The organism is Helicobacter canis (assembly GCF_900451095.1).
Classification (GTDB): domain Bacteria; phylum Campylobacterota; class Campylobacteria; order Campylobacterales; family Helicobacteraceae; genus Helicobacter_B; species Helicobacter_B zhangjianzhongii.
In genome coordinates this window covers 860,584-918,254 of the sequence record NZ_UGHV01000001.1, presented here as the reverse complement: position 1 = coordinate 918,254, position 57,671 = coordinate 860,584, and the positions used below count along the sequence as shown (strand labels likewise).

The 57,671-nt window shown below is 45.6% G+C and carries 58 protein-coding genes and 1 pseudogene (2 of these 59 only partly in view); 25 read left to right on the top strand and 34 right to left on the bottom strand.

What is annotated here, in order from left to right; genetic code table 11:
- On the bottom strand, positions 1-1,724 hold the 5' portion of the coding sequence (locus tag DX060_RS04235; protein ID WP_115011304.1) for a TonB-dependent receptor plug domain-containing protein. The gene continues 370 nt to the left of window position 1, outside the view; 1,724 of the gene's 2,094 nt are visible here — the first part of the coding sequence; the start codon lies at positions 1,722-1,724; its stop codon lies beyond the left edge, outside the window.
- A 146-nt stretch (positions 1,725-1,870) separates the two neighbouring features.
- Here DX060_RS04235 and luxS point away from each other — a divergent pair, with 146 nt between their 5' ends.
- The 7 genes from luxS to DX060_RS04200 are packed head-to-tail and all read left to right on the top strand — an operon-like array spanning position 1,871 to position 8,187.
- The gene (luxS, locus tag DX060_RS04230; RefSeq protein ID WP_115011303.1) at positions 1,871-2,359 is read left to right on the top strand and encodes an S-ribosylhomocysteine lyase; all 489 of its coding nucleotides are present in this window, start codon (positions 1,871-1,873) and stop codon (positions 2,357-2,359) included.
- Positions 2,360-2,399: 40 nt separating this feature from the next.
- Complete coding sequence (locus DX060_RS04225; protein WP_115011302.1) at positions 2,400-4,058, top strand: TolC family protein; 1,659 nt, start codon at positions 2,400-2,402, stop codon at positions 4,056-4,058.
- A 1-nt stretch (position 4,059) separates the two neighbouring features.
- Positions 4,060-4,962, top strand: a complete 903-nt coding sequence (locus DX060_RS04220) for an LPP20 family lipoprotein (protein WP_115011301.1) — start codon at positions 4,060-4,062, stop codon at positions 4,960-4,962.
- Positions 4,943-5,911, top strand: coding sequence for a DNA ligase (locus DX060_RS04215; protein WP_115011300.1), 969 nt, complete (start codon positions 4,943-4,945; stop codon positions 5,909-5,911). The genes DX060_RS04220 and DX060_RS04215 overlap by 20 nt, the downstream gene beginning before the upstream one ends.
- A 35-nt stretch (positions 5,912-5,946) precedes the next feature.
- Positions 5,947-6,684 carry a uroporphyrinogen-III synthase gene (locus tag DX060_RS04210; protein ID WP_115011299.1) on the top strand — a complete coding sequence of 246 codons (738 nt, stop codon included), beginning with the start codon at positions 5,947-5,949 and terminating at the stop codon, positions 6,682-6,684.
- Positions 6,685-6,743: 59 nt separating this feature from the next.
- On the top strand, positions 6,744-7,028 hold the full coding sequence (locus DX060_RS04205; protein ID WP_115011298.1) for a hypothetical protein: 285 nt from the start codon (positions 6,744-6,746) through the stop codon (positions 7,026-7,028).
- Positions 6,973-8,187: a lipid A deacylase LpxR family protein gene (locus tag DX060_RS04200; RefSeq protein WP_181814185.1), complete on the top strand. Its 1,215-nt coding sequence runs from the start codon at positions 6,973-6,975 to the stop codon at positions 8,185-8,187. The genes DX060_RS04205 and DX060_RS04200 overlap by 56 nt, the downstream gene beginning before the upstream one ends.
- Positions 8,188-8,194: 7 nt before the next feature.
- Here DX060_RS04200 and DX060_RS04195 read toward each other — a convergent pair whose 3' ends face one another.
- The 10 genes and pseudogenes from DX060_RS04195 to DX060_RS12375 all read right to left on the bottom strand — a co-directional run.
- Positions 8,195-8,599 (bottom strand): hypothetical protein, encoded by a 405-nt coding sequence (locus DX060_RS04195; RefSeq protein WP_115011296.1) that lies wholly within the window; start codon positions 8,597-8,599, stop codon positions 8,195-8,197.
- Between the two features lie 47 nt (positions 8,600-8,646).
- Positions 8,647-10,632, bottom strand: a complete 1,986-nt coding sequence (locus tag DX060_RS04190) for an LTA synthase family protein (protein WP_115011295.1) — start codon at positions 10,630-10,632, stop codon at positions 8,647-8,649.
- 110 nt (positions 10,633-10,742) lie between these two features.
- Positions 10,743-13,229 (bottom strand): DNA gyrase subunit A, encoded by a 2,487-nt coding sequence (gene gyrA, locus DX060_RS04185; protein ID WP_115011294.1) that lies wholly within the window; start codon positions 13,227-13,229, stop codon positions 10,743-10,745.
- A 62-nt stretch (positions 13,230-13,291) separates the two neighbouring features.
- Entirely contained in the window at positions 13,292-13,453 is a 162-nt protein-coding gene (locus DX060_RS11285; RefSeq protein WP_181814184.1) for a hypothetical protein, read from the bottom strand.
- Positions 13,450-13,593: a hypothetical protein gene (locus tag DX060_RS11280; protein ID WP_181814183.1), complete on the bottom strand. Its 144-nt coding sequence runs from the start codon at positions 13,591-13,593 to the stop codon at positions 13,450-13,452. The genes DX060_RS11285 and DX060_RS11280 overlap by 4 nt, the downstream gene beginning before the upstream one ends.
- 67 nt (positions 13,594-13,660) lie before the next feature.
- The gene (locus DX060_RS04180) at positions 13,661-13,909 is read right to left on the bottom strand and encodes a hypothetical protein (RefSeq protein WP_147278767.1); all 249 of its coding nucleotides are present in this window, start codon (positions 13,907-13,909) and stop codon (positions 13,661-13,663) included.
- Between the two features lie 17 nt (positions 13,910-13,926).
- On the bottom strand, positions 13,927-18,042 hold the full coding sequence (locus tag DX060_RS04175; protein ID WP_115011292.1) for a S6 family peptidase: 4,116 nt from the start codon (positions 18,040-18,042) through the stop codon (positions 13,927-13,929).
- An 89-nt stretch (positions 18,043-18,131) separates the two neighbouring features.
- Positions 18,132-18,272, bottom strand: coding sequence for a hypothetical protein (locus DX060_RS11275; protein WP_181814182.1), 141 nt, complete (start codon positions 18,270-18,272; stop codon positions 18,132-18,134).
- Between the two features lie 12 nt (positions 18,273-18,284).
- Positions 18,285-18,725 carry a methyl-accepting chemotaxis protein gene (locus DX060_RS12380; protein WP_408938842.1) on the bottom strand — a complete coding sequence of 147 codons (441 nt, stop codon included), beginning with the start codon at positions 18,723-18,725 and terminating at the stop codon, positions 18,285-18,287.
- Between the two features lie 1,020 nt (positions 18,726-19,745).
- A pseudogene (locus DX060_RS12375) lies at positions 19,746-20,207 on the bottom strand (PDC sensor domain-containing protein); the annotation flags it as partial.
- Positions 20,208-20,603: 396 nt separating this feature from the next.
- Between DX060_RS12375 and DX060_RS04165 the strand changes: the two are divergent.
- Genes DX060_RS04165 through DX060_RS04145 form a run of 5 tightly spaced genes read left to right on the top strand, consistent with a single transcriptional unit; the run spans position 20,604 to position 25,360 of the window.
- Positions 20,604-21,311: an AzlC family ABC transporter permease gene (locus DX060_RS04165; RefSeq protein ID WP_258552194.1), complete on the top strand. Its 708-nt coding sequence runs from the start codon at positions 20,604-20,606 to the stop codon at positions 21,309-21,311.
- 24 nt (positions 21,312-21,335) lie between these two features.
- Positions 21,336-22,226, top strand: a complete 891-nt coding sequence (locus DX060_RS04160) for a DUF3943 domain-containing protein (protein WP_258552193.1) — start codon at positions 21,336-21,338, stop codon at positions 22,224-22,226.
- A gap of 44 nt (positions 22,227-22,270) precedes the next feature.
- The gene (gene ribA / locus DX060_RS04155; protein WP_115011290.1) at positions 22,271-22,873 is read left to right on the top strand and encodes a GTP cyclohydrolase II; all 603 of its coding nucleotides are present in this window, start codon (positions 22,271-22,273) and stop codon (positions 22,871-22,873) included.
- A 9-nt stretch (positions 22,874-22,882) separates the two neighbouring features.
- Entirely contained in the window at positions 22,883-23,890 is a 1,008-nt protein-coding gene (gene hypE, locus DX060_RS04150; protein WP_115011289.1) for a hydrogenase expression/formation protein HypE, read from the top strand.
- A gap of 27 nt (positions 23,891-23,917) precedes the next feature.
- Positions 23,918-25,360, top strand: a complete 1,443-nt coding sequence (locus DX060_RS04145) for a nicotinamide phosphoribosyltransferase domain-containing protein (RefSeq protein ID WP_115011288.1) — start codon at positions 23,918-23,920, stop codon at positions 25,358-25,360.
- A gap of 79 nt (positions 25,361-25,439) precedes the next feature.
- Here DX060_RS04145 and DX060_RS10835 read toward each other — a convergent pair whose 3' ends face one another.
- The 9 genes from DX060_RS10835 to DX060_RS11270 all read right to left on the bottom strand — a co-directional run bounded on the left by DX060_RS10835 (position 25,440) and on the right by DX060_RS11270 (position 32,421).
- Positions 25,440-25,679 (bottom strand): hypothetical protein, encoded by a 240-nt coding sequence (locus DX060_RS10835; RefSeq protein ID WP_147278766.1) that lies wholly within the window; start codon positions 25,677-25,679, stop codon positions 25,440-25,442.
- Between the two features lie 43 nt (positions 25,680-25,722).
- A complete protein-coding gene (locus DX060_RS04140) occupies positions 25,723-27,513 on the bottom strand; it encodes a DUF262 domain-containing protein (RefSeq protein ID WP_115011287.1) in 1,791 nt (596 codons plus the stop codon).
- A gap of 249 nt (positions 27,514-27,762) precedes the next feature.
- Positions 27,763-28,422 carry an amino acid ABC transporter permease gene (locus DX060_RS04135; protein WP_115011286.1) on the bottom strand — a complete coding sequence of 220 codons (660 nt, stop codon included), beginning with the start codon at positions 28,420-28,422 and terminating at the stop codon, positions 27,763-27,765.
- 11 nt (positions 28,423-28,433) lie between these two features.
- A complete protein-coding gene (locus DX060_RS04130) occupies positions 28,434-29,192 on the bottom strand; it encodes an amino acid ABC transporter permease (RefSeq protein WP_115011285.1) in 759 nt (252 codons plus the stop codon).
- A 30-nt stretch (positions 29,193-29,222) separates the two neighbouring features.
- The gene (locus DX060_RS04125; RefSeq protein WP_115011284.1) at positions 29,223-29,999 is read right to left on the bottom strand and encodes a transporter substrate-binding domain-containing protein; all 777 of its coding nucleotides are present in this window, start codon (positions 29,997-29,999) and stop codon (positions 29,223-29,225) included.
- Positions 30,000-30,025: 26 nt separating this feature from the next.
- Positions 30,026-30,754, bottom strand: a complete 729-nt coding sequence (locus tag DX060_RS04120) for an amino acid ABC transporter ATP-binding protein (RefSeq protein ID WP_115011283.1) — start codon at positions 30,752-30,754, stop codon at positions 30,026-30,028.
- A 171-nt stretch (positions 30,755-30,925) separates the two neighbouring features.
- A complete protein-coding gene (locus DX060_RS04115) occupies positions 30,926-31,681 on the bottom strand; it encodes a TSUP family transporter (RefSeq protein WP_115011282.1) in 756 nt (251 codons plus the stop codon).
- A 4-nt stretch (positions 31,682-31,685) separates the two neighbouring features.
- Positions 31,686-32,177 (bottom strand): NAD(P)H-dependent oxidoreductase, encoded by a 492-nt coding sequence (locus tag DX060_RS04110; RefSeq protein ID WP_115011281.1) that lies wholly within the window; start codon positions 32,175-32,177, stop codon positions 31,686-31,688.
- 70 nt (positions 32,178-32,247) lie between these two features.
- Positions 32,248-32,421, bottom strand: a complete 174-nt coding sequence (locus DX060_RS11270) for a hypothetical protein (RefSeq protein ID WP_181814180.1) — start codon at positions 32,419-32,421, stop codon at positions 32,248-32,250.
- 121 nt (positions 32,422-32,542) lie between these two features.
- Between DX060_RS11270 and DX060_RS10830 the strand changes: the two genes are divergently transcribed.
- The gene (locus DX060_RS10830) at positions 32,543-32,722 is read left to right on the top strand and encodes a hypothetical protein (RefSeq protein WP_147278765.1); all 180 of its coding nucleotides are present in this window, start codon (positions 32,543-32,545) and stop codon (positions 32,720-32,722) included.
- 78 nt (positions 32,723-32,800) lie between these two features.
- Here the strand turns inward: DX060_RS10830 and feoB are convergent, their stop codons facing one another.
- The gene (gene feoB / locus DX060_RS04105) at positions 32,801-34,996 is read right to left on the bottom strand and encodes a ferrous iron transport protein B (RefSeq protein ID WP_115011280.1); all 2,196 of its coding nucleotides are present in this window, start codon (positions 34,994-34,996) and stop codon (positions 32,801-32,803) included.
- A 200-nt stretch (positions 34,997-35,196) separates the two neighbouring features.
- Between feoB and ilvA the strand changes: the two genes are divergently transcribed.
- Genes ilvA through DX060_RS04075 form a run of 6 tightly spaced genes read left to right on the top strand, consistent with a single transcriptional unit; the run spans position 35,197 to position 43,025 of the window.
- Positions 35,197-36,405 carry a threonine ammonia-lyase gene (ilvA, locus tag DX060_RS04100; RefSeq protein ID WP_115011279.1) on the top strand — a complete coding sequence of 403 codons (1,209 nt, stop codon included), beginning with the start codon at positions 35,197-35,199 and terminating at the stop codon, positions 36,403-36,405.
- Positions 36,383-37,690, top strand: a complete 1,308-nt coding sequence (locus DX060_RS04095; RefSeq protein ID WP_115011278.1) for a hypothetical protein — start codon at positions 36,383-36,385, stop codon at positions 37,688-37,690. Before ilvA ends, DX060_RS04095 begins: the two co-directional genes overlap by 23 nt.
- The gene (locus DX060_RS04090) at positions 37,674-38,375 is read left to right on the top strand and encodes a pilus assembly FimT family protein (protein ID WP_115011277.1); all 702 of its coding nucleotides are present in this window, start codon (positions 37,674-37,676) and stop codon (positions 38,373-38,375) included. The genes DX060_RS04095 and DX060_RS04090 overlap by 17 nt, the downstream gene beginning before the upstream one ends.
- Before the next feature lie 51 nt (positions 38,376-38,426).
- A complete protein-coding gene (locus DX060_RS04085) occupies positions 38,427-40,040 on the top strand; it encodes a mechanosensitive ion channel domain-containing protein (protein ID WP_258552192.1) in 1,614 nt (537 codons plus the stop codon).
- A gap of 11 nt (positions 40,041-40,051) precedes the next feature.
- A complete protein-coding gene (gene mtaB / locus DX060_RS04080; RefSeq protein WP_115011276.1) occupies positions 40,052-41,323 on the top strand; it encodes a tRNA (N(6)-L-threonylcarbamoyladenosine(37)-C(2))-methylthiotransferase MtaB in 1,272 nt (423 codons plus the stop codon).
- Positions 41,310-43,025 (top strand): AAA family ATPase, encoded by a 1,716-nt coding sequence (locus DX060_RS04075; protein ID WP_181814179.1) that lies wholly within the window; start codon positions 41,310-41,312, stop codon positions 43,023-43,025. Before mtaB ends, DX060_RS04075 begins: the two co-directional genes overlap by 14 nt.
- A gap of 1 nt (position 43,026) precedes the next feature.
- On the opposite strand, the gene mrdA is transcribed toward DX060_RS04075, so the two are convergent.
- The 11 genes from mrdA to DX060_RS04025 all read right to left on the bottom strand — a co-directional run bounded on the left by mrdA (position 43,027) and on the right by DX060_RS04025 (position 51,615).
- Positions 43,027-44,817 carry a penicillin-binding protein 2 gene (gene mrdA, locus DX060_RS04070; protein WP_115011274.1) on the bottom strand — a complete coding sequence of 597 codons (1,791 nt, stop codon included), beginning with the start codon at positions 44,815-44,817 and terminating at the stop codon, positions 43,027-43,029.
- A complete protein-coding gene (locus DX060_RS04065; RefSeq protein WP_115011273.1) occupies positions 44,804-45,298 on the bottom strand; it encodes a hypothetical protein in 495 nt (164 codons plus the stop codon). The genes mrdA and DX060_RS04065 overlap by 14 nt, the downstream gene beginning before the upstream one ends.
- Positions 45,299-45,300: 2 nt before the next feature.
- Positions 45,301-45,963: a ribosome biogenesis GTP-binding protein YihA/YsxC gene (gene yihA / locus DX060_RS04060; RefSeq protein WP_115011272.1), complete on the bottom strand. Its 663-nt coding sequence runs from the start codon at positions 45,961-45,963 to the stop codon at positions 45,301-45,303.
- The gene (gene lptA, locus DX060_RS04055; protein WP_115011271.1) at positions 45,960-46,514 is read right to left on the bottom strand and encodes a lipopolysaccharide transport periplasmic protein LptA; all 555 of its coding nucleotides are present in this window, start codon (positions 46,512-46,514) and stop codon (positions 45,960-45,962) included. Before lptA ends, yihA begins: the two co-directional genes overlap by 4 nt.
- Entirely contained in the window at positions 46,511-47,125 is a 615-nt protein-coding gene (locus tag DX060_RS04050; RefSeq protein WP_115011270.1) for a hypothetical protein, read from the bottom strand. Before DX060_RS04050 ends, lptA begins: the two co-directional genes overlap by 4 nt.
- Entirely contained in the window at positions 47,118-47,624 is a 507-nt protein-coding gene (locus DX060_RS04045) for a KdsC family phosphatase (protein WP_115011269.1), read from the bottom strand. Before DX060_RS04045 ends, DX060_RS04050 begins: the two co-directional genes overlap by 8 nt.
- Positions 47,621-48,199: an imidazoleglycerol-phosphate dehydratase HisB gene (hisB, locus tag DX060_RS04040; RefSeq protein WP_115011268.1), complete on the bottom strand. Its 579-nt coding sequence runs from the start codon at positions 48,197-48,199 to the stop codon at positions 47,621-47,623. The genes DX060_RS04045 and hisB overlap by 4 nt, the downstream gene beginning before the upstream one ends.
- Before the next feature lie 28 nt (positions 48,200-48,227).
- Positions 48,228-49,223 carry a septal ring lytic transglycosylase RlpA family protein gene (locus tag DX060_RS04035; RefSeq protein ID WP_408938834.1) on the bottom strand — a complete coding sequence of 332 codons (996 nt, stop codon included), beginning with the start codon at positions 49,221-49,223 and terminating at the stop codon, positions 48,228-48,230.
- 1 nt (position 49,224) lies between these two features.
- Positions 49,225-50,271 (bottom strand): lytic transglycosylase domain-containing protein, encoded by a 1,047-nt coding sequence (locus DX060_RS04030; RefSeq protein WP_408938841.1) that lies wholly within the window; start codon positions 50,269-50,271, stop codon positions 49,225-49,227.
- A 176-nt stretch (positions 50,272-50,447) separates the two neighbouring features.
- Entirely contained in the window at positions 50,448-50,609 is a 162-nt protein-coding gene (locus tag DX060_RS11265) for a hypothetical protein (RefSeq protein ID WP_181814178.1), read from the bottom strand.
- Positions 50,610-50,811: 202 nt separating this feature from the next.
- Positions 50,812-51,615, bottom strand: coding sequence for a TatD family hydrolase (locus DX060_RS04025; RefSeq protein WP_258552190.1), 804 nt, complete (start codon positions 51,613-51,615; stop codon positions 50,812-50,814).
- A 116-nt stretch (positions 51,616-51,731) separates the two neighbouring features.
- On the opposite strand from DX060_RS04025, the gene ribE reads away from it, so the two are divergent.
- From ribE to thrB, 6 genes are all read left to right on the top strand, one after another.
- Positions 51,732-52,391, top strand: coding sequence for a riboflavin synthase (gene ribE, locus DX060_RS04020; RefSeq protein WP_115011267.1), 660 nt, complete (start codon positions 51,732-51,734; stop codon positions 52,389-52,391).
- 5 nt (positions 52,392-52,396) lie between these two features.
- Positions 52,397-52,663: an EscU/YscU/HrcU family type III secretion system export apparatus switch protein gene (locus tag DX060_RS04015; protein ID WP_115011266.1), complete on the top strand. Its 267-nt coding sequence runs from the start codon at positions 52,397-52,399 to the stop codon at positions 52,661-52,663.
- A gap of 10 nt (positions 52,664-52,673) precedes the next feature.
- Positions 52,674-53,303, top strand: a complete 630-nt coding sequence (locus DX060_RS04010; protein ID WP_115011265.1) for a C40 family peptidase — start codon at positions 52,674-52,676, stop codon at positions 53,301-53,303.
- A 17-nt stretch (positions 53,304-53,320) separates the two neighbouring features.
- A complete protein-coding gene (locus DX060_RS04005) occupies positions 53,321-54,565 on the top strand; it encodes a TolC family protein (RefSeq protein ID WP_115011264.1) in 1,245 nt (414 codons plus the stop codon).
- Between the two features lie 134 nt (positions 54,566-54,699).
- On the top strand, positions 54,700-55,605 hold the full coding sequence (locus DX060_RS04000; RefSeq protein ID WP_115011263.1) for a DMT family transporter: 906 nt from the start codon (positions 54,700-54,702) through the stop codon (positions 55,603-55,605).
- A 37-nt stretch (positions 55,606-55,642) separates the two neighbouring features.
- Complete coding sequence (gene thrB, locus DX060_RS03995) at positions 55,643-56,545, top strand: homoserine kinase (protein WP_115011262.1); 903 nt, start codon at positions 55,643-55,645, stop codon at positions 56,543-56,545.
- A 7-nt stretch (positions 56,546-56,552) separates the two neighbouring features.
- Here the strand turns inward: thrB and DX060_RS03990 are convergent, their stop codons facing one another.
- Positions 56,553-57,326, bottom strand: a complete 774-nt coding sequence (locus tag DX060_RS03990) for a PP-loop family protein (RefSeq protein ID WP_115011261.1) — start codon at positions 57,324-57,326, stop codon at positions 56,553-56,555.
- On the bottom strand, positions 57,323-57,671 hold the 3' end of the coding sequence (locus tag DX060_RS03985) for an MFS transporter (protein WP_115011260.1). The gene runs 983 nt beyond the window's last position; the window shows 349 of its 1,332 coding nt (coding positions 984-1,332); its start codon lies off the right edge, out of view; its stop codon occupies positions 57,323-57,325. Before DX060_RS03985 ends, DX060_RS03990 begins: the two co-directional genes overlap by 4 nt.

Below are 57,671 nucleotides of genomic sequence, written 5' to 3'. Positions count from 1 at the left end.
CCGGATTTGGTCGTGAGATTTTGCCCATAGGTGTAGGCAAGTGAGCCAGACATATAGAGGAAGTCAAATAGCCCATACTTTGCTTGAAGCTCTGCGCCTGCTAGCAGGGCGTTGGTATTAAACGCGCTTGTATTTGTGCCATAGTGCAAAGCGATATAATCCCACATATACGCACTATACACAGAGGCTTGTATATACAAAGAATCTACCTGATACAAAGCAGCAATATCTAGCTGGAGGTTGGTCTCTGGAGCTAGACTCATACCGCCCATTTTCCCCCGCTCCCAAAAATCCGCGCTTCTTTGCGCGCTGCCTAGCCCCACAAGATATGAGAATCCATCTTTTTGGTATTGATAGCGCACAAAGCCGCTACCTAGATGATCGCTTGCTACTTGTGCATTGCTCGCTTGATAGGCTTGCGCATAGTCATACCTCGCGCCAAAATACACACTAGAAGCAGAATTTAGCTGCGCATAAGAGCCTTGAGCAAAGATAGAAGCATAGTTGAAGTGGAAATTTGGCTTATAGCTTGCAGACAAAATAGCATTAGCCGCAGCAGTAGAATTAACATCACCAGAAGAGCGCATTTTATGATCATCATAGGCATAGCTTGTGCCTAGATAGAGCGTGAGAGCTTGGCTTGGATAGAGTGTAAGCTCGGCGCGGGCGTTGGCATTGGTGCGCTGTGGATTATTGAGCTTATAGACTCCATCAATCACTTGCCTATGAGAGAAATTATCCATAATATGATCGACTCTATGCCACGAGGCGCGGAGATCAAGCTTTTTTATAATGTCATTTTGGAATTCGTGCTGGGCTTTTAGGCTAAAAGATAGGCGATCAAAGGTGCGTGCATCCATTGATCTATCTTGGTAGGAGGAAAATCCCCTGCCTATATCCATATCAAGCTCTATGCCTGTGTATTTGCTGGGCGTGAAAGTAGCAATTAGACTAGCAGACTCTCGCTTATAGGCTGTATGCGTGCTAGCCCCAAGCTTGTGAGAGCTAGCACTCCCCGTGCGATAATCCCCACTCTCATAATGACTTGCGATCGCCTGCAAAGAGCCGTATTTGCCCCCTGCTAGTGCGCTTGCGTGCAGATCTAGGCGATTAAAGCTACCTGCTAGCATACTTGTATCAGCCTGCAAGGTGTTGGCACTTAGGGCTGTAATATCGCGCATAAACACAACACCGCCAGATACAAGCGCACCAAAGCGCACATCTTGGGGACCTTTGATAAGCAAAATGCGGTGGTAATTTTCAGGGAAGATATAAGTGGCAGTTGTATCCATCCTCCCACCACACGCGCCGTGCAGATTGCTGCCATCAAGTGAGATAGGCACTCTCCCAGCCCCTTGAGAGCGGAAGATCACCTCAGAGCCTAGCCCTCCCTTGCGCATTGTAGAAAAGCCCGGCACATACAGCAACGACTTCGCAATATCACCAGAATGCAGCAAAGCATCTTTGCCCTCTAGGGTTTGTGTGCTTTGGATAGGGGTGCGCACCGCAGTGGCATAAACAGGAGAGAGCTTATATACACGCTCTGCCTTATCGCTTGGGCTAGATTCTAGCTCTTTAGTAGAATCCAAAGCCCCACTAGAATCCACGATCGTTTTTGTCTCCGTTTTTGTCTCATCGCGTTTGCTACGAGTATCAGCACATAGCGGCACAGCTACCATCAAGAGTGTAGCAAGACTCGTGGCAAACAGCATTGTAGATCGCATATACACCCCTTAAGATTCTCATTTGTTACTCCATTATAAAAAAACCAGCCTTTGTGCTTGCTTTTTGTGCTTGCTTATAGACTCTTCACATTGACTTCATAGAAATACTGCTATAATCACGCCCTATCCCAATTATAAGGATTTTTATGCCACTACTCGATAGCTTTAAAGTCGATCATACCATTATGCCAGCCCCTGCGGTGCGGCTTGCTAAAACTATGCAGACACCTAAGGGCGATGTGATCTCTGTCTTTGACCTGCGCTTTTGCGTGCCTAATGAAGACATTCTTAGTGAAAGAGGTATCCACACGCTAGAGCATCTCTTTGCCGGATTTATGCGCGATCATCTCAATGGCAAAAATGCCGAGATCATCGATATTTCGCCTATGGGCTGCCGCACAGGATTTTATATGAGTGTGATTGGAGAGCCTTGCAGCTATGATGTATTAAACGCGTGGGAGGCGAGTATGCGCGATATTTTGCGCGTGGATACAATCCCAGAAGCAAACAAATACCAATGCGGCACCTATGCTATGCACTCACTCAAAGAAGCACAAGAAATCGCCATAAAAGTGCTTGATAAAGGCATAGGTGTAATGGATACGCAAAAGCTCTTGCTTAAAGAGTTTGCCTAAGCAAGGGCATTAGGCGGATATTAGGCAGTAGGCGGGCATAGTGATAGCGCGATCAAGGCTTATAGGCTGTGCAAGTATAGGCTGTATATGTATGCTCGCGCTCCTTAGCTGCTCCAAGCCCTATACAGAAGAGAGGGTGCTAGAGTCCATCTCTCTCCCCACTACCTTTAGCAAAAAAGTGGATTCTAGCCTAGAATCCACTTTTACCCCATCAAGCACGCTTGATTTTGCGCAATCTCTGCTCACACTTATTGATGATGAAAGCTTGCAGGCTTTGCTAGAAATCGCCCTAGCAAACAACACCAACCTTTTGACCCTAACCTCCCAAATCGCCCAAGCACGCGAGGCACTCGGGCTAGCAAGTGCCAATATGCTCCCAAAGCTCTCTATCAATATGGGCTACAACTACAGCTCGGGCAACTACAACCGCTATCAAATCAATATCAATCAAAACACCCTAAATGGCAATCTCTCTCTATCGTGGGAGCTAGATCTCTTTGGCAAGCTTAATATGCTAAGAAAGTCCAAAAAATACGACTATCTAGCCACGCTCTCTAATCTCTCTGTCGCGCAAGTAAGCTTGATTGGCGAAGTGGCGAGTGATTATTATGCCTATATGCGCTTGCGTAATGCAGCCCTTATACAAGCCCAAATTGTCCAAAATCACAGCAAAATCCTAGCCACTCTGCGCGATAAACACGAGCTTGGGCTAGTAGATATAAGCGCGATAAATGACACGCTAGCTGCCCTAAGCCAAGCCCAAAGCACACATAGCTCTCTACTTCTTGAACAAGAGCAGATGAAAAACGCCCTGATAATCTTGCTCAATCTAAGCGACCCACAAATCCTAGCACAAATCCTAGAACGCCCGCAGCCTGCACAAGCCCCCACACACCACGCCGCAGCACGCAAGAGCCTAGAATCTAATGCCACATCTTTACAATCACGCCCCCTAGAATCCACTTTTTCAAACAATGTTGAAAAATCGCAAAGCATAGCTTCTTTAGAAAAAGTGGATTCTAGCTCCACGCTCCCTAGTCTCACACTTCCTAGCCCGCGCCTGCCTGCCATAGACGCCCTGCCTAGAGAGATCTTGCTCTCCCGCGATGATGTGCGTGCAAGTATCGCTAGTCTAAACGCCCAAGTTATGCTAAAAAACTCCAAAAAAGCCGCCCTTTTCCCCACGCTAAATCTTGGCGGAAGCTTGGGGCAGATCCTCTTCTCTTCGCGTGGAGTGGGGGATTTGATCTGGAATATCACAGGCTCGCTTGCCTCTCCGCTCATCAATCGCTCCGCCCTAACCAAAGACTACAAGATCCAAAAAGAAAGCGTCAAGCAAGCTCTCTATGCCTTAGAATCCACCTTACGCACCGCGCTTGGCGAGATAGAAAACGCTATCACACAAGTCAATACCGCCCAAAGCTCCTTGCAGGCAAAAGAGCAAATGCTCTCCACTTCGCAAGAAGTATGGCTTGTGGCGCAATCTCGCTATGAGCTAGGGCTGCTTGATGAAGCAAGCTATCTCACAAGCTATAATGCCCTTTTAAGCGCGCAATCTAGCACAGATGAAGCAAAATTCGCGCAGCTTGCAGCGGCGATTATGCTGTATAAGGCACTAGGCGGGAGACTTGCTCTGCAAGAATCATCTGCCCATAATACCACACAAGACCCCCACCTAGAATCCACACAAAAGGGCTGATATGCAAAGACTTATGGGCTATTGTATCGCGCTGGTGCTGCTTGCAGGCTGTGGCTCTGCGCCACCTAGCTGGTTTTTAGGCAGTGAGAGTGCCAAGCAGCACGGAGCTAGATTCTATGGGGTCGGCACGGGGAAAAGCTTTGAGAGTGCCAAGCAGTCTGCCATTGATGACCTAGCCCAAAGTGTGCAGACCCAAGTGCGCTCCTCTACGCATATCCACAACGCCCAGCATAATGACAAGCTCACAACCACGCTCTCCCAGCATATACAGCTAGACTCCGCCTCTCTCTCCTTGCAAAATCTCCAAATCACCAACAAAGCCTACAAGCACGGCACATACTATGTCCAAGTAGGCATTAGCAAAGAGCATTTACTCGCTCCACTACGCGCCCAGCTACAAGAGACCCTAGCCCCTGCCAAGCACCTTAGCAGCACAGATCCTAGCTGCCTTAGCCTAAGAGATTTTGGCGTGCTAGAATCCAGCTTGCGCCGTGCTAATGCTATTATGCCTATCCTATCAGCACTGCAAGCCCCTACGCCAAAGCTTTTTAGCCAGCTACTCACTCTCTATGACCACACCCCAAAGCCTATGCTAAATGTCGCCTACTATGGGCTAAGTGCCGCACAAAGCTCCGCCCTTAGCGCAGAGATTTCTAAGCTTGCTACTATCACCAAGGACAAAGCCCCCTTGCTTAGTATCTCTGCTACAAGCACCAAAAATGCGAAAGGAGCAAGCATAACGCTGCAAATCACACTGCTAGATTGCGCCCAAAGAGCTATTTTCCAAGCAAGCATACAAGAGAGCCAAGCAAGCTATGACTACGCGCTAAAGCGTGCAGGTATCGTGCTATACAAAAAACTCCGCGCATTTATGCAAGGCGAAGATGACTTCCCTGCGATATAGAATCCACTTTTTGCTCCTACTATGTGGGCTACTCGCCTATGCAAAAGATCTACCCCAAAGCGAGCAAGCACAAAGCAAAAAGCCCCCGCAAGTGCTGCTGCTTATGGACTATCACAAAGCCAAGCCTAACAATCTCCAAGAATATGTAATGAGTGAAAAGCTTGATGGCGTGCGTGCCTTATGGAATGGCAAGCAGCTTATCACGCGCAATGGCAGAGTGATCAACGCCCCTGCTTGCTTTACCAAAGATTTTCCGCCCTTTATGCTTGATGGCGAGCTATGGATAGGTAGGGGGGAGTTTGAAAAGATCTTAGCCCTTGTGCAAAAAGACTGCACACACTGCCCCTGCCATAGCCCCAGCACAGACAAGCACCAAAGCTTGTGGGACAAAGTGGGGTATTATGTCTTTGATGTGCCAGCTTGTGGGCTAGAATCCAGCCAGAAAGCCCCCAAGCCCTGCACGCTGCTTGAGCGACTTAGCGTGCTAGAATCTTATCTATCAAGCCAAGCAGGCAAAGCAACGCGCATTACCCCTATCAAACATCAGCCAATCACAAGTGAAAAGGAGCTTTTTGCGCATTTGCGAGATCTAAGCAAGCAGGGTGCAGAAGGACTAGTGCTAAGAAAGATCAACGCCCCTTATGAGCAAACACGCAGCACAAATGCCCTAAAGCTCAAGCTCTATGAAGATACAGAGTGCAAAGTCATAGCCCACCACAAAGGCAAGGGCAAATACGCTAGCAAGCTAGGCTCTCTAACTTGCGAGCAAGAAATCACCACCAATGGCGCAAAACGCACACTGCGCTTTAAAATCGGCAGCGGCTTTAGCGATAAAGAGCGCGATGATCCACCGCCCATAGGCTCTATCATCACCTATAAATTCTACGGCTATACCAAAAATGGCGTGCCGAGATTTGCGACTTTTCATAGGATCTATCGCAATCCCTAAGCTATCCCACCACAAAGCCACATAGAAGGAGTCTTATGCGTGATATTGTGCTAATCCACTCTACAATCTCCCAAGAGATCCCCACGCTCTGCGTGAGTGAGATCCACTATCTCCCCATCTATGATGCCCTACTAGAATCCAATATCCCACCCCACGCGCCACAAGAGTGCATTGACGCGCTTATTTTCACCTCTAAACACGCGGTTTTTTCCCTTATGCAAGCAATGGCTAAGAGAAAAGAGCTTAGCGCATTTGCCAAGATTCCTGCATTTGCCATAGGGGAGAAATGCGCCCAAGCATTGACCCAAGCAGGCTTTGCTGTGGAGTTTGTCTCTAGCACCTCGCACGGGGAAAGCTTTGCTGGAGAGATTATAGAGCGCGCTAATGGGCGTAAAATGCTCTACTTCCGCGCCAAAGACATCGCCTCAAATCTCGACCTACTTCTCACACAAGCCCAAATCCCCCTAGCCCAAATCACCGCCTACACCAAACAGCCAAAGCCCCTGCCCCAATCCCTAAAGCCACGCCCTCAATCTGTGCTAATTTTTACCGCGCCAAGTCATTATCACTTTTTTGTGCAGAATTTTGGCTGGGATCCTAGCTATATCGCCGTAGCGATCGGGCAGACAACCCTGCGTGCCTTCGCCCCTAGCACGATATGCTATGCCAGCCCTATACAAAGCCTAGAGTCCTGCATAGACCTAGCCAAAATTCTAGCCCAAAGAGCCCAGAATCACACCGCTGCGCAATCAAGCCTCAAAAAGCTTAAATAAAGCCAGATTTAATATAGCGCGTTATACAATGTGGCTTTATTTCTTACAAGGAGTGTCCTATGAAAGGTCTTTTTTCAAAATTGGCGGTTGCAGCGGCTTTAGCTATGCTTTTTAGCGCGTGTGGTGATGATAAGAAAGCAGAAGAAGCTGCTACACAAACAGAGTCAAGCGCACCAGCAGCACAAGAAGCTCCTGAGCAAGCAGCAGATACACAAGCTACTGAAGCACCTGCACCAGAAGCCGCAGAGCAAGCTCCAGCTGATGAGAATGCACCAGCAGCACTTGAAAATGCTGAAGAGCCTAAAGATGATATGGCTCAAGCTCCTGCTGAAGAAGCAAAATAACCCTTTGTCTCCGCTCGCGGAGACTCCAATCTACCACCTATCTATACTAAACTTACCATACAAAAACTTGCACCCTATCACATCTAGCTCCAAGCAAGCCAAACCCCACGCCATAGCAAGGCTATTATGTATCCTTTGTATATGCTTACTGCATAATGTAGATTCTACCACCACGCCTAGCGACTCACCAAGCTCCGCGCAAGCCCCTAAAGCCGCACCCCCCACACTCCAAATGCGCGCGCACGCGCTACTTTGGCTTGATTATGAAAATGACGCAAACTTCGATAGCAGAGTAGATAAATACTACACCGCAGGCGTGCGGCTAGGCTTTGTCTCTAAGGAATCTAGCGCGCTTAAGTTTTTGCGCTTTGCTAGCTTGCAGCAGTTTTTTACGCCTAGTGCGGCTACTAGCTTTGGGCTAGCTATCAAGCAAGAAATGTATGCCCCTAAGGATAGATTCTCCCCTATCCCGCCAGCAGATGACCACCCTTATGGTGGTGGCTTGGGCGCGACATTTAGTAGCCTTACGCGCAGTGCATATATATTTGAAAATCTAAGCATTGATCTTGGGCTTGTGGGCAAGGCAAGCGGGGCAAAAGAAGTGCAAGATCTCATCCACGATCTAACCAACAACGCCCATCTAGCAGGCTGGGGGACACAACTACGCAATGAATTTATCCTAAATGCACATTGGGGCATAAGTGCAAGTATCCCACAGATCCTAGAAGCCACCGCCCATAGCCTAGATCTAATGCCGCAATTTGCCCTAAGCCTAGGCAATGCCAGAATCCACGCGCAAGCAAGCTTGCTTATGCGCTTTGGCTACGCTCTTAGTCCCAACACCGCGCCTATGCTTATCAATAGTGGCTTTGTAGGTGCGCCAAGTCCTAGCAGGAGCTTTTGCCTCTATGGCTTTGCGGGGGCTGGCGTGCGTGCTGTGGGGCGTAATATCTTTTTGCAAGGCAATACATTTGCCCCGCATTTTGCCGTTGAAAAAACAATCGCGATTATGCCTTTTATGGCTGAATTTATTTGGGGTGGTGTGCTTGAGTATCGGCGATTTATGCTGACTCTCAGTGTCGTGCATAGGAGCAAAGAGTTTGCCACACAAGATGGCTTCCACAACTTTGGGCTAATTTCGCTAGGGGTTAAAATCTAAGAACCCCCTAGAATCCACTTTTTGAAGGGATTCGGCTTTGCGCGATAAAGCAGGGAGCTTGCCTTTTGCTTGTGCGATAGGCAACCAGCCTTATCTCCGCGCAAAAGGCGGCGCAACCCTGCTTTTTCATCGCAAATCCTAGAATCCCAAAGCGGTGATGAAACAAGCCTAAACCCCCTAGAATCCACTTTTTGCTTTTTTGCGCGTTGTTGTCAAAAATAGATTCTAGGTTTTTTATATTTTCGGCATTGTCTCTAGAATCCGCTTTTTCACAGGGGCTATTTTCTCTGTCATTGCGAGTAAGCGCGGTTGCGTGGCAATCCACACTAGAATCCACTTGCGCGGATTTATGGATCGCCACGCCTTGCTGGCGCAAGGCTCGCGATGACGGATAGGGGGAGAGCGGTGTCATCTCGCGATGACAGAGAGCAGCCAACGCTCAAATACAAAATGCGGATTCTAGTGCTGCGTGGGCTTATCTCTATCAAACTCCCAAAAGCCCTCATATACTCTTGAGGGCTTGCCAAGCTCTGCGGCAAGAGTATCCTCCCCTAGCTGCTCTTGAAGCGTGTGCCCATAGAGAGGGTTGCGCCCTAGCCCAAAGGCGCGTGTAGGGATAGCGATAGAATCTAGTAGTAATGCCGTGATGTCAAAGTGGCTAAGGGCGCGATTTGCTAGCAGATCTTGCGTGGGCGGCTTGGTGAAAGTGGGATTGATGAAAGCATTGTAGATACTTCTGCTTGTGCCATCTCGCACAAATCGCTGCTGCATTGTGAGGTGATCTCCTAGCAGGACCAAAGTCGTATCCTTTGCCAAAGGACTCTGCAAAAACCACTCCACAAACTCCCCCACAATCCCATCAAAGCAGTGCAGGGAGTTGGCATAGCTTGTGGGGAGATCGCACTGCGCCTTATCCACAAATCCCGGGGCGTGTGTATCGGCACTTAGCACATAAAAGGCAAAGGGCTTTTTGTCCTTTTTAGCAGCATACTCTTGTAAATACTCCTTGACATAGCTAAAAAGCACGGAGTCTTTCACGCCCCAATCATTGCGATAATCCCCAAAGCCCTGCGCATAATCCTCTATGGAAGCAAGGTCATTTATAGGGATATTATGCGAGGTGAAAAACCCCCTAGACCCAGCGAAATCCGCATTCGCCCCACGGAAAAACGCCTGCTCATAGCCAAGCGCGCTAAACACATCGCCCAAGCAAGTAGCCGAGTGCAAAAAATAGCGTGCGACATTGTCATTAAAGCCAGCGTTAAAGGGCAGCCAAGTTTGCGGGAAAGCGCAGTTGTAGGAGATAAGCCCAGCGATCGTCCAGCCTGTGCCTATGGTCTGCTTGATATGGCTAAAGCTCACCCCCTTTGAAGCCAGAGTGCTTAAATTTGGAATGAGATTAGGCGTAGCAATACTTGGGATAAAATCGTGTGGATTTGTGCTTGCAAACGATGATTCCATAGACTCCATATAAATCACAAGCAAGTTTCTAGGCTTTGCCACCATAGAGAAGCTTTGCTTTATGGATTCTATATCGGGGGCTTTGTAGTGGCTCTCATAAAAGGTGCTATAAGTTTTATGCGCTTTGTTGCTTGCGATAAATTCGCTGATTTTTAGCTTTTTGCCCACATAGCCCCAGCCATAGATACCAAGTGCAATGATAAGCACATAGCGCGCTAGCATAGAGTGCTTGCAGACTATGCCCCTGCCCAGCACAAAGCCCCGCTTGCACAGAGCAAAAATCGCTACAAACACCCTAGCCGTGCCACTAGGGTGCGTAAGAGCTAGCGAGATAGCAAGGCTAGGCAAGAGGGCTACACCAAGAAAAGCAAAGACAAAATCCACATCAATGGCATTTGGCGCGACAGGGAAGCGCAGGTGGAAGATGATCTGGCTAAGATCCACCTTGCCAAAGGTCCTGCGCACCCACAATGTCGCAAAAAATGGGAAAAATACACAAAAACTGCAGAAAAACACTCCAGCACGCGCAAAAAATGCTTGGGTGAAAAGTGTCGATGTAAGAAGGATAATGTGAAAAGATTGCGCTTCAACCCTAGAATCCGCTTTTTTGCTTTTTTGCGCGGCGTTGTCAAAAGTGGATTCTAGGTTTTTTATATTTTCGGCATTGTCTCTAGAATCCACTTTTTCACAGGGGCTATTTTCTCTGTCATTGCGAGCAAGCGCGGTTGCGTGGCAATCCACACTAGAATCCACTTGCGCGGATTTATGGATCGCCACGCCTTGCTGGCGCAAGGCTCGCGATGACGATAAATGAGCGTTGTGTGCAGAATGGCTGTTTTGCTCAAAAGTGGATTCTAGTTTAAGCTTGCTCGCGGTTGGGTTTACTAGGGGTTGTGTTTGTTTTTTATCAACGCTTTTGGATTCTAATTGCTGCTTTTGTTCTAGGATTCTAGGAATCGCGGTATTGCTTGTGCTGTTTTTCACAAATTTTGAGAGAGAGCTAGACTTGAGGTCTGCGGTTCTCTCAAAATTTGTGAAATCAGTGCAATGATTACCCGAAGCCGAATCCTTTAGATTCCCCCCCCCCCCCCGTTTTACTCTGCTTCATTACTTGCGCTTGCTTCATCTTCGCTTGTCTCTTCTCTTTCTTCTTTGGGGCAAGTTACCGCAAAGGCGACTTTCTCGCTGCCGACATTAACGATTTTCACACCGCTTGTGTTGCGCCCTGCTTCGCGGATCGCGTTTGTATCGACTCGTATCATCTTGCCCTTGGTGGTTAGCACCATTAGATCCATATTTTCATCATTGACATTGACAATGCTCACAAGATCGCCTGTTTTACTAGTAAGCTTCATCACAATCACACCCTTGCCTCCGCGCGACTGCAAGCGGTATTCTCCCGCTAGGGTCTGCTTGCCGATACCTTGCTCACTCACGGTTAGCAGCTTGTCATTATCGCTGCTTATGGTGGTAGCAGCGATCACGCAATCGCCCTTTTCTTTAAAGCGTATCCCTGTAACACCCCTAGCCACTCTGCCAATCTCGCGTATATCATTGATACTAAAGCGGATACACATACCCTTATGCGTGGCGATGAAGAGCTCTTTGACACTAGAATCCACAATATTCGCGCTCACAAGCTCATCGTTTTCATCAAGATTGATCGCACGCACGCCCACAGAGCGGATATTGCTATACTCGCTTAGATTTGTGCGCTTGACAATGCCGTTTTTGGTGAAAAACACAAGCGATTTATCGCTATTAAAATCTTTGGTCGTGATAGTCGCCATAATCTTTTCATCAGGCTGGATATTGATGAGATTGACCACTGCTTTGCCAATCGCCGTGCGCCCAGCTTCTGGGATTTTATAGACTTTGAGCCAGTAAAGCTGCCCTTTATTGGTGATAAATAGTATCGTATCGTGCGTATTAGCGATGAAAAAGGATTCTATAAAGTCATCTTCGTGCGTATTGCCGCTAATCTTGCCCTTGCCTCCGCGGTGCTGCTTCTCATAAGTTTTTAGCAGCACGCGCTTGACATAGCCGCGGTGGCTCATCGTTACAACCACCGGCTCATTGGGGATAAGATCTTCTATATCGATAGCATCATAGTCTTCTTCAATCTGCGTAAGGCGGGGGCTAGAAAACTTCTCTTTCACCTCTAGTAACTCCTCTTTGATAATCTCTTTTAGCTTCTCTTCGCTTTTTAGAATGCTATTTAGATACTCGATTTGCGCGAGTAGCTCGGCGTATTCTTGCTCGATTTTATCGCGCTCTAGCCCTGTGAGCCGCTGCAAGCGCATTTCTAAAATCGCCTTAGCCTGCAAGCTACTTAGCCCAAATGTCTTCATAAGTCCATCGTGGGCTTCTTCGGTATTGGCACTTGCTTTGATAAGTGCTATAACTTCATCGATATGATCCAGCGCGATTTTTAGCCCCTCTAGGATATGCGCCCTAGCCTTAGCCTTTTCTAGCTCAAAAATCGTGCGGCGGATCACGATTGTTTTACGATGAGAGATGAAAATATTTAATAGCTCTAAAAGTGTGAAAATCTTTGGCTCTTTGTTGTTAATCGCAAGCAGGATAATCCCAAAGGTAGTCTCCATTGTCGTGGATTTGTAGAGATTATTTAGCACAATCTCACTCATCGCATCTCTTTTAAGCTCTATCACCACGCGCATACCCTCTTTATCGCTCTCATCACGCACTTCAGCGATCCCTTCGATGACCTTATCACGCGCTAGCTCGCTGATTTGCTCTACAAGCTTTGCTTTATTGACTTGGTAGGGGATTTCATCGATGATGATGATGTCTTTGGTCTTGGTTTTTTCTATATGGGTTTTGGCGCGCACGCGGATCCTGCCTCGCCCTGTGCGGTAGGCATCGATTATGCCTTGCTTACCATAGATGATCCCACCTGTGGGGAAATCTGGTCCCTGCACAAAGGAAAGCAGCTCTTCTAGTGATGCTTCTGGGCTATCGATCACATACACAAGCGCGTCAATGATCTCATCAAGCCTATGCGGCGGGATACTTGTCGCCATACCCACAGCAATCCCGCTTGAGCCATTGACAAGGAGATTTGGGATCCTGCTAGGCAGGACATCTGGCTCTTTTAGACTATCATCATAGTTTGCGACAAACTCCACCGTGTCCTTATCAATATCGCGCAAAATCTCTTCACTCGCAGCTGCCATACGCGCACCTGTATAGCGCATAGCCGCGGCATTATCGCCATCGATTGAGCCAAAATTCCCGTGCCCATCGACAAGTGGCAAGCGCATAGAAAAGTCCTGTGCCATACGCACAAGCGCGTCATAGACTGCAGTATCGCCGTGGGGGTGGTATTTCCCTATGACATCGCCCACGATACGCGCGCTTTTTTTATGCTTGGCGCGAGAGTTTGCCCCTAGATCGTCCATCGCATACAAAATCCTTCTATGCACGGGCTTTAAGCCATCTTTGGCATCTGGGAGCGCACGCCCCACAATCACGCTCATAGAATAATTTAAATAACTCTCTTTAATCGAATCATCAATATGCACATCAACGACACTTTGATCATCTAAAAGATGCTCCATAAACACTCCTTCACTACCCTGTATTGCTAAGTTTGTAAGCACAAATAAGGCAGGGATTGTAGCTAAAATTTGCTTAAAGCCAGCAGGGTGCGACCCCCTTTGCTGTCATCGCGAGCGAGTAAAATAAGCGTGGCGATCCACCTCTCTCCGTCATCGCGAGCCGCGTTAGCGGTGTGGCGATCCACACTAGAATCCACTTTTTCAAAAATGTCTTTATCTGTCATTGCGAGATTTCCATAAGGAAGTCGTGGCAATCTATTTTCAAAAAGTGGATTCTAGGAGTTTGGTAAGAATTGTAAAAGCTAGAATCCACTTTTTGATTATGGATTACTAAAGAAGCTACGCTTTGCCACGCCGATTTCATCGGCTCGCAATGACAGAAAGGTTGAAAAATTAAACAAGTCGCAGGCGACAGGATTAAAAGGTGGATTCTAAGGAAAATGCCAAAAGTGTAAAAAAGTGGATTCTAGGATTAAAGCAAGAATGTAAAAGCTAGCAAAGGATTCTAGGATTTGCGATGAGAAAACCAGCGAAGCGGTGCAAGGCGAACAAGGTGAAGCCGCAGCAGGTTTCTTTAGTAAATCGAGGTTTTTCAAGCGCGTGCAAGGGCGCATACTTGGCGTATGTAACCGCCGCACGCGCGCAGAAATCCACGATTTATCGCGCAAAGCCGAATCCACCAAACAGCCGCTAACGCCTAGAATCTGTATTCTATTTTCACTAGCCCGCTCACCCCCACCCTCCCGCTCATCGTCGCCTGCAAATTCGCCGCCGCCCCCAAAGTCAGCGCACCCACCTTATAGTCCCCCGTCCAATCAAGCTTATATATCATCTCATCACTCTGCAGCCCATAGCCGACAAAGCGATTTGCCCCATCTATCCCCACTTGCACATCGCCAGCCCTTGCAAAAGCCTTTTTCCCAGCCCCACGAATGCTAAAGAAAAAGCTCTTGTTTGTATAGGCATACTCAAGCCCAGCAAGCCCACTTAGCGCGTAGTAGGTATAGTCATTGACCCTTAGCAGATCTAGTGTATATCCCCCCATCATATTTGCCACATACTCTAGCCCTAGCACCGGCTTTATCGCATTGCTCCTGCCTATTTCAAAGGCGTATTTATACACAGCATTGACCCCCACGCTATGATTAAGCGACTCGATCTTGCTTATATTTTGCGCGGATTTTTGGCTTAGGCTTGCGACATAGCTCATATCAAGCTGCAGCTCATTTGCCCAAAGCTTCATCGCAGTGTATAGCCCAGCCCCATAGTTCATCGCATTTTCACTATATACGCTATTGCTCCCAAAGCTCGCGCCAAAGCTTAGTAACCCCCCTGCTACCCAGCTTTTCTCCCCACTGCCAAAGCTCCTATCATAGCCCATATTGGTGCTAGTGTATGCTAGATAGCCGCTACTTGCGCTACCACCGGCGCCATTGAGATACCCTCCACCGGCATTTGCCCACACATTATTGCGCAGCGGCTCGCTTAAAGCCGCCCTTGTGAGCGACTTATCTGGCACATCGCTTTTAAGCGATGCAAGGCGGATGGCTTGACTTAGCGGCGCGTCTTTGCGACTAAGTCTAAGGGTGCTTATGCGGTTTGTGATGATATTGTGCTGCTCGTTGATTAGGGCTAGATTGGCATCTTGGCTGACATTTTTGGCGATTTGCTTGGCATTGCTATCAATCTTTTGGATACCTTGTAGCAGCTGCGTAGCCGCTGCTATGCTATGCTTATTAAACGCCGCATCAAGCACAAGCTGATGATCTCTCTGTGCTTGCAGCAGGCTATCTAGCAAGATTTTTTGCCTAGAATCTATGTCCTTTATGCTCGGCAGTGTTTTGCTGATGTCGGCTAGGATTTTGCTAGGATCGACTTGATTTATATCTGTGAAGCTTATGTCTATGCCCGTGCTTGTGTGCGTAGCCACAGCCTGTCTCGTGCTGCGGCTAGTCTGCCCAGCAAAGCCCACGATAAGATCGCCCTGTGTCTCTAGCTTTTTAGCCTTTAGCATTGGATAGAGCTTGCTGCCATCGTGGTTTAGAGTCGTATCAGTAAAGAGCTCATCGTGTGTCTTGGCAAACTCCACCCACACACGCGCATTGCTAGCAAAGTGTAGGGTAGTGTTTGGTAAATCTAGGGCTAGGAAGCGATTGTCATCGCTAGTGTTTGCGGAGCTTGTGCTGCCGTTGCCGTTATTTGTGCCGCTTGTGTCGCCGACATTGCTAAGGTGTAGCATATCTGTGATACTAAGGCTTGCTATCGCGCTACTGCTACCGCTTGTGCCATTTCCATTTTTCCACGCCATATTCTGCCCTTGTGCGTGGTGGAGAGTCTGTGCCATTATGGTATTACTACCGCCATTGCTAGCAAAATTGATCTTGCTTAAGCTCGTGCTATCGCTCATATACTCAAACCATACTTTAGAGTTGCTTTGTAGGCTTATGCTAGGGATTTTGGAGTCTTTGGCGATATAGAGTGTGGAGTTTGTAGCAGTGATTGTGGGATTTGCTTGGGCGGTTGAGCTAGAATCCGCACTTTTAGCAGTAGGTGTTGTAGCATTGCTTTTGCTAAAGTCTTCTTTAGCGGTGTATAGCGCAGTAAAGGGGCTATTTGTGATAGTAATGCTACTTGCGCTTAGGCTAGAATCCTTATCTATCCATATCAAGCTTTCTATGCCCTCTACCTTTAAGGACTTTGCGCTAAAGGTGCTGCCATTAAGCAAGGTAAGCCCACCTGCTAGGAGCTTTATATCATCTTGCTTTGCGTCAAAGGTAGATTTATCCAAATACACACTTGCTTCAAAGCTTTTGATACCATTTTTGGACTCTATCTTTGAGCTATTTTTTGCGATTATATCGCCTTTATAGGTGATAGTGTCTTTTGGGTTACCATTGCCAAGGGTTTGATTCTGTATGCTTTGATTAAGGCTTTTGCTGTCGTTGTTATCGATATAGAGCATTTTGCTATTAAACTCTAGGGTAGAGTTATCAAGTGTGATATTTGCTTTGACATCGGCATTTTTTTCGATAAAGAGCTTTGAGCCACTATCAAGGCTGATATGTCCGCGATACTCTCTTTGCAGCCAATCGGGCTGATTGAAAAACACGGTTTGATTGACGACTTTGTGTCCTTGCCCCATTTGTTGAGCTTTTGGTCTATCGTATTTATTGATATAATGCCCCTCTTCACAAATACCCAAAAATGCAGGTTCTTTGCAGCCTTCCTTCCAAGTCGCGTGTGGCACAGGCTTGCCCTGCAAAACGATATGCTGACCGCTCCCGCCTAGCTCTTTTATAGCAAAGCCCCCATCAAAGATGATCGCTCTATTTTCAGCGTTATTGTTCGCACTTGCATTGCTAGCAGCCTGTGCTTTTATAGCGGTATTGCCACTGATATGGGCGTGTATCATTGTTTTATTAGCATTATTGAGCGTGAGTGTGGAGAGCTTTTCTTCATTTTTATTAGTGATAAAAGCACTCGCATTATATGCCTTAACCCCACTCATCGTGGCATTAAAGCCATTGAGATTGAGTGTGCCTCCACTTTTGCTAAAGCTGATATTAAAGTCCTTTACCGCATTATCTGCTTCAAAGATGAGCTCGCCCTCTGCATTTCCCAAATATACGCTATTAAAGCTATTTTGTGCTTTTAGCACCACTCTCCCCTGCCCCATACGCAGATTGCCATTTGTCGCTTTAGTAACTTCTAGCTCGCCCCTGCCGATTTTATGTAAATCACCTTTTACCCCTATATCCCATATCACTTTAGAATCTCTCTCATCTATATCTATCCCCGCTCCGCTAAAAGAGCCTCCGCCTGTAATGCTAAGCGTTTTACCCCCCCCCCTTAAGATTATTCCCCCTATGCCTTGATCTACTTCGCTATTGATAACTATTGCCCCACTATCAGTATATACGCTATCTTTATCTTTTGTATTCTCATACGCACCATTTGCGACCCTTGCTATTTCAAATTGTTTTTTAAAATTATCAAGCCGACTAGGATCAGTAATAGCCCAAAAAGTGTTTGCGACTTTTTGTCCCCTTGGTGTCCCGCCGTGAGTAGTCCCTACAAGCTCCCATTCTTGCGTTGTTTTATTAAAGACAAAAATCGGGCTCCCACTATCGCCTGAGTTAATCACGCCCTTAATAGGTCCATAATGATTGCCATTTGGTCTTACCACTAGTTGATTGCCACCAATATCGCTTGGCTTGACATAAAATAAATTTCCCGCTCTAACTCCTGTCCTTACCATCTCTTGAGCATTTGGGCTACCATCCCAATGCTGGAAACTCATAATCCCTTCGCCACTTCTATAAATGACAATGCGATCATCATCTTTATAGCGAGTCATATAATTTGCTGCATTTTTTTTCAACTCATTAAAACTTATAACTTTATATCCTCCCTCTACGATAAATTTATTGACTCTTGTATATGCCGAGTCATTTGCGTATGTTGTAATGCTTTTATCAGCATACGATGAATCGCCGATTCTAATATTTGGGTCTAGCACTTGTGGTCTGTTGTTTGGATGCACGATATGCTTTGCTGAAGCCGTATAAGCCCCACCGACTGAAGTCTTATTAGATCCATTAAATTTAGAAAAGTCCGGAAAAGGCAGATCGGGCAGATCAACTACTACGCCATCTTTTCTAATGATTGTGAGATTTTTCGCTCCCGGAGTAAATTGCCCCAGATTCTGCCCAAAGTCTAGGTAGTCGCGCGTATAAAAGTTAGCTTTATCCACATTCATCGCCCAAGCCCACTGCGCCACCACCAGCGAGACACATAGCACTTTTACTTTCATACATATTCCTTTTCATAATGTCGTTTATGGATTACTAAAGCCGCGATCCTAGCACGCGCAACTTTAAGCCAAGCTATAAAAAGTGGATTCTAGTGTGTTTTGTTGCTTATGGATTGCTTCGCTTCGCTCGCAATGACAGAGAAAACAACGCCTACACAAACACCGCTCGCAATGACAGCTCTTTCTCCGTCATCGCGAGCAAGCGCGACAGCGATTGCGTGGCGATCCATTATTACCAGCACTTAGAATTTCTTCGTATTGACATCTTTGATGATTTCTTCTGCGATGTCGCCGACTTGTTGCGTGATGTCATTAGTATGGTTGGCAATGGTGGCATTCTCTTGTGTGGAGCCTTCAATTTGCGCGATAGACTCATTGATCTGTGCTAGCCCTTCGGTCTGCTCTTTGATACTCTCACTCATATCTACGATACTTTGGGCAAGCAGATTGACATTAGCCTCAATCTCGCCTAGGGATTTGGTGGTGCGTTCAGCTAGCTTGCGCACCTCATCTGCCACGACTGCAAAGCCCCGCCCGTGCTCCCCAGCGCGTGCGGCTTCGATAGCGGCATTTAGGGCTAGGAGGTTGGTTTGATCAGCTATATCTTTGATGATACCTACGATATTGCGGATATCTTCTGTCTGCTGGGTTACTTCTTGGGCTTTGGAGCTGACATTTTGCATAGAGGAGCTGATCTCTTCTACCGCCGTGGCACTCTGCCCTAGCGCGCTTGCCTGCTGTGCGCTAGACTCTGTGAGCCGCTGCATAGACTCTGCTAGCTCTTTGGAGCGTTCGCTTAGGCTATTGGCAAAGCTAGCAGATGAGCTTAGCATTTGCTTGATCTCCTGCCCCAAAGTATTGGTCACAAGCTCGACCCGCCCCTTTGCTTGGGCGATCTCTGTGGTGAAGTCAAGCCTTACAAAGCTATCAAACACCCTCTGGATTTCATTCATATCGCGCCCGATATGTCCTTGCAAGACATCTAGCATAGCATTTAGGACATTTTTTAGCTCCACTAGCTGCGGATTATGCGGTATAGCGGTGATCCTAGCACTAAATTTGCCAGATTCTATATCTTTGGCAGTTTGGGCAGACTGGGCTATGGCTTGCTTATCTTGCTCTAAGCCTTTTTGGGTGTTGGCGATGTTTTGATTGATAGCTAGCACCATACCGCCTATTTCATCATTTGCCTTAGGGGTTACAAGGTTAGGCGGCGTGCTTGTCTCGTGATTTAGGTATTTGAAGAAATTCACTAGCAGATTTGAGACGACTTTGAGCCGCGAGACCACTGCTTGCTTGATGTAGAAAAACACAGAGATAATCACAATCAGCAGGGAAATCACCACGCATAGCACGATCAAATTACGCAGAGAATACACCGGCTGCATAATCACATCAAGCGGGGCTACCACCATAGCACTCCAATATGTCCCTGTGTTGTAGAGCTGCAAGGAAGATAGCCCTACTAGCGCGTCTTTTTTGTCTATGGTTTTGTATTCATAAATGCCTGAGTCGTGGGCTTTGGCGACTTGCTTTAGAGCTTTTGCGTGCTCATCGCTATTGACTTCTATGATATTTTTGCCTAGGGCATCTTGGTGTGGATGCACGCCTATATCGCCATCTTCTGTCATTATGAAGCGATAGTCTCCATCAAACACGCTCAAATTGCCATTTTGCATCCACGAATTCACTCGATCCATACTTATCACCAGCCCCACGACCCCTATCATTCTGCCTTGGCTGTCTTTGATAGGGATATTAAGCCCAGAGAGCAGCTTCTGCCCCTTGCCATCAAGATCAGCAAAAGTCGGTGCGCCGATTGTATTGCCCTGTGTTTTTAGGGCTTTTTGCAGGCTTTGAGACTGCAGGATCTGCTCGCTTGCTGGGATTGTATATACTCCGCCTTTGTTGTCAATATCGCTATCACCTCGCACGATCATAAACTCGCCGTTTTTCAGGGTATTAGCAGATTTGGATGGCTTGAAGTGCTTAAGATACAAGTAGCCGAAGTTGGCGTTGTCGTTGGCATCTAGCATATCTTCGATGACTTTTTCTAGCTCGGCTTCTGTGGTCGTGCCGCCATTCAAATTTGCCTCGATAGAGTTATGCACGCCATCTAAGAATGCGAAAGTTTGATTCACGCTTGCTAGGAGCAAATTGCTCATACGCAAGGAGACATTGCTAAGGAGCTTTTGCGCCTCGCGCTTTTGGATAGCGGTAGAAGAGCCGATGATGATAAAGGTCATAGTCGCCATACATACGATGATGATAGCAGCAAGTAGTAGTGATACTCTTGTGCCTAGGTTTAGGTTTTTCAGCATAGGACACCCCTTTAGTGTTGTAAAGTATTGGTAAAGTGCGGTTATTGTAAAAACAAAAAAAAAAAAAAAACAGCTTAAATTTTTCAAGTTTTGGCATTGCTGTTTCATTTTGCTACCTAGAATAGCACCAGCTTTGGAGTAGATTTAAACCAACCTTAAACACCCCCCTGCACCACGCCCAGAAAATCCGCATAGAATCTGCTATGATTGCAGCTCTATGTTACACAAGGATTGTAAAAAGTGGATTCTAGTAGATTTGGTGCGTTTGCTCATAGTCTGCGCATAGCCCTGCCACACACGCTCTCGATTTTTGTGGGCTATGTGCTTATGGGCGGGGTGTTTGGTGCGCTGCTAGCTCAAGCGGGATTTGGTGCGCTGTGGGCTTTAGGTATGAGTGTATTTATCTATGCGGGGGCTACGCAGTTTGCTTGCGTGGGGCTGCTGGCAAATGGCGTGGGGCTATTTGATACGCTTTTACTCACGCTTATGATCAATGCAAGGCAGATTTTTTACGCGATTTCGTGCTTAAATCTCTTTGCCCCTTATCCTAAGAAAAAGTGGTATCTAGCCTTTGCGCTTACTGATGAGACCTTCGCCCTAATCCACCTAAAAGCCAAGCAAGCAGAGATTGATACAGGGGCGTTTATGTGTGCGGTGGCGTTTTTGCACCATAGCTATTGGATCATCGGCTGTGTGAGCGGGGCGATCATAGGCGGATATATAGAGATCAATACACAAGGTATGGGATTTGTGATGAATGCGATTTTTATCGTGCTATTTATTGATGTGTGCAAAAGCACTAGATCTTACAAAGCTCCTTTTATGGGGGTGTTTGTGAGCCTAGGCTGTCTTTTGCTCTTTGGGCAAGAGCTGTTTTTGCTCCCGGCACTTGTGCTAATATGTGTGCTGCTGTTTTATGATGTTGTGAGGAAAAAGCCGATACAATAGACCCTTTGCAGTATAAGGATAGGAATGAGAATATGGCTCTTGCTTTTGTGTAGTATGCTTGCTGTGCAGCCTATGTGTGCGCACCCCATAAGCGACATATCATTACAAAATAGCAAAGCCCACAAAGCAAGCGATAGCGTGCTATATGCCCCTCCTAGATTCTATGTCGCAAAAGCCTCCGCGCAAAACATCTCTTCGCCAAATCTCTCTCCCACAAGGCAAAAGCTGGATTCTAGCACCTCCTCTAAGCCCCCCCTTGCAAAAGCCCTAGAATCCACCCCCGCACTCCACGCTGCAAAATCTCCCGCTTACTACAAGCCAGACTCCCCTAGCACTTATCTTAATACCACCATAGGCTTGCTAGGTGGGGGGATCATTGTGAGTATCATTGGGCTTTACATTATGCCAGAGAGTGTTACAAATTGGGATCGCTCGCGCTTTGGCTTTAAGGCGTGGCTACAAGATGTGCAAGTAGGACCTGTGATTGATAGCGATAATTTCTGGCTCAATGGTGTAGCACACCCATATTTCGGCGCGGTGTATTATATGCAGCCGCGCGTGGCGGGATACTCTTGGGCAGAGTCGGCTCTGTTTTCTTTCATCACTTCATCGATTTTTTGGGAGTATGGGATTGAGGCATTTGTGGAGATCCCAAGCTGGCAAGATCTCATCTACACGCCGGCTATGGGCTCGATATTTGGCGAGATCTTTTACCAAAGCACCAAATATATCCAATCTAATGACAATCGCCTCTTTGGCTCTAAGATTCTAGGGCTGATTGTTGTAGGGCTTATGGATCCTATCGGCGTGATTATGCGCGATCTTGGGTTTGCTAAGTTTATGGGCGTGCGCGATGTGCGTGAGATCGCTTCTTATGCTAGTCCTACAAGCGTGGGCTTTGCTATGCGCTTTTAAGCAAAAGCCTGCTATAAAGCAAGTATTTTTACTAAGGATTATTTATGCATACTATTTCTAATCTTGCCAAGCTTCCTACGCGCTATGGCGATTTTCTTATCCAATCTTTTAGAGAGACCCTAGAATCCAGCGGCGCAGTGCTAGAGCATTTAGTCGTGATGACGCCACATCTCCCAGAAAGTCCGCTTGTGCGCGTGCATAGCGAGTGTCTAACAGGCGATGTCTTTGGCTCGTGCAAATGCGACTGCGGACCAGAGCTAGATCTAGCGATGAGAAAAATCGCCCAAGATTCTAAAGATGGAGCTAAAAATGGCGGCGGTATGCTTATCTATCTGCGGCAAGAAGGCAGAGGTATAGGGCTATTTAACAAAGTCAATGCCTATGCCCTGCAAGACCAAGGGCTTGATACCGTGGAGGCAAATATCGCCCTAGGCTTTGCAAGCGATGATAGAAACTATGGGATTTTAGAAAAGATTTTTACGCATTATGGGATTAAGCAGGTGCGCTTGCTTACGAATAATCCACGCAAGATACAAGCCATTGGCGCGTATGTGAAAGTAGAGAGAGCAAGTATCATTGTAGAGAGCAATGAGCATAATGCCAAATATCTTGCAGTGAAAAAGCAAAAGCTAGGGCATTTGCTCTAAAGGCGCGCTATGGAGACGATCACTCTTGCACAAGGTGGTGGCGGTGTAGCGACAAACGCGCTTGTTGAAAGAGTATTTCTCACACATTTGCGTGAATTTTTCGTGTCTTTGGGGGAGGATGCTGGGGTGTTTAGCCCACATAGTGCTATGGCGTGTAGCACAGATAGCTTTGTGATCACGCCTGTGGTGTTTGCTGGCGGGGATATAGGCAAGCTTAGCGTGTGTGGGAGTAGCAATGATGTGGCGATGATGGGGGCAAAGCCTGTGTATATAAACCTTGGCTTTATGCTAGAAGAGGGGCTAGAAATCGCCCTGCTAGAATCCATTATCCAAAGTATCGCTAAAGAATTGCGCCTTACAGGGCTTAAAATCCTTAGTGCAGATACAAAAGTCCTGCCAAAGGGCAGCATTGATAAGCTATTTATCAATACAACTTGCCTAGGTGAGATTCTCCTGCCTAATGTCTCTACGCAAGCTCTAAGCGTGGGCGATAGTATCATTGTTTCCGCGCCCATAGGTGCGCACGGGGCGAGTATCTTTGCCGCGCGTGAAAATATCAAGCTAGAATCCAGCGTGCAAAGCGACTGCGCCCAGCTCTATCCTATGCTAGCCCCACTTTTTGCCAAATGCCCTAGAATCCACACAATGCGCGATGCCACGCGCGGCGGGCTATCTGCGGTGCTACACGAATGGGTGCAAGATAGAGAGCTTTGCATCGAGCTTGATGAAGGGGCTCTGCCTATTGATGAGGGGGTGCAGGGGATTTGCGAGATCCTAGGGCTTGAGCCTAGCCACTTGGCAAATGAGGGGGTGTGTGTGCTAGCTGTCGATAAGAGCGATACGCAAGAAGTATGTGATATACTGCGTGGGCATTCTCTAGGAAGCAAGGCTTGTGTGATAGGCGAGGTATGTGCTGCAAGCAAGCAGACCAAATCACGCGTAGTGCTTATCAATGAGTGGGGCGGAAAACGATTTATGGAATATCCCCAAGGCGAGCTACTACCTAGAATCTGCTGACACTAGATCTGCCAACAAAGGAGAGATATGCAACCAAAGTGTAATAACCACCCCTACCCAAAGCTACTCTTCATCGCGGATTGCTACAAATATACACACGCTGCAATGTATCCAAAAGGCGTGGAGGAAGTATATAGCGTGCTTTACTGCCGCAATCCTAGACTTGATCTAAGCACGCTAAATGGGCATATCGTAGCCTTTGGTATGCGCCAAGCGATACAAAAGCTTTATAGCTTATATGATGAGTTTATCAATACGCCTAAAGAGAGTGTGCAAGCAGGGCTAGCGTTTTTGTATAGCGATTTTATGAAGCTAGATCCTACCCAAGAGTCTTATGCATTTTTGCTAGATAAGTGGCTTGCTTTGCCCAAGGATATGCCACTTCGCTTTAAGCTCCTGCCTGAAGGCAGCTTCATCACTTCAAACACGCCTATTATCACCATCTCTTGCGATCAAGCAAAGCACTGCTGGTTTGTGAATTTTGTAGAGACTTATTTGAATTCAGAGCTATGGAAGAGCTGCTTTGTCGCCACACAAGCCGCGCTGTTTAAGCGCATAGAATACGACTGCGCAGGCGGCTATATCGATGAGAGCTATAATTTCCACGATTTCGCCCAGCGCGGTATGAATGGTATCGCTGATTGCTATGCTTCATCGATGGGGCATTTGCTCTTTTTCAGCGGGAGTGATTCTATGATGGCATTGCAAAATGTATGCGAAAACTACGGCGGTGATGTGAGTATGCTAGGCTCGATCCCTGCGAGTGAGCATAGCGTGATGTGTCTAGGTGGGGAGAGTGGCGAGCTTGAGAGCTTCAAGCGCATAATGCGCACTTTTCCTGCTTCTATGGTCTCAATCGTGGCGGATACTTGGAATCTATGGGCGATTATCCAAGCACTAAGAGATGATGAAGAAGCCTATATGATGATACAGAAGCGACCCCAGCCCATCGTGCTAAGACCGGATTCTGGCGATCCTTTTGCGATCCTTACGGGCGATGAAGGAGCAAGTGATCCCCGAGCGCAAAAGGGTGTGATCCGTTTGCTTGATGAGTATTTCGGGCTTGATAGAGTCAAAATCATCTATGGCGATGCGATCACGCTAGATCGTGCTAGGGAAATCTACAAATGGTGCAAGGATAATGCCTATAATCCTACGCAGTTTTTGTGCTTTGGTGTGGGGAGCTACGCGTATAACTCCGGCATACGCGATGATGTGGGGCTTGTGAGCAAGATGACTTGGGCTAGGATCAATGGCAAATCTCACAATCTCATCAAGCAGCCAATCACCGGAAATGAAAAGACCTCTTTGTCTGGCAAAGTCGCCCTAAACGCACGCTATGAGGTCGTGCAGTTTTTAGAGCAAGAAATCAGCGATGATAGGCTCAATACCGATCTTAGCCTGCCTAGCTTACGCGATTTGCGTGCGTTTTGTAAGCAAGAGTTCCTACGCGTGGTGCAAGGGAGATAGTAGGAGAGATACTAGAAAGATATAGCTAGGCTATGACCGCTAGCAAAAGTGGATTCTACTCTCTCACGCCCTAAATATCTCAAATCCTAGAATCCACTTTTTGAAAACGAAAATGGATTGCCACGCCGACTTTGTCGGCTCGCAATGACGGAAAATGTGCTTTTTCGCAAAGCCTGTTGGACTTCAACACGATTCTAAGAGTTGCGGTGGGGCTGTAGTAGCTTTGCGGCTTATGGTAAAGGTTAGCGAACTTAGCGTTCGTGCCTTTACCATAAGCCGCAACACTGCCGCATTGCCCACCCAAGACTGAATCGCCCACCCCCTAGAATCCACTTTTTGCTAGAATTTAGGGGCAAATGCCATTAGCTCACATTACCTATAAAAAAGTTTTTCAAGCGAGTATAAATCTCTTCATTGCGTCTCTCTATATCCTTTTTTAGCCAGTCATTTTGAGATAGCTTGGCTAAATCCTGCACTTCTTTTAGGTGATTGTTTGCAGAATCTGCATATTCTTTTTTCTTTTGAGCAAAGAAATTTTCAAGGCAGGCAAGATTGCTCGCACTAGGTAGCAAAATCTTATTGCCTATTTGCTCTAAATACTCTTTATGACTCTCTTCATCCCAGCCATTAAAATTGGCATTCTGCCACCGCTTTGGCAAAATATGCTCAACTTGCAAATCAGCTACATCAATGGGCTGTGAAAAATCATCATACACATACGCATAAAGATAGAGAATATACTTGGCTTTATTGGCTCTATTTTCCCACATATTTTCAATAAAAGTCTCAAATGATGGGTAAGGAATTTCATCTATTTCTTTAGTTATAGCTTCATTGTTTAGCAGATTGGCGTTTAGTTTAAATACTAATTGATCAATTTTATTGCTAGTGGCTTCTAATCTCAAAAAGAGCAAACTTATTTTTTGAAGCAATTCTAGTAATGCTGCTTCAAATGATTGGCTAATTGCATTTTTGTCAATATTTTTTTGAAACAATAGCTCTTTATATTTCCATACCAAGCAGCTCACAAATGATTTCCAGCCCTTATTTTGAAAAATACTTAGCACATTCATATAGTAAAGAGACTTACCGCATAAGTAATATTGTGGTCGTAGCCAAAAGTCTGCAAGTAAAGCAATAAAAGGCATTGTTTCATCCTTATAAAGCCACTTTTGCGATGATCCCCAGATTTGTATTTTTTTGTTCCCAATTTTTTTAGACTCATCTTTTGAAGTAAAGAAGTCTAAAAATTTTATTGTTGTCGTATTAAAGTCTTTATTTACCGCCCTAATAATGTGCATATACTGCAAAAAGAGAAAATCAAGCCCTACATCTTTATTGCTCTCCACACTCTCTATGTTTGTCTCAATCTCACTCCATTGATCAATAAAGCCATCGATATTGCCTTGCTCTTTATAGTGTTTATATAAATATCCCTTGAGCACATCGGCATTGGAGAGTGGCATTCCGCGAGAATTAAGTGTATTAAAAATTGTCATTGCAGATTCTTGGCTATCGCATACTACAAATAGCACAAATAAATTTTGCTCTAAAACAAAATCACAAAACTCTCCCCAGCTATTACTTTGGTCGTGCTTAAAGCTGTGTAATTTTTCCAAAAAATACAAATAATTCTGGACATAAGGCGAGCGATTATTTTTTATTTTCTTATTATCTTCTTCTAGGAACTTTTCATCAATTTTTTCACTTAAAATTTGACTAAGATTCTCTTTCTCTCTATCTGTGGCAACTTCGCTCTGTAAATGTCGCTCTGTAAATTCGAGTCCCTTATTATTTACATATTCCCATACGCAACTGCCAAACTCTCTTGGATAATCCTCTTTCTTTTTTTCTGTTTCAAAACATTCATAAAATGCCCGAAAAAGTAGGGTAAAAGTCGTGATTCTCTGTTGTCCATCAATAATTTGAAATTTATTTTTGAAATTGGGATTTGAAAAAGCAATAATAGAGCCTAGAAAATATTCATTTTTTCTGCCTTCATTCTCTCTAAAGGCATTAATAATATCGTTCCACAATGTTTCGCATTCATCTATCCCCCATTTATATGGGCGTTGATATGGTGGGATAATAAATTTTGCGCCCTTATGGCTTAGCATTTCTGCAATGTATTTTTGATCTGATTGAAAAGTCATACATACTCCTTTATATAGAATCTAACTTGGATTCTAACGCAAGGTCGTTTTTTTTTTTTTTTGTAAAAATGCGAGAAAAATGGCGCAAAAGCGAGATTATGAGTAAAAAGGTAGCACAATAAACAAGATATAGGGAGATTTGCTAACAATCACGCAGAGATCACAAGTAACGCAAGAGCTATGGATACTTTTGAGACTACTTATGAAAACCTGCTAGAATCCAAATAGACACCAACAGATTCTAGTAGATTACCCCACATACGCGGTTTTTTTATCAAGGTAGCGCACAAGCACAGATAGGCTAAAGCACACCACAAAATAAATGCTTGCCACCACACCAATCATCACAAGAATCTCTTCAAAGCTTGTAAGCTGGGCTAGGATAATCTTAGACTGATAAGTAAGCTCGGCGATTTGTAGCCCAGCAAGAAATGAAGTATCCTTAAATGTCGTGATAATTTGTGAAAGCAGTGAAGGGATAACTTTTCTAAAAGTTTGAGGCAAGATGATATAAAACAATGTAAAAAACTGGCTAAATCCTTGTGAATACGCCGCTTCAAACTGCCCTTTTGGGATAGAGTTTAGCCCACCGCGGATAATCTCCGCCATAACCGAGCTTGTATAAAGCGAAAAGCCTATCGTCCCCCACACCGCAGGATCAGCTCTCCCAAAAAAGCTTGGCAAAACAAACACGGCTGTTAGCATCCATAAAAGCAAGGGCGTATTTCTAAACGCCTCTATGTAGATAGCCGCTAGAGTGCGTGCGACCCTCCCGCCATAATTACGCGTGATAGCAAGAAATGTCCCAAGAATGATAGAAATCACACAAGTAGCCACCGCTACAATAAGTGTCAAATACAAGCCATCAAGGAGAAAGTGGAAGTTGGTCTCGTTAAATACATTTTCCATTTTAGATCTCCTTAACGCTTGAGATGGGCGTTTTTCAGCCTATCTTCATAAAATTTTGCAAAATACGCCAACGGATAGCACACGATAAAATACAGCAACGCGGTAAAGAGATAAGCCGGAGCATAATTGCTCGTATCTCCAGCATAGCTATCAGCCACATACATAATCTCCCCGCCCGCTACAATCAAAAGCACAGAAGTGTTTTTGATGAGATTGACCATTTGATTTGTCAATGGAGGCAAGATAATTTTAATCGTTTGTGGCAGGATAATATAACGCATTTGCTGCGTGTAGGTAAATCCTTGCGAAGCAGAGGCTTCAAACTGCCCTTTTGGGACAGAGAGTATCCCGCTTCTCACCACCTCGCTCACATACGCGCCGTGATATGCTCCAACGCCCAAAACACCGACACTAAACACATCAAGGTGAATCCCAAGCGGAGGCAAGGCAAAATACAAGAAAAATATCTGTATCACAAGTGGCGTATTTTGAAAAATCTCAACATAAATGCGTGTGTAGGCTTTAAGAATCTTAAATCTGCTTGTCGCCATAACGCCACCGATCGTGCCAAAAATAAGCGCGATCAAAAGAGCAAGGCAACTCACCGATAAGGTATAGCCAAAGCCTGATAGAAACTCATCAGCGTGTGAAAGCATATCTGCAAACTTCCACAACGCAAATGGATTTGAGCTAGGATTGTCCTCATCGTATAAACCCACAGATTCTAAAAAGCTAAAGAGACTCTCCCCCAAAGTCTCACTCCCTGCCATTGCAGTATCCAAGCCTACACTCTCCACTTTTTATAGTCCCCACTTTTTGGCTAGATCATCAATTTGCGCCTTATTGTCTTGCACAAATTTGTCAATAAATGTAGCAAACTCTTTGTCTTTTTTGGGGCTTACAATGCCGTATTCTTGCGGCTCAAAGCTATCTGGGAGTATCTCACTCTTATCATCAACATAACCCAAAAGGATAGATTTATCCACACCAAAAGCATCTACGCGTTTTGCATCAAGGGCTGCTTTGATACTTGGATAGTCTGGAAACTCATTAAACTTCACATTCACACCAAGCTTTTTTGCCGCCTCATCAATAGCCTTTTTAGAAGTCGCTGCTTGGGCTACACCGATGGTCGCATTTTTCATATCAGCGATAGATTTATACCCCTTTTCTTTCAGCACAAGTAAGCCCACAGCGTCCTTATAGTATGGCTGTGAAAAATTGTAAGTGCGTTTGCGCTCTGGCGTGATTGTAAAGGTCGCAATAACCGCATCAATGCTACCATTATCAAGCAATGGTCCTCTTGTCTTAGCATTTACAGCTACTAGCTTAATCTTTTTCTCATCACCTAAAATGCTTTTTGCTAAAAGCTTTGCCACATCAACTTCAAAGCCTTGAATCTGCTTTGTCTTTTGATCAAGCAAGGCAAAGCGCGGCACATCATTTTTCACACCCACAACAATCTCACCGCGTTTTTTAATGTCATCTAGCATTCCTGCATTTGCCTGTAAAGCAAAAAGTCCCGATACGAGAAACAAACCCGCTACTTTCAGCATTCCTTTAAAACCTAGTTTCATTACGACTCCTTTAAAATAAGTTTAGCCTAGTGGCTCAAAATTTTACCCAAAAATGTCTTCGCACGCTCGGTTTTTGGCGATACGAAGAAATCTTTAGGCACGCTTTCTTCCACGATAGCACCATCTTCCATAAAGATGATCCTATCTGCCACCTCCTTGGCAAACCCCATCTCGTGCGTTACGACAACCATTGTCGTATTGCTTTGATGTGAGATCTCACGCATAACATCTAAGACTTCTTGTATCGTCTCAGGGTCAAGCGCGGAGGTGGGCTCATCAAAGAGGATATAGGGCTTTTGCGTGCAGAGACTTCTAGCGATTGCCACGCGCTGCTGCTGCCCTCCGCTAAGTGTGGCTGGATAGACTTGTGCTTTATCTCTTAAGCCGACAACTTCAAGGTATTTGTAGGCGATTTCTTGTGCTTCTTGCTTTGTCTTGCCTCGTAGCTTAATGGGCGCAAGGGTTAGATTCTCAAGCACACTTAAATGTGAGTAGAGATTAAAATGCTGAAACACCATAGCACAATACTCGCGGCATATCTTTGTCTTTGTCTTGTGATTAAGCGGGATACCGCCGACAATCACTTCACCAGAGCTTACCTCTTCAAGCCCATTCATACAGCGGATTGTAGTGCTTTTTCCACTGCCACTTGGTCCAATGATGACAAGCTTTTCACCATCTTTGATTGTGAGATTTATATCTTTTAGCACGCGGTGCTTACCATAGTATTTATTGACATTTTTTAGCTCGATCACAACTATCCTTGGTTTTGATTTGGTGGGGAAATTGCGAAACTCTAGCACATAAAACCACACAGAACTAGCATAATGCTATAAAATTATGCCTTGCAAGCAAATATTGTTACAAATTGCTATGTTCTTAATCTGCTACTAGAATCTACGCGCTATTTTACACCAAAGAGCAAGCTAGAAAAACTCTCTAATAAGCAGCTGTGTAGAGATAGCAAAGCATAGCACGATCACTGCTGGGCGGATAATCTTAGCCCCGTGCTTGATAGCAAGCTTTGCCCCTAGGCTTGCGCCAATCATCTGCCCCACACACATCATAATCCCTAGAATCCACAATACCTGCCCCCCTAGCAAGAAAAACGCCGTAGAAGAGAGATTGATGCTAAAGACAATCCAGCGAGAGTGTGCTAGAGCTTTGCTAAGTCCATAGCCAGCGACTGCTACAAGTATCGCTAGGATAAATGAGCCAATCCCCACCCCCATAAATCCGCCATACACACTAGCAAGCGCACAAGAGCCATAGAGATAGGGCTTGTTGATAGAGTGCGCACGATCTTGCTCGCTGATTTTTGATGAGAGCAAAAAGTAGATCCCAAGCCCTATCATCACAAAGGGCAATGCCTTTGCCAGCAGATCCAGCGAGATAAACTGCACGCTAAAAGCCCCAATGCCAGCAAACACCACCGCGATGATGATAAGCACGCGACTTTGGCTAAAATCCACCAAGCCGCCGTGATAATAATGCGCCGCACTTGTAAAAGAGCCTACGCAGGCTTGAAGTTTATTAGTCGCTAGGGCTTGTAAGGGGCTTATGCCACTAAGCAAAAGCAAGGGCATTGTTACCATACCAGCTCCGCCAGAGAGCGAGCCTACTAGCCCACCCACAACAGAGGCGATAAAAAGCGTGATATACCAGCCAAGCCCCAAATCCACGCGGCTAGCCTAAAAGTGAGAGATACTCTTGCGTGGGGATAGAATCCACTTTCGCGCTAAAGATGGCATAGCTCTCTAGCACATTGCAGCCGCAGTATTTGAAGGTGCTTGTAAGTGGCGTTAGAATCGTCTCTAGGCTATATCCGTGGTGTCCATCATAGCTATCTTTGCTGCCACCAAGTGTTGTGATGATTTGAAAGCTCTTGCCGTGCAGAAGCTTTGGATTCTCACCATAGAGGATATGCGTCAAAACGCGGTCTTGCCACTCTTTCATAAGGGCTGGCGTGCTAAACCAAAAGAGCGGAAATTGGAAAATGATCTTTTGCGCTTTTTCAAGTAGCTCCACTTCTTTAGCGACATTGATTGTGCCATTTGGATAGGTGGTGTTGAGATTGTGGATAGTGAGATTGGGGAGAGATTTTGCGGATTCTAGTAATGCCTTATTGACCTTAGAATTGTCCCAAAATGTATGTGAAAAAAGTAGTAGCGTTTGCATAGGAACTCCTTGTAGTGAATGATCTTATTGTAGCACAACTCGTAAAAGTGGATTCTAGGTGGTAGGCGATTCAGTCTTGGGTGAGCAATGCGGCAGTGTTGCGGCTTATGGCAAAGGCACGAACGCCAAGTTCGCTAACCTTTACCATAAGCCGCAAAGCTACCACAGCCCCCACCGCAATCCTTAGAATCGTGCTGAAGTAAAACAGGCTTTTGAAAAAGTGGATTCTAGCAAAACGCCCCAATCTGTCATCGCGAGCCTTGCGCTAGCAAGGCGTGGCGATCCATAACACAACCCTAGAATCTAATTTTCAAAAAGTGGATTCTAGGGTGAAAGTGGATTACTAAAGAAGCTGCGGCTTCGCCTTGCTTTGCCACGATTCCGCTACCGCAGAATCTCGCAATGACAGAAAAACGGCATTAAGCCTAGAATCCACTTTTAAAGGGTGTTTAACTTCACAAAGTCGGTTTTACTTTCGCACGATTCTAAGGGTTGCGGTGGGGCTGTGGGTGTTTTTTACAAATTTTGGGCGGGAGTTACCTTAGCGGTAATGACCGCCCAAAATTTGTAAAATCAATCGCATTGCTCGCCCAAGACTGAATCGCTAAAGTTAATGCACCAATCTAGCCCATAAAAAACTTATACCCAAGCCAAGCGCAGTAGTAGCCAAGTAGCGCGAAGCAATACGCCACAATGCTTGTAAAAATAAAGAGATATGCCACAAACTTTACCCCCCCCGCCTCTCTGCCAAAGGTGATAGTCGCTGCAAAGCAAGGGATATAAAACATCACAAAGACAATAAAAGCAATCGCCGTGGGGAAGGAGATATTATCGCGCAAGTTTTGCTGCAAGGAGGTGGATTCTTCATTGACATCATCGCCTAGGGCGTAGAGGATCCCAAGTGTAGAGACGACCACCTCCTTTGCCGCAAAGCCTGCTACAAGAGAGATAGAGAGCCGCCAGTCAAAATCTAGCGGCGCAAAAATCGGGCGCAAGGCTTCGCCGATTTTGCCAGAGTAGGTTTGGCGCAAGAAGTTTTCGTTGTATTCATTATGCAAATACCATAGAGCTTCTTGCTGATCTTGCTTGCTTAGGGCATTAAACTGCTTTGATTGCATTAGGGCTTCTTGGCTAGCGGCGTATTGCTCTTCTAGCTCTGGGGATTTGGGGTATTGAGAGGCAAACCAAATCAATATCGACCCTAGGAAGATAAATCCCGCCGCCTTTTTCAAAAACATCACCACCTTGCTCCATACGCTAAACCACACCACACGCCAATTGGGCATTCGATACTTTGGCATTTCCATTACAAATGGCTCTTCGTGCCCGGTAAATACCGAGAGCTTTAGCAGCTTGGCAAGTAGTAGCGCAATGATCGCGCCAAAAAGATAGATCCCAAAAAGCACGAGCCCGGCGTGCTTTTGATCAAAAAATGCCCCGATAAATAGCACATAAATGGGCAGTCTAGCACTACAGCTCATAAAGCCTATGACAAAAAGCGTGATAAGCCGTTCATTGCGATTTTTGAGCGTTCTTGTAGCCATATAGGCTGGCACAGAGCAGCCAAAGCCCGCTACAAGCGGGATAAAGCTCTTGCCGTGCAAGCCAAATTTATGAAAAAAGCCATCGAGCAAAAAGGCTATGCGCGCCATATAGCCACTACTCTCTAGCAGTGCTATCCCAAAATACAGCACAGCAATCAGCGGCAAAAATGCCAGAATCGTCCCCACGCCGCCGATCACGCCATCACACAGCAAGGAGGCAAATGCCTCTACCACAATATGCTCTCTAATCACTTCTGCTAGATTCTCAAAGCCTAGCTCAATATAGTCTTTAAAAAACCCGCCCACATAAAAGGTCGCTTCAAATAGCACAAACATCAGCACAAGAAAAATAGGAATCCCAAAGCGTTTATGTAGCAAGATAGAATCCACATTTTTTGTCTGCTCTAAAGTGGATTTTGGGTAGGTGATAGTCTCTTGCGCGGCACCTTGGGCATAGGCTATGGCATCGTGGTGGAAAAGCCTTGCGATATTTTGTTCATCGCTTGCTAGGGAGAGTTCATTGCGCGCGGCATTGACATATTGCACAATCTCGTGGTAGCAGGGCTTATCGTGCAAGTAGGCATATAATGCGCTATCTTGCTTGATGAGCAAAATCGCAAGCCCTCTAGCAGATAAAGGCGTGCTGGCTTTGGGATAGGCGTGTAGCTCGTAGAAAGACTTTTGCGTGATAAATTGCTCTACTTGGGCTATGGCTTTTTCTATCTTGTCATTATAAACGCGCTTTGGCGCACACAGGGGCTTTTGCGCATAGGATAGGAGCGTATCAAGCAAGAGAGATAGATTCTCGCCTGTGCTGGCAGAGATAGGCACACAAGGCACACCTAGAATCTCACTTAGTAGCTTGTGATTGACTATCACCTGCTCATCTCGCGCTTCATCGATCATATTTAGCCCTAGCACGATCTTTATCCCAAGATCCATAATCTGCCCTGTGAGTGCGAGATTACGCGCGAGATTGGTAGAATCTAGCACATTTAGCACGATGTCATACTGCCTAGATTCTAGGAAGTCTTTGGTGATTTTCTCTTCTGGGGAGTAGTGGTTGAGCGAGTAGGAGCCGGGCAGGTCGATTATGGTTATATGCGTGTTTTGGTAGGTGAAGCTTGCTTGGGTTTTTTCAATCGTTACACCGCTAAAATTCCCGACTTTTAAATGCGAGCCGCTAAGGGCATTTATCAGCGAGCTTTTGCCGACATTTGGCTGTCCTACAAGCGCGATAGTAAGAGTGCGCTTAGGGCTTGTGGCGTGCGACATAGAATCTATCCTTTAGTATTGTTCTTAATAATTTGCGGGATACTTATGTAAATCAAGATTGATTATTATAACCCACAAAAGTATAAATTGCCATACTTTCATCGATGGCACTTACCATAACTTGCGCCTATCTTGCTTGATTTTAAGCTTGGCGCATTACAATAGCACCACATCTACACTATCCCAAACAAAGAGTCTAAATGCTATCCTTACAAGCCTTGCAGCAGGCACAAGAACGGCTTGCGCCAATCATCGAGTATATCCCGCTTTCTCTTGCTCCTAAGCTGTCTTTGAGATTTGATGCACATATTTATTTGAAAAAAGAAAATCTCCAGCGCACAGGAGCGTTTAAAATCCGCGGCGCGTTTAATAAAATCGCTTCTATGAGTGCAGAGGATCGCGCTAGGGGTGTGATCGCCGCAAGTGCTGGGAATCACGCCCAAGGCGTGGCGTATTCTGCTAGGCATTTTGCTATCCCTGCGGTGATTGTGATGCCAGAATCCACCCCCTTGCTCAAAGTCCAAGCCACCAAGGAGCTAGGAGCAGAAGTGGTGCTACACGGCAATAATTATGATGAGTCCTATGCCAAAGCGTGTCAAATCGCGCAAGATAGGGGCTTAAGCTTTATCCACCCCTTTGCTGATGAAGCTGTTATGGCAGGGCAGGGAACTATCGCGCTTGAGATGATTGCAGAAAGGGAGCTAGATATAGTGCTTGTGCCTATTGGTGGAGGAGGGCTTATCGGCGGGATCGCTGCAGCATATCATTACCTAAGCCCCACTACTAAGATCATAGGCGTAACGGCAAAGGGTGCGCCCGCTATGGCAGAGAGCTTTAAATCTGGCAGTATGCACAATGCAGAATCTGTGCGCACGATTGCCGATGGTATCGCTGTGCGCGATGTCAATGCGCTAAATTTCTCCTATGTAGAGTCATTAGTGAGTGATATTATACAAGTCGATGATGAAGAGATCGCTTCAGCGATTTTGTATCTTTTAGAAAATCAAAAGCTTGTGGTAGAGGGGGCTGGGGCAGTGGGTGTGGCAGCTCTTTTACACAACAAGCTTGCCTTAAACGCCAATGATCGCGTGGGCGTGGTGCTAAGTGGGGGGAATATTGATGTAACAATGCTTAATTTGATTATCCAAAAGGGCTTAGTCAAAACTATGCGTAAATTCCAATTCCAAGTGCTGCTTGTGGATAAGCCCGGGGCATTGCAGGCATTAAGCGATATTTTTGTCCAAGCAGGAGCAAATATCGTGCAAATTGATTATGACAGGACTAGCACAAATCTCGCCTATGGCGATGCGTATGTGATCATTTCCCTTGAAATTAAGGGGCAAGAACACAAGCAGGCAATTTGTGATTGCTTGCGTGCAAATGGCTATGACTTTACAGAAATTCTCTAGTGCTATGCGCTTGCATTTTGCGCGTGCAGCTTTGCAAATGCGTTTGTGGCTACATAGGTGCGCACATATCAAGTGGCGTAAATATGATGTGGTGGATTTTGGGTTTTTGCTAGTACTGTGTGCTAGCGTGGGGCTGCTGGTGTATATGATTAGCGAGATTTCTATCAGCTATAAAGAATTCATTAAGCTCCATAGCAGTGAGTCGTGGCTCTTTGTGTGGCTAAGAGTGTGTGTAGAGATTTTTGGGAGTAGTGATTATGCCTTGCGCTTTAGCTTGATTGTCGTGCATATAGGCAATATGTCGCTAATGTATCTAATAGGTAGAATCTACTTGCGTAAAAGGCGCGATAGTCTCTTTCTAGTGCTGTTATATGCGCTTTTGCCGGGTGTGAATCTATCAGCCTTGCTGCTCTATGAGAGTGGGTTTATTATTTTTGTTTTGCTAGCTATTTGCTTTGTGCAGCTGCGTTTTAAGAAAATCCCTTATGTGCTTATTTGTTTGGCTGGGCTATTGGATCTAGTGTTTTGCGTGCTGTTTATCGCGCTTGGTGTGTATGCGATTTTGCATAGAAAGAGCAAGATGCTATTGACCTCTCTTGTGGGCTTTGGGATCAATATGTTTTTGTATTCTAGCTCTATTGCTGGTGTGCCACAAGCGTATGCGCTTGATGTGCTAGGGGCATTTGCTATGCTCTTTTCTCCGCTTTTGTTTTTGTATTATATCTATACGCTATATGCGGCTATCACAAGGCATAAAGACTACTCTCTAATGGTGCTAATTAGTGTGAGCGGGCTTATCTTTAGCCTGCTTCTATCCCTGCGTCAAGAAATTGACATCACCAAATTCGCGCCCTTATGTGTCGTGGGGCTACCTGTTTTGGTGTATGGATTCTACAATGATATGCGTGTGCGCTTGAAAATGTATCGCACGCGCTTTAGGGTGCGTATGGGGCTAGTCTTTTTGGTGCTATGCTTTGAGAGCTTTTGTCTCTTTGGCAATAAGATCACCTATCTCTTTAGCCCCCAGCCCAACTTCGCACGCTCCTACTACATAGCAAAAGATGTCGCCAACGCCCTAAAAAGCCGCGGTATAGAACATTTAAAGGTAGAAAATAGTGCATTAGCTCTGCGCCTTAGCTTTTATGGGATTGAAGCAGGTAGTGCGGCGTGTTTGTATGAAGAATCCACGCCCATATCACATAAAGGCGAGATGATAGAAATCGCGTATTTAGGCAAGATCGTGGCGAGATATAAGCTTGTGAGAAGTAATGCGTGCCGCATTTAGTGTGCTTGAGCTAGTTATTGCTATTGTGATTTTAGGTGTGTTTGCAAGCTTTGCTATGCCAAGCTCTAAGCACGCATTGCACCAAGCTGCCCTAACCACCCTAGCCTATATCCGCTATACACAGCATCTGGCTCTAAATAGCTCCTTAGAATTTGCCACGCTTAAGCAGACTTCTACGCTTACTGCATTGCACCCTTCTATTGATCCGCATAAATTATTGGATTCTAGTAAGAATTTTTGGCAGATCCAATTTCATCAAAGTGGAATCTATACGCTAAATAGCTTTAGTGTGTTTTTTGACACGCCTAGATTTTCGCCCACGACAGATAGAGATAATCAGCCCCAGCCCGGCGATATTATCGCAATAAATGGCAAAAATAGGCGGTGTCTATCAGGATATAGCAATGATAATATCGCCACAGAGTGCCGCAATAATAGCGAGATCTTAGTGCGGCTATATGAGAGCTTTGGGGTAGAATCTATCATCTTAGAATCCGAATTTGCCTGCCAAGAGATCAATACATTTCGCATAGGCTTTGATCGATTTGGCAAGCCCTTTTGCGCTAGAAATATTAGAGCCTTGCAAGCCCCTATGCAAATCGCACTAAAAAAGGGCGCATATACAAAGTATATATGTATCTTGCCGTATAGTGGCTATGCCTATATCGCCCCTAGAGGGTGCTGATTTGGCGAGTTTTGCTATAATTTGGCTTATTTATGCAAAGGTGGATTGTGCGTGAAAGCGTGGTGTGAGAGAGTTTGTAGGATTCTAGTGCTTGGGCTTTTGTGTAGCTCTTTGGCGCAGGCTGCGCCAGAGCAAGCTTCTACACTGATAAATCCCCTTAACACAGAGCATAAAGACTCTACTACAATGTCGCAAAAAGAGCTACAAGATGAGCTAGTATCCATCAATACCACCTTGACACAGAGCAATAATCCTTGGCTTAAACGCTACACAGATTATGCAAACTACAATCGCATAATGCGCCAAATGCACACTTTGCAAGATGAGATTTTGCATATAGATGCTACAAACATTAGCGCGCTTAATGAAAAGCGTCTAGCCATAGAAACACTAGAGCGGCAGCTTGATTTGCTAAAGGACGCTAAAAGTGATCCCTTTAAAGACCTAATCCAAAAGCCAGAGATAGGCGATCTCCCTAATATCACCAATCCTTTTGCCATTATTAGTGGGCTATCTTTTATCAACAATTTGCAAAACACAAAGGCGGCATTTGAGAGCAATAAGCAGAGCCTAGAGATCGTGCTGACACTCATTGAGCGCAAATATAGCCTACTTGAGCAGCTTAGTAAAAGCTACAAAGACTATGCCAAAGAGCTAGCCCTAGTGCAAGCAGAATTGCTAGAGTTTCAAAGTGCTTATAATATCATCTCCACTAGCATTGATATTTATACCAAACGCTATGATGAGGTCTATGCCTTGCTCTCTCATCAAATCCACAAGCAAACCTTCAAGCTTATGTATATCGCCTTGGCGATTCTTATTAGTATCGGGCTAGCCCTTGGGCTTAAGCTTTTAATCAAGCGATATATCACTGATAATGAGCGCACCTACACGGCAAATAAAATTATCAATTTTTTTAATATCACCATTATCGTGCTTATTTTGCTTTTTGCTTACTTGGAGAATGTTACTTATCTTGTCGCGGTGCTGGGCTTTGCCTCTGCTGGGCTTGCGATTGCTATGAAAGATTTGTTTATGAGTATTTTGGGGTGGTTTGTGATCGTGCTTGGAGGCAGTGTGCATGTGGGTGATAGAGTTCGGGTAGAAAAAGATGGCAGTATCTATGTAGGCGATGTGCTAGATATTTCTATGCTACGCATTACGATGTATGAAGATGTAACGCTCACAAGCTTCGCGCATAATCGCCGCGCCGGACGCATTGTCTTTATCCCTAATAACTTTGTCTTTACGATGATGATTGCCAATTACACGCATAATGGTATGCAAACAGTGTGGGATGGGATAGATTTTTGTATCACCTTTGATTCTAATGCGCAAAAAGCCCAGCAAATCGCGCTTGATATTACAGCCAAGCATTCTAAATCCTACACCCAGCTTACCAAAAGTCGCTTGCGTAAAATGCGCGATCGCTACTCGCTCAAACACGCCAATGTCGATCCTAGGGTGTATAGCTTTATCGCTACAAATGGGCTTGTCATTTCTGTGTGGTATCAAACAAACGCCTATGCCACGCTCACACTCCGCAGTCAAATATCGCTAGAAATTATGCAGGCTATCTTGCAAGAGCCAGATATTTTCATCGCCTATGAGACGACAAAATTTGTCCAAACGCCTTATGATGGCTTTGGCGATAAATCCCACTAAGAAAGCATTGTATGAAAGAGATAAAACAAGAGAAAAAAGTATTTTTCAAAACCTTTGGCTGTCGCACTAATCTCTATGACACACAGATTATGCGCGAGAATCTAGGCGATTTTGCCCATACTTTAGAAGAGGCGCAAGCAGATATTGTTGTAATCAACTCTTGCACGGTAACAAATGGCGCGGACTCAAGCGTGCGTAGCTATGTGAGAAAAGCAAGAGATCTAGGGAAATCCGTGGTCTTTGCAGGCTGTGGGGTGAAGACTCAAGGCAGAGAGCTGCTAGAAAGGGGCTTGGTCGATGGCGTGCTAGGACATAGTCATAAAGAGTCTATCGCACAGGCTTTAGACAAGCTAGCACAAGGACAGAAGTTTTTCTATGAAGATAATTTAGCGCATTTGGATTCTAGTATTGTGAGTGAGTTTGTGGGCAAATCGCGTGCTTTTATCAAGATCCAAGAGGGCTGTGATTTTGCGTGTAGCTATTGCATTATCCCTTCAGTGCGGGGCAAATCACGCTCCTTGCCTTTAAAGCAGATTGTAAAGCAGGTGCAAGTGCTGGTGGATTCTGGGGTGCAAGAAATCGTGCTTACAGGCACAAATGTCGGTAGCTATGGCAAGGATAGCAATAGCTCTATTACAAAGCTTTTGCACACACTCTTTGCTATCCCTGATCTAAAGCGCGTGCGTATCGGCAGCTTAGAGCCAAGCCAAATTGATGAAGAATTTTGCGAGCTATTAGCTCACCCTAAGCTAGAGCGGCATTTGCATATTGCCTTGCAGCACACGCACAATGCAATGCTAAAGCTAATGAATCGCGCTAATTGCTTTGAAGAAGATTCTAGGCTTTTGCACACAATCGCAGATCTAGGCTATGCCATTGGCACAGATTATATTGTAGGACACCCCGGAGAGAGTGAAGAGGTATGGGAGCAGGCTTTTGGCAATGTCCGCACGCTTCCGCTTACACATATCCACCCTTTTGTGTATTCTATCCGCTCTGGCACAGCTTCTGCTAGTATGAGCGATCGTGTCAATGGCGCGGTTGCTAAAGAGCGGCTACATAGTCTAAATACGCATATACAAGAAGCAAATCTTGCCTTCCGCCGCAAAAGACAGGCGCAAGATAAGCCCTTGCAAGTGCTGATTGAGAAGCAATTAGGCGGCGTATATGTGGGGCTTGATGAGCATTTCAATAAGATCTTTATAGAATCCACCCAAGAGCTAGGGCAGTGGGTGGAGATCACAGAGTATGACATTAAGGAGCATAACTATGCCAAAATCTAAGCATTTGTGGGTGGGACTTAGCGGAGTGGTGATCGTGCTGCTTTTGTGCTTGGTGCTTGTGCTAAAGGATAATGCCAAGATTATTTCAGCTGCTGCACTAGAAAATGCCTTGCAAAAAAACTTCATCATAAAGCTTTGGGAGAGAGATGACTACCTCTATGCCCAAGCCAAAGATAGTCAAGTGTATAAAATCCTACTCTCTCAAGTAAATCCTGCCATTATCAAAACAATGCCCATTGATAAAACAAGCACGAAGTGGTTTGTTTGGGGGATTGTGATTGTGTTTATCCTGCTTGTGTGTGGGGTGGGGATAGCTCTAGTTGCATCGCGTAAAAATCGCGTGCATATCACGCCAATCAACGCTGCTGCGATTAAAGATCCCCCAGAATCCACTTTTGCGCCATTGCACTCTAGTATGCGATTTAGTGATGTGGCAGGCATTGATTATGTCAAGGCAGAGCTGCTAGAGATTGTGGATTTTCTCAAAAATCCGCAGAAATACCAGCGATTTGGCGTTAGTCTGCCAAAAGGCGTGCTACTTAGCGGATTGCCCGGGGTTGGCAAGACACTTTTAGCCAAGGCTCTTGCAGGCGAGAGTGGTGTGCCATTTTTCTACCAAAGTGGCGCGAGCTTTGTGGAGATGTATGTGGGCGTGGGGGCTAGGAGGGTAAGAGAGCTTTTTAGCAGAGCGAAGGCTAGTGCGCCTTGTATTATCTTCATCGATGAGATTGATGCCATAGGCAAGGCGCGCAAGGAGGGTAGCAATAATAGCGAGCGAGAATCCACTCTCAATCAACTGCTAGTGGAAATGGACGGCTTTAGCGATAATAGCGGCGTGGTCGTGCTTGCAGCGACTAATCATATCGATGTGCTTGATCCGGCACTTTTACGAAGTGGGCGATTTGATAGGAAGCTTTTCATCGAGCTGCCTAATAAGCAAGAAAGAGAGCAGATCCTATCAATGTATCTTGCCAGCAAGCCTAATAATCTCCACCAAGACATCGCCCAAATCGCTAGTGAGACTTCAGGCTTTAGCGGTGCGAGTCTTGCCACGCTTGTCAATGAAGCCGCGCTTAATGCCCTGCGCAATCACGCTCAAGAAATCAGTATGCGTGATTTTGATGCTGTGTATAGCAAGATCCATAGCGGGCTAAAGCGGCTACCGCTACTAGAATCCAGCTTGCGCGATGTGTATGCGATCTATCATTCAAGCAAATATCTCTATGGGCGTTTTTATCAGCTTAGTATGCAAAAGGTAAGCTTGTTTGAGAGTGTGCTACTAGAATCTAGCATTGATACACTAAGTCGCACGGAGCTATTGCGGCATATTGGATTCTACCTTGTGGGCGATAGGGCGGTGCGCACTCTATGCAAAGATAGCTTTGGCGTGTTTGGTAGCGATTATCAAAAGGCGCGTGAGCTAGTTGCAAAAGGGCAGGAGCTTGGGCTATTTAGCGCGCAAGAGAATGTGGGAGACACCCTTATCTTTCACGCTTCTTGTAGTGGGATTGAAGTTTTAGATACGCTTATGGACTTTATCGCACACCATAGAGAAGGCATACTTACCATAGCAGCACTACTGCTACAAGAAGAGCGGCTAGATTCTAGCCTAGAATCCACTTTTTCTACCGCGATACAAGCGTGTGAGAAAAGGGTAGATCGCGCGATTTTAGCGCGATTGCAAGAGCGATTATTAGGCTAGGCTATTTGATATAGCCTAGCTTGTAGAGCTCATTGGCTATGCGCACGACCACAGGTCCGGCATTACCGCCGCTTTGCCCGTGCTCGATAAGGATTGTTATGGCGTATTGGGGATTTTGCGCTGGGACAAAGGCTGTCATCCAGCCGTGTGAGCGGTGGAAGTAGGCTAGCTCACTTTCTTTGGCGCGTTTTTTTACTTCTTGCGGGATAGAAGTAACTTGCGCGGTGCCGGTTTTGCAAGCGATTTTGACTTGTGAGCCATAGACTCGGCGCGTGCCTGTGCCACCCGGGGCATTGCAGGCTTCTATCATACCTTTTTGGATAGCCCCTAGCTTAGATTTTTGCAAGTCATTTAGGACATCTTCTGGCTCTATGATATTGTCATCATTATTTTGCTTTTTAAGGAAGTGTGGCGTGGGGAGCTTGCCACTTGCTAGCAGGGCGGTGTAGCGTGCGATCTGCATAGGTGTAGCCAAGAAATAGCCCTGCCCAATGGAGGTTTGCACGGTATCTCCCACATACCAAGTAAGCCCATATCGCTGCGCTTTCCAATTTGGCGTGGGAAGTATCCCGCTAGACTCCCCCGGGAAATCCACCCCCGTGCGCTCGCCAAAGCCCATAGTCCCAAGCACATTTGTCATATTACCAATCCCTACCACTTGCGAGAGCTTGTAGAAATACACATCTACGGATTCTCTCAAGGCTTTAAACATATCCGAGCTGCCGTGTCCGCCTTGCTTCCAATCGCGAAACTGCCATTCGCCGATTTTGACAGAGTAAGGCGTATCGATTTTGGTGTATTCATTGACATCGCCATATTCTAAAATCGCCATTGCTACGCCCATTTTGATGACAGAGCCGGGAGGGTATTGCCCATTGATGAAGCGATTGATAAGTGGAGTGTGTGGATTATCAGTAAGGGCGCGCCATTTTGCCACGCTAATGCCTCCTACAAAGTCATTTAGGTCATATTCTGGGTAGCTTCCAGCCGCAAGGATCTCGCCACTTTTCACATCAAGCACGATAGCCGCGCCATTTTGCTCGCTGTATTCTTCATCGATTGCTTGCTGGAGCTTGGCGTCGATGGTTAGGGTGATGTTGTTTTGCGTTTGTGGGAAGAACTCTTCTGCTTTGGATACGCGTTGATTATAAGCATTGACAATACTATTGCGATAGCCTAGCTGCCCTTGCAAGATCGTATTATAGTGCCGCTCTATGCCCTCTTTGCCGATGATAGAAGTGTATTTGCTAACCGGATCATAGAAGACATCATTTTTATCCGCTCTGCCGACATAGCCGATGATGTGCGAGGCAAGCGAGCTGTGCGGATAAAATCGGCGGAAGGTAGGCTGCACGCGGATATTGTCTTCTTGCATAAGAGCTGCATAGGCTGTTTGTATGTCGTTGCTTGGGATATAGTCGATGACTTTGATTAGATCGTGGTTATAGGCAGAATTTTGCTTTGTGTAGGTTTGCAAAAGCTCATCGAAATTTTGATCCGGGAGATATTTGATAATCATTGCAATGGCATTGCGCAAGTCTTTATCACTAAGCAGTGGCTCTAAATAAATGCTAAAAAACAGCTCATTGACCGCCAAGGGCTCGCCATTTCTATCAAAGATCAGCCCCCTAGCTGGCACAAGCACTTCTTGCTTAGAGATATTGCGCTTGGCGATTCTTTCATAATGGTCGTGTCGCTGGATTGTTAGGATAAAAATGCGCAGTATTAGGATAATCCACACAAGCACAAAAATGAGTAAGACAATTTTATAAGGGATACTAATATTTTTCATTCGCTATCTTTTTGAGCTTTTCATACACAAGCCCCAAGCACGACTCACACACAAAATACACGATAAAAATACTATGCATTTTAAACTCAAGCCCAAAGCCAAACATCTCAAAAATATACATCACAAAAAAGTAGCTAAGATATAGCACGCCCACATACCAGAAGACAAAAAGCGCGTTATGCCCAAAGATTAAATTAAATTTTTCTGTGATGATATAGCGCACGATGAGAAATACCAAAGGCAAGATCCCTAGCGGGAGCTGGTTTTGGGCTTCAAAGATCACAAGACAGATGAGAATCCCAATGGTAGCAATGAGATTTTTTCGCTGATAAACATCCATAAAAATGATAAAAAGCAGCCCGATCATCGGCGGCAAAAACAAAAATATGCGATTACACATAGTCCAGATAAAAAAGACAAAACACAGCAAAGCGACTTTGGCGATTTGCTTGTAGGTGTTGTGCTTCATCTCTTGGACCATAGCTATCCCTTGTTTGGTATATCGGTGCTTATATCGCCTAAAAGCGCGTAAAAGATACGCTCTCTTATCATATCAAGGAGAGTTGGATCTTGTGGGGATTTTGGGCGATAGATTGTGCGTGCTATTGTAGCGTTATTTGTGGTGATTAGTGCTGCTTTTTGCCTGAGCTTTGCTAGGTCGTTTTTGGTGAGTTTATCGGCTTTGGTATAGATAGGGAGTAGAATCTGATCGCCGCGTAATATTGCTTGAATCTGGCTGGCTAGATTGCTATCAATGGCAAGCTGCTGATGTCTAGCATCAATTAGGTGGATAAAGAGCTTGATACTGCTTCTTTGCTGCAAAAACTCCCACAAATTGCGCTGCCAGAGAGTAAGCTCCTGCTTAGAGACTTTGGCATAGCCGATACCGGGCAAGTCGATAAGCGATATAGGGATATGCAGGTCCTTTTCTTGATCGTGCCATATTGATGTGAAAAAGTTTATAAGCCGTGTTTTGCCCGGTGTGGAGGAGCTTTTAGCAAGATTGGATTCTAGGAGCGTGTTGATAAAGGTGCTTTTGCCTACATTGCTTCGCCCTAGCATAACAATCTCGCTTGTCGTAGGGGCAGGACACTCGCTAAGCTTACTTGCAGAAGTGAGAAAGTGTGCGTTTGTGATTGTGATCATTGCGATGGAGTAGAATCCACTTTTTTGGATTCTGGGGATTTTGGGCTATTGGAGGGGGTATTTTGCATATCGTTTAGATCGATGATGACACGCACAGGGGCATTGCTATTGCTCTCTACATTGGCAATGCCATTGTCGTTGTTTAAGACAATTTTCTCCCCTTTTAAGAAATTGGGCTTGCCGATTTCTTGCACTTGGGCGTTGCCGATTAGCTGGTATTCATTGGCTTCTATGAGATAGATAAGCGTATCGCTCTTGCCCTTAAGCCTTCTGCCATCTTGGGTGAGCAAGAGGAAATCTACATTGCCTATGGCTTCAAACTTAAGCGGCTTGCGATTTTTATTGACATAGACATTGACTTTATCGGCATTGAGCTTGTCCTCGCCTTTTACCATTTTGACCTTGCCCGTAGCGGTGGTAATGCCCTTTTTCTCATCGGCGAAAACTTGCTGGGCTTGTATATCAAGATTTTCTGCTGCCGCAGCCACACATAGCCCCAAAACTACGCATATATATGCAAAAGTGGATTCTAGTGTAAAAGAATATTTCATTTGCTATCCTTATGTGCTTGTAGATCGATTGTAGCGATGATATTGCTGGCAGTTGTGGTTTGAAGCTTTTGGTTATAGATGATATTTTGCCCTTCTATGCTGCCCTCCACCGAGCTTGCCCAAAATGCCCCAATCCCTGTGAAAATCTCGCTTGATAGATCGTATTTCGCGCGTTTGCTATAAAAGACCTCGCCGCTATTTTTAGCATAGACCCCGCCTTTGTTGAATGTGTAGATGTTGTTTGTGCGCACTATTTCTTGCCCATAGAGATACTCTACTATGCGCGGGGTGTTGCGGAGCTTGGGGGAGATTTTACGCAAAAGTGTCTCAAAGCTTTGTTCATATTCTGCATAGCGCAGGGCTTTTGTGCCTTGGATATGGACTTGCACGCCTGTGTCGGTGGTTTGATAGATAGAAAAATCATAGAGTTCTACAAGGGGCATTTGGGCTTGTTTGAGCAAGATGGCTTGCGTATCTTTGGCAAAAGTGATGATAAAAAGACAAACCCCAGCAAAGATGAAAGCAAAAAACCAATGCACACTATAATCAGCATTGCAATAAGGTTTAAGCATATCAATCATCTTGCGTGCTAGGGCTAGAATCTTACTCATAGAGGGCTAAAAATTCTTGATATTCTTCTTCATTGCGCTGCAAGATAAACTCTATCATCTCTCGCACAGCCCCATTGCCACCGGTATGTGTGAGCAAGACATCTGCTTGTGAGCGTAGGTAGGCATTGGCATTAGCTGGGGCAAAGCGCAGTCCAGATTCTCTAAACATACCTAAGTCATTTATATCATCGCCTATACAGGCTACTTCATCTTTAGAGAGATTAAGCCCAGAGATGATACTTCTAGCGATGACAGATTTATCCTGCACACCCATAAAAATCCTAGTAACCCCTAGCTCACTTGCTCGCTTCCGCAAGGCTTTAGACTCTCTCCCAGAGATGATCGCCACCTCTCGCCCAAGCTTAAGCCACGCGGCAATCCCTAAGCCATCGTGGATATGAAAGGACTTAGACTCATAAATGCCGCCATCTAGCTCAAGGAAGTTGATTGTGCCATTTGTCAGTGTGCCATCGACATCAAGTAGCAGCAAGCGTATCATAAGCAGCCCTTTGTGCTAGGGATCACCACGCGCTCATTCTTGCTTAATGCCCTGCGCAACGCCACGCCAAATGCCTTAAATGCCGCTTCTGTGATGTGGTGGAGATTTTTGCCCCTTTTTAGCACGATATGCGCGCTCAAATTGGCATTAAAGCACACCGCGCGAAACCACTCTTCTACAAGCTCTACATCAAACTCCCCCACCTTGCCACAATACGCCTCTCCCATATCAAAGTGCAAAAACGCGCGATTGCTAATATCAATATCACACTCCACACACGCCTCATCCATTACCACAGCGGCATTGCCAAATCGCTCTATACTAGATACAGGGTAAATACTCTGGGCTAAAAGCTTGCCCAGCACGATCCCACAATCTTCCACGCTATGATGAAAATCCACTTCTATATCGCCTTTGCATTCTAGTGTGATGTCAAAAAGCGCGTGCTTGCTAAAGGCTTCAAGCATATGGGTGAAAAACCCAATACCTGTTTGTATTGTGCTTGTGCCGCTGCCATAGATCTCTAGGCTTGCAGTGATTTGTGTTTCTTTGGTTGATCGCTCTAGGTGCTGCATATTGCTCCTTGTAGTGTAAAAGTGGATTCTAGTCGCGCACGATAACGGGGCTTAGACTATGGGATTTGGCGAAGTCTTGGGCTTCTTCTTCACTTTGAAATCCTTGTAAAAATACCCTATACAAGCCATCTTGCTCTTTGATTATGGCATTATAGTTTGTGTCGCTGTATTTTTGCTTAGTAGATTGCGCGCCACCCTTTTGCTTAAACACGCCTAGTTGTAGTGAAAATGACCCCCCAGAGACTGCTTGACTCTCATCGCTCCCTACTTCAAATTCATCTTGGATCGCTTCATTTGAGACATTAAGGGTGTTTTGATAGTGCTTATCGACTTTGCCCCCAAAGCCTATGACTTCTATACGCACCTTTGCCGTGCCTTTTTGCACCATATCAATGTCCTTTGCTGCGGCGTTGGAGAGATCGATTATGCGTCCATCGACAAATGGACCGCGATCATTGATACGCACAATCGTTGTCTTGCCATTGTCTTTGTTAAAGACTTTTACAATGGTATTCATCGGCAGGGTTTTGCTAGCAGCAGTGTGGGCGTGCATATTGTAGGTCTCGCCATTTGAAGTGGCTTTGGCGTGGAAGTTTGGACCATACCAGCTAGCGATCCCATCAAAAGTCTTGCCTACTTTGACCTGCGTGGGGTAATACCACTTCCCAGCGATTTGGTAAGGGCGCATAGTCGCTCTTTGGATCGCTTCGCTCTCTCGCATACCGCGCAGAAGTGAAGCATTTGACCCGCTGAAGCTATCACTTGGGGCATTGCTCGCGCTAAAGTTACTGCCATTTTTCCCAAGCGTGAAGACATCGCCACCAAAGGCTTGATTGATATAGTTTGCCGTAGGAGAGCTTGTGGAGCGATAGGACTGCAAGCTATCATAATCGCTAAATGCCCCAATCCCTCCGCGATATACGCTTTCATTCGCACAGCCTAAAATCCCAAGCATAGCCAAAAGCCCTAGAATCATAGCACTGAATGCTTGTAGTAGCAGTATGGGGCGGGCTTGTGCTGTCATTTTAGTTTTGCGCGATTTGCTGCAATATGGGGATTACTATTTTTTGATTGGCAAAGATTGTTTGCTTGCTTGAGAAATTATTGCTAAGTTTTAGCTCCTCCATACTTATGCCATATTTCTTAGCAATGGAGGCAAGACTCTCGCCCTTTTTGACCTTGTGAAAGATGAAGTTCGCGCTAGGCAGCGCGTTTGGATCGTAGTTTTGCTTAAAATGCGCGAGCCTATCATAAGGGATATAAATGGCGTATTGCTTGCTTGATTTTGGGAGGAAATTATAAGTTAAGTGGCGATTGTATTTTTTAATATCTGCTAGGCTCATTCCAGCTCCTGCTGCGATACTTGCTAGCAGTGTGCCGCCCTTTATTTGCACTTGGGCTAGGGTATCAAATGCCCCTCGATTTAGGAGATACTCTCTATCAACGGCTTGCATTTTTTGCGTGTTGCTAAAGGCTAGGGACATACTCAATATCGTGCGGATATATTGGCGCGTCTCGCCGGGTAGATACTTTTCTCGCTCATCAAGTAGCACCTCTAGCTCACTGCTTCCAGCGCGTTCAATCGCCTTTTTGAGTCGCCCAAGCCCGCAGTTATACGCCATTGCTGCGAGATACCACTGCCCTGTGGCGTTATAGAGAAACTGCAAATACTTGATCGCTGCTTGCGTGCTTTTGATAGGATCTCTGCGCTCATCGACATAGTCGTTTATCACAAGCCCTAAATCCTTTGCCGTATAGGGCATAAACTGCCAAATCCCTACCGCGCGTTTTTTGCTATATGCTCTTGATGAGAATCCAGACTCCGCCATCGCTAGGAATAAAAACTCCTGCGGAATCCCCGCTTGCACGATCATTGAGCGGATAATGGGGATAAACTCATAGCTTGCATCAAATTGCTGCACAAAGCGTGTCCATCGCGTATCTGTGCTAGCAGATTGCAAGATAGCATTAGAGTGCAAAGAGCTTAAAAACTCCACGCCAACGCCTAGAGAATGCAGTGTAGAAGCAGTGTGATTATCAGGGATAAAGCCCCCACTATGCGCACTTGTCATTAGGCTAGCAAGTAAGAATCCTATGCTAAGGGTTTTTTGTATTTGTGTTTTGGCGTTGTGTGTGTATTGCAGTGGCGAGAAAAGCGACACTCCATCTCCTTGAATGTTGGCATTGGTAGTAAAAAGTCGCGATTATAGCAGATTTTCCTAGAATCCACTTTTATGTATTTTTGTTTTTATGGATTTCTAGAGAAACTTCGCTTTGCTTGTTTTCTAAAGAAACCTGCTGCGGCTTCGCCTTGCACCGCTGTCGCTTGTTTTGGATTGCCACGCTTTGTCTTGCGCCAAAGCTCGCAATGACGGAGAAAAGGCGTTATTGCTAGAATCAACTTTTTCAAAAAGTGGATTCTAGCAAGCAAGCCTATTTTACTTCACAAAGCTTGTTGGACTTCAACACGATTCTAAGCATTGTGGTGGGGCTGTGGTTGTTTTACGCTATTTTTAGGGCAGAGCAAGACTAGAGGTCTGCGGTTGTCCTAAAAATAGCGTAATCAATCGCATTGCTCACCCAAGACTGAATCGCTCCGCTAGAATCCACTTTTAGATACCAAACAACTCACACGCATTACTTGTGCTAATATCTGCTAGCTGCTCTTGTGGGACTGATAAGATCTCTGCGACTCTTTGGGCGATTAGCGGGATATACTCTGGGCTATTGCGCTGCCCTCTGTGTGGGTGTGGGGTGAGATAGGGGGCGTCAGTTTCTAGGACAATGCGATTTAATGGGATTTTAGGCAGGGCTTCTAGGAGTCTTCTAGCATTTTTAAATGTCGCCACCCCACCAATGCCATAGTAAAAGCGATCACTAAGCTTTAGCAAAATCTCATCGGCATTGTAGCAGTGCAGCACACCGCGTGCCTTTGGGTATTGGGATAAAATCTCATAGGCATCATTGCTCGCTTCTCGTATATGCACAATTAGGGGCAAATCCCGCGCTATTGCCTGCTCAATATGCGCGATAAAAACTTCTGCTTGGTTGCGCTTTTGCTCCTGCTTAGAAGTGGATTCTAAGAAGTGGTAATAATCTAGCCCACATTCACCTATGGCGATACATTGTGGCTCATCAAGTAGGCTAAAGCACTCTTGCAGGGTGGAGCGATTGCTTATGCTAGCATTCTCGTGGCTAATCTCGCAAGGGTGCAGTCCGCAAGCGAAGTAAATATGCGGATATTGCTGGGCTATGTCTCTAGCGCGATTAAGCGTAGATGGGCTAGCAGCTGGGATAATGCACGCCTTTACCCCAAGCTCTTTGGCTTGTGCTATAACTTGCGCTAGATCTGTTATATAACGCTCATCATCAAGATGGCAGTGTGTATCGATAAATAGTGGCATTGTGGCTTGCATTGTGTCTCTCTTGAAGTTTTTGCGCATTGTAGCTTAAATTTGCATACTGCCTAGTTTGCTATACAAAGTTTTGCTACAATCCACACTTATCAAGATTACACAATTAGGATTCTAGTATGTTTAGTGGATTGGTGCGAGAGATCGCAAAGGTGCGTGCGTTAGAAAACAACATCTTGCGACTTGAGAGCACATATACACCGCAAATTGGCGATAGTATCGCGGTCAATGGTATGTGCTTGACAGTGATCGCACTTCATAGCGATGGCTTTTCCCTAGAGATTTCTAAGCATTCAGCCCAAAGCGTAGCTATGGAGAATTACACTAAGTGTGTGCATATCGAGCCTGCACTGCGAGCGGACTCTCGGCTAGATGGGCATTTCGTGCAGGGGCATATTGATAGCATTGGCACAATCACTGCCATAAATCCCCACGCTAATCAAACGCTTTTTACCATAGCAGCAGATGAGCCTACACTGCAGCTTGCTATCCCACAAGGCTCTATCACAATCGATGGCATTAGCCTAACGATTTCTAGCGTGCAGCGCGATAGCTTCACACTCACACTTATCCCCCACACAATGCAAAACACCTTGTTTGCAAGCTATCGCGTAGGGCGCAGGGTCAATATTGAAACAGATGTGCTTGTGCGATCAGTGGCACATATCCTTGCCAAAATGAGCAATGCAGAATCTATGCGTGCCTTTGCCGCAAATGCTCTAAACACTAAGCCAAAGCCAAGCTGGAGCGAGCTTGATGATATTGCCCTAAGGTATTAGCGCGTATGCAAAAAGCAGCAGCCCTAGCCTATAACGCCCAGCAAGATCGCGCCCCAAAGGTGCTAGCAAGCGGCAAGGGTAGTATCGCAGAAAAAATCATCGCTAAGGCTAAAGAATACGATGTCCCTTTATTTGCCAATGAAGAGCTAGTGGATATGCTTTTGCAAGTAGAGATTGAAAGCGAGATTCCAGTGGAGCTGTATGAAGCGGTGGTGAGAGTGTTTGTATGGCTTAATCGCCTAGAGTCTAACGCCCAGCTAAGTCGCATATAATGGAGCCTTTATGCGAGCGGTAGTGTCCTTGCGGTTTGTTGTTTGTGTCGGTGTTTGTGGTGTGTATGTGCAGGGCTGCTTTTTGCAGGACTTTAATGCACACGCCCGCCAAGCAGGCTATGGCACACAAACACAGAGTGAAAAATCCCGCCGCAAGCACACTGCCCTAGAATCCACTTTTGACAAAATACCCCAATCATCATCGAAAGTCACGCAAGCGGCGTGGCAATCCACAAACCCAAATGATGAAAAAGTGGATTCTAGTGTGATTGGCGTGCTCCTCTCCCAGCAGAGTCGCTGGAAATTTACGCCCTATGTCTCTGGAGGTGTGAAAAGGAGCGGAGCAGACTGCAGTGGCTTTGTGCAAAGTGTGTTTAGTGAGAGCTTTGGGGCACAGCTCCCTCGCACGACTATTGATCAAATGAAAGGCGGCAAAAAGATCAAGCAAAGCAAGCTACAAGCGGGGGATTTGGTGTTTTTCAAAACAGGGCGAGGTGCGCTTGGCTATCATGTGGGGATTTATCTACAAGATGGCGAGTTTCTGCACCTATCAGCAAAAGGTGGCGCGAAAATTGCTAGTCTTTCTCATAGCTATTGGAAGCCTAAGTTTATCAAGGCTGTGCGCTATGATATTCCCTAGATATGCAAGGATAATGCTTGAAGATATTATGTAGAAGTTTGTGTGTTTATGCTGTGTTTAGCTGTGTGGCTTTGAGCGGATTGTCGCTAGAAGAAGCCATCGATAAAGCCCTACGCTACTCAGCAAAAGTGCAAAGCCAAATGCACTATGTCTCTGCTGCTACTTACAACAAATACTCCACCTACGCGAATTTTTTGCCCACGCTTAGTAGCGGCTATACATATAGCTACAATGCCCCAAGTCTCTCGCCGCACTATTCTTTAAACGACATAAACTTAAGCGCGAGTATAAATCTCTTCCGTGGATTTAAAGACTATTTGACCACCGCAGAATCTAAGCAAAATCTTGTCCGCCAGCAGTTTTTGCTCCATAGCGCTAGAGCAGATATTATCCTAAACACTAGACTTGCATATATCAAAATCTTACAGAGCAAGGCTTTGCTAAACACCGCGCAAGAATCCGCCCGCTTGCTTAATGAGCAGCTTAAAAAGGCAAATTCTTTCTACCAGCAGGGCTTGCGTGCCAAAAATGAAGTGCTTACAATGCAGCTACAACTCTCTAATGCCAATATTTCCCTAGAAAATGCCAAGATGAATCTAACCTACGCGCTTAATGAGCTAGAGAATTTGCTTGGGGAGAGTGTGCAAGTAGAGCAAATAGAAGAGATACAAAAGGTGCATTTACACATTTATGACAAGCAGCATTTAATCGCAGAGATTCTAGAGCGCAATCCCGACTATCTCCTAGTCAAATCCCAAGTCAAATCCGCGGATCTAGCCTTCCAAATGACAAAGGCGCAGTTTCTCCCCCAGCTTGATCTAACAGGCATTAAACATTGGTATATCGATGGCGCAGGCAGGGCAAACAACTACTACGGCTTGCAATCACAAGTGCGACTAAACTTCACGCTAAATTTCTTCAACGGCTTGCGCGATGGCTTTGCCTATCAGGTCAAAAAGTATGATTTATACGCGCTTAGGCAAAATCTCTTGCAGTATGAGAGAAATGCGAGCTTGCAAATCGATGGGCTTTTGCGTGATTATGCCAATGCCAAGCACCAGCTTACTATCTCGCAAGATTCTCTCCACCAAGCCAAAGAGAATTACATCATCACAAACAACCGCTATTTGCAAAATCTCTCCACTTACACCGAGCTAATCAACGCCCAACTACTGCTTACAACAATGCAGACAAACATCAACCAAGCGCGTTATAATATCGTGAGCATTCAATCTAGGATAGAGCGTTTAGTCAATCCATAGCCTAGGCAGATGATTGCAGTGCTTTGCTTACTAGAATCCACTTTTAGCTATGGCAGGTTGTAAGAGATCAGGTTGTAGAGATTGCAAGCGGCAAAAGCCGTGCGTGAAGCATAGTAGAATCCAGAAGGTGTGAAATGTTTGCAGTGATTAGACATAATCTTGGCGTGTATTTTATGGTGCTTGCCTGCCTAGAGTTTGCTCTTATAGGTATGTGTGCAAAGATTTTAAGTCAAGAGGGGTTGCCTAGCATTGAGATTATGTTTTTCCGCAATGCTATTGGAATGGTATTTATGCTCTATCTGCTAAGTAAAGTCAAAATCCACAAGGCTGGGGGGCATTTTTTCCTACTGCTTTTTCGAGGACTTGTGGGGACGATTTCTTTATATTTGTTTTTTTATAATGTCGCGCATATTTCGCTTGGTGGGGCATTTGCTTTTCAAAAGACCTCGCCTATTTTCATCACGCTTATTGCGTTTTTCTTGTTTAAAGAAAGCATAGGGCTGCGCGGTTGGGTGGGGATTTTCATCGCGTTTGCTGGGGTGCTTTGTATTTTCCAGCCCTTTGATGCTAGCCTAATACAAATTGATAGCAAAAATGCTATGCTTGGTGTGGTGAGTGGGTTTTTTGCCGCATTGGCTCTTGTGAGCGTGCGTAGCTTGCGCAATTTCTATCCCACAGAGTATATCGCCTTTTCATTTATCGCTATTGGGACGATTCTGCCACTTTGCTCTATGATGATAGGGGCATTTTACGCCCCTAGTGGGCTGGATTTTTTCATCGCGCCTTTTGTTATGCCAGATGTGAAGTCGTGGGTGTTTATCGGGGCTATGGGGATTATTGGCGTGCTGTATCAAATCCACATTACCAAAAGCTATGGCGTAGCCAAAAAGGCTGGCATAGTCGCAGGCGTGAGCTATCTTGATGTGGTGTTTTCTGTGCTAATTGGCGTGGCGTTTGATGGCGTGCCTAGTGTGCTAATGCTGCTTGGCATTGGTGCGATTGTCTTTGGGGGGCTAATCTTAGTCTATCGAAAAACTTAGCCTTTGCTATAATTGCATTAAAAACTAAAGGGGATAAATGATTCTTAGTGTGCCTGCTACAAGTGCTAATTTGGGACCCGGACTTGATGTGCTTGGGCTTAGTCTAGATTTTCGCAATGAGTTTCATATCACAAGGGCGCGTGAGAGTAGCGTGGAGATCTATGGAGAGGGGCAGGGGGTGCAGCGATTTTTAGCGGATAATATGTTTGTAAAAATTTTCCGCAAGACCTTGGAGCATTTGGGGGTAGATGAGAGAGAATTCCGCTTTGAGTTTTTTAACAAAATCCCTGTATCAAGGGGTATGGGCAGCAGCTCGGCAGTGATTGTGGGGGCGATCGCAGCAGCACATAAGGTGGCAAATCTCCCTATAAACAAGCAAGATATTTTAGAGCAAGCCCTAGTCTATGAGCCACACCCTGATAATATCGCTCCAGCGGCGTTTGGGGGATTTACTATCTCTATGCTAGGGGGCAGGGTGGATTCTAGGAAGGTAAGTGTCATTACGCATACTATGCCTGCATATTTACGCGCGGTTATGGTGATCCCCAATCGCTCTATCTCGACTAAATACTCTCGCCAAAGCCTGCCCAAAAAATACTCAAGCCAAGATGTCATCTACAATATGTCGCACACAAGTGTCTTAAGCGCGGCGATTATGCAAGAAAAGTGGGATTTGCTAAGGCTAGCAAGCAGAGATAAGCTCCACCAAGAGCGCAGAATGCGCCAATATCCTGTGCTTTTTAGCGTGCAAAAATGCGCACTAGAAAATGGCGCGCTAATGAGCACACTTTCAGGCAGTGGGAGTAGCTTTTTTAATCTCTGTTTAGAGGGCGATATGAGCCGCTTGCTTCAAGCCTTGCAAGATAGATTCCAGCATTTTCGCGTGATCCCTATGCGACTTGATAATGATGGGCTTATTTTTAGCGATGAGAAGATATAGATTCTAGCTAGGATTCTTGCGGGTCTAAAAATCGCTCATCACAGAAGCTATTTGCGTGTATATTGCTAAAGGCATTTTTTAGCGATTTGAATAAAAGTGGATTCTCAAGCTCTAGGGTTTCTAGCATTTTTTTGGTGTTGGCGCGAGATTTGGGGCGTTTGTCTTCAGGCAGCCAATTTATCGGGCAGTTGCAATCAGGGGCTATGTAGATGTTGTTATGAGCGATAAAATCACGGATCTGTCGCTCACGCACGAAAATCATCGGTCGCAGGACATATAAGCCATTTTGCGCGCGATAAATGGGCGGCATAGAGCGCAGCGCACCATTAAAGCTAAGATTCATAAAAAAGCTCTCCACCGCATCATCTAAGTGATGTCCTAGGGCGATTTTGTTAAAGCCGCCTTCTAGTGCAAGCGTATAGAGACTGCCGCGGCGCATTCTAGAGCAAAAGCTGCAGTAAATTGTCCCCTCTCGTTTATGCTCTTCTAAAATCTTATAAATATCTGTGCGGATTCTCTCATAAGGGATATTGTTTTGCTCACAATACTTGATGATGTAGTCATACTCCCCGCCTCTGCCATAATCAATCGTAACTGCCTTAAAGTCAAAGGAAAAAGGCGCGTGCTTTTTCATATAAGCAAGGATTGTAGCAAGCAGCATAGAGTCCTTGCCTCCACTTAGCCCTAGTAGGATTCTATCGCCCTCTTGTATAAGCTTGTATTTGGCATTGGTGCGCCCTACGATGTTTAGGATTTTTTTGCTAATTATAGGGGCTGTCATTGGGGCTTCTTTATGGTATCGGCTATGGCTTGGGCATTGTGCGTATCAAGCATATCGCTATTGTATTTTAAAACAATCACGCCTTCTGTGTCGTTGGTGTAGATTTCGATAATGCCATTTGTGGATTCTAGGGTAGCGATTTTGTCGCTAGCATACTCGCTTATGGGGAGATAGAGATTTTTCTGCTTTGTGGGGTTTGCTAGGAAGAGCAAAGAGCCTAGCCATAGCACACAAATGATTGAGACAATAATCCCTATCCACATAATCCCAAAATGGTGGTATAGCACGCCCCCTAGCACCCCACCTGCAAACGACCCTGCATACGCATAAGTGGTGAAAACTCCT

Excerpts from the sequence above, each read along its gene's own strand:
- DX060_RS04090 (WP_115011277.1), top strand. The coding sequence starts at position 37,674 with ATGCGTGCCGCATTTAGTGTGCTTGAGCTAGTTATTGCTATTGTGATT.
- DX060_RS11275 (WP_181814182.1), bottom strand. The coding sequence starts at position 18,272 with ATGGATCGCCACGCAATCGCTGTCGCGCTTGCTCGCGATGACGGAGAA.
- DX060_RS04160 (WP_258552193.1), top strand. The coding sequence starts at position 21,336 with ATGAGAATATGGCTCTTGCTTTTGTGTAGTATGCTTGCTGTGCAGCCT.
- DX060_RS11285 (WP_181814184.1), bottom strand. The coding sequence starts at position 13,453 with ATGACAGATAAAGACATTTTTGAAAAAGTGGATTCTAGTGTGGATCGC.
- DX060_RS04130 (WP_115011285.1), bottom strand. The coding sequence starts at position 29,192 with ATGGCAGGGAGTGAGACTTTGGGGGAGAGTCTCTTTAGCTTTTTAGAA.
- DX060_RS04145 (WP_115011288.1), top strand. The coding sequence starts at position 23,918 with ATGCAACCAAAGTGTAATAACCACCCCTACCCAAAGCTACTCTTCATC.
- DX060_RS04135 (WP_115011286.1), bottom strand. The coding sequence starts at position 28,422 with ATGGAAAATGTATTTAACGAGACCAACTTCCACTTTCTCCTTGATGGC.
- DX060_RS04075 (WP_181814179.1), top strand. The coding sequence starts at position 41,310 with ATGCCAAAATCTAAGCATTTGTGGGTGGGACTTAGCGGAGTGGTGATC.
- feoB (WP_115011280.1), bottom strand. The coding sequence starts at position 34,996 with ATGTCGCACGCCACAAGCCCTAAGCGCACTCTTACTATCGCGCTTGTA.
- ribE (WP_115011267.1), top strand. The coding sequence starts at position 51,732 with ATGTTTAGTGGATTGGTGCGAGAGATCGCAAAGGTGCGTGCGTTAGAA.
- DX060_RS03990 (WP_115011261.1), bottom strand. The coding sequence starts at position 57,326 with ATGACAGCCCCTATAATTAGCAAAAAAATCCTAAACATCGTAGGGCGC.
- DX060_RS04065 (WP_115011273.1), bottom strand. The coding sequence starts at position 45,298 with ATGGTCCAAGAGATGAAGCACAACACCTACAAGCAAATCGCCAAAGTC.
- DX060_RS04205 (WP_115011298.1), top strand. The coding sequence starts at position 6,744 with ATGAAAGGTCTTTTTTCAAAATTGGCGGTTGCAGCGGCTTTAGCTATG.
- DX060_RS12380 (WP_408938842.1), bottom strand. The coding sequence starts at position 18,725 with ATGCAAAATGTCAGCTCCAAAGCCCAAGAAGTAACCCAGCAGACAGAA.
- mtaB (WP_115011276.1), top strand. The coding sequence starts at position 40,052 with ATGAAAGAGATAAAACAAGAGAAAAAAGTATTTTTCAAAACCTTTGGC.
- ribA (WP_115011290.1), top strand. The coding sequence starts at position 22,271 with ATGCATACTATTTCTAATCTTGCCAAGCTTCCTACGCGCTATGGCGAT.
- luxS (WP_115011303.1), top strand. The coding sequence starts at position 1,871 with ATGCCACTACTCGATAGCTTTAAAGTCGATCATACCATTATGCCAGCC.
- DX060_RS04050 (WP_115011270.1), bottom strand. The coding sequence starts at position 47,125 with ATGAGTAAGATTCTAGCCCTAGCACGCAAGATGATTGATATGCTTAAA.
- DX060_RS04200 (WP_181814185.1), top strand. The coding sequence starts at position 6,973 with ATGCTGAAGAGCCTAAAGATGATATGGCTCAAGCTCCTGCTGAAGAAG.
- gyrA (WP_115011294.1), bottom strand. The coding sequence starts at position 13,229 with ATGGAGCATCTTTTAGATGATCAAAGTGTCGTTGATGTGCATATTGAT.
- mrdA (WP_115011274.1), bottom strand. The coding sequence starts at position 44,817 with ATGAAAAATATTAGTATCCCTTATAAAATTGTCTTACTCATTTTTGTG.
- hisB (WP_115011268.1), bottom strand. The coding sequence starts at position 48,199 with ATGCAGCACCTAGAGCGATCAACCAAAGAAACACAAATCACTGCAAGC.
- DX060_RS04195 (WP_115011296.1), bottom strand. The coding sequence starts at position 8,599 with ATGACACCGCTCTCCCCCTATCCGTCATCGCGAGCCTTGCGCCAGCAA.
- DX060_RS04215 (WP_115011300.1), top strand. The coding sequence starts at position 4,943 with ATGACTTCCCTGCGATATAGAATCCACTTTTTGCTCCTACTATGTGGG.
- DX060_RS04210 (WP_115011299.1), top strand. The coding sequence starts at position 5,947 with ATGCGTGATATTGTGCTAATCCACTCTACAATCTCCCAAGAGATCCCC.
- DX060_RS04095 (WP_115011278.1), top strand. The coding sequence starts at position 36,383 with ATGACTTTACAGAAATTCTCTAGTGCTATGCGCTTGCATTTTGCGCGT.
- DX060_RS04000 (WP_115011263.1), top strand. The coding sequence starts at position 54,700 with ATGTTTGCAGTGATTAGACATAATCTTGGCGTGTATTTTATGGTGCTT.
- DX060_RS04010 (WP_115011265.1), top strand. The coding sequence starts at position 52,674 with ATGCGAGCGGTAGTGTCCTTGCGGTTTGTTGTTTGTGTCGGTGTTTGT.
- DX060_RS04110 (WP_115011281.1), bottom strand. The coding sequence starts at position 32,177 with ATGCAAACGCTACTACTTTTTTCACATACATTTTGGGACAATTCTAAG.
- yihA (WP_115011272.1), bottom strand. The coding sequence starts at position 45,963 with ATGATCACAATCACAAACGCACACTTTCTCACTTCTGCAAGTAAGCTT.
- ilvA (WP_115011279.1), top strand. The coding sequence starts at position 35,197 with ATGCTATCCTTACAAGCCTTGCAGCAGGCACAAGAACGGCTTGCGCCA.
- DX060_RS11280 (WP_181814183.1), bottom strand. The coding sequence starts at position 13,593 with ATGAAATCGGCGTGGCAAAGCGTAGCTTCTTTAGTAATCCATAATCAA.
- DX060_RS04035 (WP_408938834.1), bottom strand. The coding sequence starts at position 49,223 with ATGACAGCACAAGCCCGCCCCATACTGCTACTACAAGCATTCAGTGCT.
- DX060_RS04125 (WP_115011284.1), bottom strand. The coding sequence starts at position 29,999 with ATGAAACTAGGTTTTAAAGGAATGCTGAAAGTAGCGGGTTTGTTTCTC.
- DX060_RS04140 (WP_115011287.1), bottom strand. The coding sequence starts at position 27,513 with ATGACTTTTCAATCAGATCAAAAATACATTGCAGAAATGCTAAGCCAT.
- lptA (WP_115011271.1), bottom strand. The coding sequence starts at position 46,514 with ATGAAATATTCTTTTACACTAGAATCCACTTTTGCATATATATGCGTA.
- DX060_RS04015 (WP_115011266.1), top strand. The coding sequence starts at position 52,397 with ATGCAAAAAGCAGCAGCCCTAGCCTATAACGCCCAGCAAGATCGCGCC.
- DX060_RS04030 (WP_408938841.1), bottom strand. The coding sequence starts at position 50,271 with ATGACAAGTGCGCATAGTGGGGGCTTTATCCCTGATAATCACACTGCT.
- DX060_RS04025 (WP_258552190.1), bottom strand. The coding sequence starts at position 51,615 with ATGCAAGCCACAATGCCACTATTTATCGATACACACTGCCATCTTGAT.
- DX060_RS04045 (WP_115011269.1), bottom strand. The coding sequence starts at position 47,624 with ATGATACGCTTGCTGCTACTTGATGTCGATGGCACACTGACAAATGGC.
- thrB (WP_115011262.1), top strand. The coding sequence starts at position 55,643 with ATGATTCTTAGTGTGCCTGCTACAAGTGCTAATTTGGGACCCGGACTT.
- DX060_RS04220 (WP_115011301.1), top strand. The coding sequence starts at position 4,060 with ATGCAAAGACTTATGGGCTATTGTATCGCGCTGGTGCTGCTTGCAGGC.
- hypE (WP_115011289.1), top strand. The coding sequence starts at position 22,883 with ATGGAGACGATCACTCTTGCACAAGGTGGTGGCGGTGTAGCGACAAAC.
- DX060_RS04175 (WP_115011292.1), bottom strand. The coding sequence starts at position 18,042 with ATGAAAGTAAAAGTGCTATGTGTCTCGCTGGTGGTGGCGCAGTGGGCT.